Here is a 57671-nt window from a genome sequence, read left to right as displayed (position 1 = left end):
CTGGTAGCGCTTCAGAATATCCAGCATGTCGCGCACGGACCCGCTACCGATCCGGTGTCAAAGAGTCGGATAAGTAATATTCATCCGAATGTAATGGCCATGTCATGAACGCCGCGTAGCTTTGCGGGCATGACACATCGAACGCTACATATTTCCGGGGTGACCCGGCGTTTCGGCAGCAAGACCGCCGTGGACAACGTGACGCTGGACATCGCGCCGGGACAATTCGTTGGCATCATCGGCAGCTCGGGGGCGGGGAAATCCACTCTGCTGCGGCTGTTGAATCGGATGGTGGAGCCGAGCAGCGGCGAGATCCGGTTTGGCCACCGGGAGGTCACAAAGTTGAAAGCGCGGGCGCTGCGGGAGTGGCGCCGCGAGTGCGCGATGATCTTCCAGCAATTCAACTTGATCGAGCGGCTGGACGTTCTGACCAATGTACTGGTCGGGCGCATCGCTGCCCATGGTTTCGCCAGTTCGATGGTGATGCGGTTTTCCGATGCCGAACGGCAGATGGCGATCGAGGCGCTCGATCGTCTAGGCATGACGGAGCATGCTCTGCAGCGTGCTGGAACGCTGTCGGGTGGACAGCAGCAGCGCGTCGCCATTGCCCGGGCGCTGGTTCAGAAGCCGCAGATCATGCTTGCCGACGAGCCGATTGCTTCGCTCGATCCCGGCAATGCGACGCGCGTCATGGACGCCCTTCGCTCGATCAATCGGGAAGACGGGCTCACAGTGCTTGTCAACCTGCACACTCTGGATACCGCCCGTGAGTATTGCGACCGCATCGTCGCGATGCGCACGGGCAGGATAGTCTTCGATGGTGTTGCCGGACAGCTTACCCGTGAAGTGGTTCGCGACATTTATGGCGGTGCAGGGACCGATGAGTTCAACGAGGCCATTACCTCGACCAGGCTGCCGCTCCCGGAGCTCGCGCTCGCTTGACACAAATCCCAAAGCTTCAATGTCCCCGGAGAAAACGCACTATGCATTCCAAGATGAATATCCTGACAGCCGTCCTAATGCTGGGCGCTGCCGCGCTGCCGGCCCATGCTCAAGGCTGGAAAGACGACTACGCGATCGTCAAATTCGGTGTCCTGTCGAACGAAAATGAAAAAGACCGGCTGATGCGCTACGAACCTCTGCGGGCGTATCTCGAAGGCAGCCTCGGCGTGAAGGTCGAGATTTTCTCTGCCGGCAATTACGACGGCGTTGTTCAGGCGATCGCGGCCGACCAGATCGAAATCGCGCGTCTCGGCTCCTCCTCTTATGCCGCCGCTTACACGGCCACGAACGGAGGCGTCGTGCCGACGCTGGTTGACCTTAGCAAAGATGGCAGCACAGGATACAACTCGATCGTTGTTGCCCGTTGCGATAGCGGTATCAAGTCTCTCGCCGACGCCAAGGGCAAGGTCCATGCTTTCGCCGATCCAGACTCGACGTCGGGTTATGCGGTGCCCTATTTCAATTTTATCACGAAGCTGAATATCAAGCCCGAGCAATATTTTGCGGCGATCCCGTTCGCCGGTAGCCATGAGGCCGGCGTTGCGGGCGTTGCGAACGGCACCTTTAGCACCGCTTCGACCTCTCAGAGAACGGATACGAACGGTACCTATCAGGACATGGTCCAGAAGGGCATGATCGAGAAGGGTGTCATCTGCCCGATCTGGAAAAGCCCCGAAATCACGAACGGTCCCTGGACGTTCCGTACGAACCTGCCCAAGGACATGATCGAAGATATTACGGTCGCTCTGGAAAAACTGCCAGAAGCTGAGCCGGAGACTTTCAAACTCTACGTTTCCTTCGACGCGGATGATCCGAACCCGGTCGTCGGCTTTACCCGTGTCGATGCCGAGCGGTACCAGTGGATCGTCGATATGCGCGACTGGCTGAAGAAGCGACGTCGCAACTCCAACTGACATTGATCAGGGGCGGCGGGGGTACCGTGGGTTGGGTGGCGCCCTCTGAACTTATGGCTATTCGATATGACAGGGCTTGATCGTGATTCTCCCCGACGCTTCTCCAGCGCAGATCTGCCAACAGGACTATCGCAGGCACCTGCGGATGAGGCAGCGGACTACCCTGGCCGCGCTGGCACTGTTCGCTGCCCTCTTTGTTGCCTCTTCGTTGATGAGCGATTTCTTCAAGGTCACCCAGGTGACGTTGCCGGATGGCAGTCGGGCATGGCGGTGGCTGATCTCTGCCGGCATGCCGCGTCTAGGCGAGTATATCGAGATGACCTTGCCGACGCTGCGCTGGCAGAGCTTTCTGAGCGATCTTGCCGAATGGTTCTGGCGTTGGGATATCTGGCTGCGGCTGCTAGTTGAAACCATTCTTATTGCCTTCATGGCGACAACTCTCGGTGTGATCGGCGGCTTCCTGCTGTCCTTTCCCGCCTCGCGCAACCTCGCGCCCAATCGCTGGGTGTTGTGGATCTCCCGCCGCTATCTGGAAATCGCCCGCACTGTGCCTGAGCTTGTCTGGGCGTTGATCTTCGTTTTCTGTTTCGGCGTCGGTCCCATGGCCGGAGTGCTTGCCATCGGGCTGCATGCCTGCGGCGCGCTTGGCAAGCTTTATTCCGAGGTCAACGAGAATATCGATATGCGCCCGTTGGACGGGGTGAAAGCTGCCGGGGGAAGCTGGTTTGACCAGATCCGATACGGCGCGGTGCCCCAAGTTCTGCCTAATATCATCAGCTATACGCTGCTGCGCTTCGAGGGCAATGTCCGTTCATCCTCGATCATCGGCTATGTCGGCGCCGGCGGACTGGGGCAGGAATTCCGCACTGCCATGAGCCTGCAGGACTATACCGACCTTTCGGCGCTGTTCCTGATCCTCTTCGTCACCGTCGCCGTCATCGACTGGGGCTCTGAGAAGGTTCGCCATCGTTTCATCGAAAAGGAGAACCACCGGTGAGCGTATCCGCAAAATCCGATGCCGATTTTCGCGCGGTCGCGCGCCGGAAATTGCTCGCCGAGTTGCGCCCGGCTCCGGCCGTCGTGGCAAAGCGCTATCTTCTGAGCGGCGGGTTTCTGGGGCTATTTTGCTTCTGCCTCTGGAGTTTCGACTTTTCTCCGGCGCGAACCACCACCGGGGTCGGCCGTCTGGGGCATGTGCTCTCCTTCATGTTCCCACCCCATATCTGGACCAACTGGGCAAGTTTCCAGCCAGTGCTTGAGGGGCTGTGCCAGACGCTCGCTATGGCGTTTCTCGGGACGCTGCTGGGCGCAGCCGTTGCGTTTCCACTCTCTTTTCTGGGAGCGAAGAACATCAATCGCTACGGGATTTTCCGGCAAGGAATGAGGCGTGGCTTCGACTTCATCCGCACCTTCGAAACGCTGGTTCTCGCCCTGATCTTCATTCGCGCCTTCGGTCTGGGGCCGCTTGCAGGCGTTTTGGCGATCGCGGTTTCCGAGGTGGGCAACCTCGCCAAACTGTTTTCCGAAGCGATCGAGAATACATCGAAAAAGCCGGTCGAAGGGGTCAGGGCAGCTGGTGGAAGCCGGCTTCAGGAGATCCGCTATGGCGTCTTGCCGCAGGCCTCGCCGGTCATTCTATCGATCATCCTGTACACTTTCGAATCCAACACCCGAACCGGCACTATCCTCGGGGTGGTTGGTGCAGGCGGCATCGGGTTCCTGCTGGCGGACCGTATCAGTGCCTACAGATGGGACGAGGCCTGGTCGATCATCTTCCTGATCGTCGTGATGGTCTATCTCATCGACTCTCTCTCGGCGAAACTGCGCGCACTGCTTATCGGTGGTTGGGAAGGCGGCAAATGATGCGCGCGACCCACCATATGCTTGCAGGAACGAATGCCAGGAAAATACCGGCCGCCGCGCTGGACAGGCATAGTGTCATCGGATACGTGAAATTCATCCGAATGAATACTGCCGCATGCTCATTTCGCATGGTGGGTACACAATCGGCATGTGCCGTTCGCAATCGAGAGGTTCCTGAAGTGTCGAGGCAAAAAAACTGGGAAGATGTGCGCGACTGGCTCGTGAAGCAGATCGAGTCCGGAGAAATGATGGTCGGCAGCCCTTTGCCGATAGAGTCTGAACTTCAAAAAATCACCGGGGCAGGACGGCATTCGTTGCGCCGTGCGATTGCATCGCTCGCCGAAGAAGGGCGGCTCAGCGTCGAACAGGGCCGCGGTACCTTCGTGGCGGCGCCTCCGCAGATTGTCTATCGCATCGGCCGCCGGACGCGCTTCCGCGAAACGCTGCTCGCGCAGGGGATCGAACCACTTCGGGAAGTTATTTCGACCGAGATTCTGCCCGCGCCCGCCCATGTCGCCAAGATGCTGGGCCTCGCGGGCGGGGCGTTGGTCACGCGCTGCGTCAGCCGCAGTTACGGCAATGGTGTGCCGGTTGGGATCGGCATCATTTGGAATTGCGCCCTGCGCTTTCCCGACATGGCGGAGCGGCGTCGGCGCGGCGAGTCGGTGACGGATGTCTATCGCTCGCACGGGGTCGCCGATTACCAGCGCCGCGAAACCATGCTGTCGGCGCGCAAACCAGAAAAATGGGAGGCGCGAACACTTCTGCAGCCAACCGACAGCCCTGTTGTCGAACAGGAAAAGATCGATGTCGCGCCAGATGGCGTTCCGATTGGTTTCTCTGAATCCATCTGGGCGGCGGGCCGGGTCCGCTTCCTCATCGATACCCAAGAAAATGGATAATCCAATCATGAAAGATCATGCCGAACTTCTGGAAACGCTCGCTCGGGCGAACGTCGACTTGCTCAAGGCCGAGGCCGAAGCGGTGCTGCCGCAGCTCGGCGACATCGAGGTGATCGAGAACCGCTCGGGCCTGGTCATGCTGCCGATGCGCGACACGGTAACGGGAAGCGATTTCTATCTGGGCGAAGTGCTGACGGCCGAGGCGCATATCCGCCTGAACGATCATGGCGCCGAGGGCTATGGCATGGTGACCGGCCGCGATCTGGAACGCGCAATGGCGATGGCGGTGATCGACGCGGCGCTGGATGCCGGGATCGAGACGGACCGCCTGGGCCGGTTCGTCGATAAGGCCGCCGCCATACAGCGGCAGGCGGATGATGACAGGCTTCGGCGCATAGAAGCCACACGCGTTGAAATGGAGACTTTCTGATGCTGACCATTCCTCGTCCCGATGCGGAGGACGCCCGGGACAACGCCGTTTTCGATGCTGTGCTCTGGGCCATGTCCCGTCCCGGCGACTGCCGCCACATGACTACCCCCGGGCCGCTTGCCGTCGCGCTGGCGCTTGTCGATCAGGAATGCCGCGCCCATGCCGAAGATCCCGACCTGGCCGAGGCCCTGCGCCGTACCGGCGCGACCCTTGTCGATCTGGAACGGGCGGATCACGTGTTCCTGGCTCTGGACAGCGACGCGGCGCTTTTCCGGCTGGAACGTCTGAGCCTGGGCGATCCGCTTTACCCCGAACAGGGCGCGACATTGGTCTCGCCGGCGCGGATCGGCCAGGGGGCCGAACTGAAACTGACAGGCCCGGGCATCGAGACCGAAACGCGGCTGTGCATCGGCAATGTGCATCCCCAATTCTGGGCGCAGCGCAAACGGCTCTGTGCCTATCCGCTGGGGTTCGAAGTTATTTTCGTCGACGGGGAAGAAATCGTGGCGATCCCCCGCTCGACGCTGGTCGAGGAGATTTGAGATGGCCTATGTTGCAGCGCGTGGCGGCGAGAAAGCCATCCAGCAGGCCGAGCGGCTTTATCGCGAACAGATGGGCCGCATCGACCGGGACCGGGTCGCCGGGATCGAGGCGGCTCTGCCGTCCCTGATCGACCGTGTGATGGGAGAGGCCTCGCTCTATGCGCCCGAACTGGCGGCGCTGGCGCTGGCGCAGTCGGGCGGCGATCTCTACGAGACGCTTCTGTTGCTCCGGGCCTGGCGCACGACGCAGCCGCGGCTTGGCATCGCCGAGCCGGTCCTGCCGGACCAGACCTTTACCCATCGCCGCATCTCTGCCGCGTTCAAGGACATCCCGGGCGGACAGATCCTCGGCCCGACGCTCGACTATTCGCACCGCATTCTTGCGACGGAGGTGTTGGAACAGGGTGGGATGTCGCCCGAGCCGGTGACGCCGGCCGACAAGCCCGCGCCGTCGCGCCAGCCCTCGCTGGCCTCCTGGCAAAAACAGCAGGGGTTGTTGGCCGAGGTTACCCGCGAAGAGGTTGACAAGCACGACATTCCCGATGTCACCCGCGAGCCGCTGCTGTTTCCGGCCAAGCGCGCGCATACGCTTCAAAGCCTCGCGCGCGCGGATACCGGCGGCGTGCTGGCGCTTGGCTACGCGGCGATGCGCGGCTACGGACAGGCGCATCCCACGGTCAACGAGCTGCGTCTGTCGCAGGCCGAACTGCGCGTCACCCATCCCAAGGGCACCGTCTTTTCCGCTGGGCGGGTGAAAACCAGCCAGGCCGAGATGGTGTCCAAGCTCGACGCCGACGGCAAGCTTCCGCTCGGCTTCTGCGCGACCTTCGGCTGGAACGAGGTCAAGGTGATCGCGGGGGCTACGCTGGATCTCAACAGCTCGACGGCGACTTCGGACTCGCCGATGGGGGAAGAGTTCTTCCTCTATCACACTGAGGCCGTGGAAAGCTCCGGCTTCTGCATTCACTTCAAACTGCCGCATTACGTCACATTCCAATCCGCGCTCGATGCCCTGCGCGGGGCGCGAGCGGAACGGGAAAAGACACCGGACGCCAGCCAGGCTGTCCGCGAGGAGGAAGACGCATGAGCCTCAAAAAACTGACCAAGGATTGGCGTGCCATGTCCTACGGGTTCCTGGACGCCTCGGCCAAGCGCGAACTGCGCCGCAAGATGATCAAGGCGGTGGCGGTGCCGGGCTGCCAGATGCCCTATGCCTCGCGCGAGGTGCCCATAGCCCGCGGCTGGGGCACCGGCGGGCTGCAGGCGACCCTGACCCTGCTCAACCCGCGCCATGTCGTCAAGGTGATCGACCAGGGCGATGACGACAGCGTCAACGCCGCCTCGATCCGGCAGTTTCTCGCGCGGGTCTCGGGGGCGGAAACGACCTTGGACACGCTTGAGGCGACGCTTATCCAGTCGCGTCACCGGGTGCCCGAGGAAATCCTGCGCGAGGACCAGATTCTGGTGCTGCAGGTGCCCAATCCGGAACCGCTTCGCCCGGTGCAACCGAGCATGGCCATCGCGCGCCAGATGCATGCCGATGCCGATTACGGCCGGCTCTGGCTTAAACTCTATGAGGAAATCGTGCGTTCTGGGCGGATCATGCAGGGGGCGGAATATCCGGCGCTGGTGAACGGGCGCTATGTGATCACGCCCTCGCCGATCCCGCGCTGGGACGTGCGGAAACTGCATATGGCGCGCCATCTCACCCTGCTTCCGGCCGGGCGCGAGAAGCGGATCCATGCGGTGCCGCCCTTTACCAGGGTCGAGCCGCTGGTCTTCGACGACGTGCCCTACAAGGTCGAAGACCACGCCAGGGTGACCTGTTCCCGCTCAGGTCTCAAAGGGTTCTTCATGAACGAGATACCGCTGGATGGCGGCGGGACACGCTATGAGATTTCCGACAGTCATCTGGGCGCCAAGGCGCTGGAGCGCGCGGCCGGTGAGGCGGTGCGGATCGGCGAGACGTGGTACAAGAACGGGGAAATGCAATGATCACCGCCCAAATGTTTGACGCTCCCCGGCTGGTCACCCAGCAACCTCTGATGGAGCTGTCCGGGGTATCGAAACGCTACGGATCGGTAGAGGCGCTGCGCGACGTGTCTGCCAGGGTCTATCCCGGCGAGGTGCTTGGCATCGTTGGCGAAAGCGGATCGGGTAAATCGACCCTGCTGCGGATGATGAACCTGGAGGAAACTCCGGATATCGGAGACTGTTCGCTGAACCTGCCCGAGACCAAGGGCAACTTGTTCGCGCTTAGCCGCTACGCGGCGCGGATGCTGCGCGCCAAGAAGATCGGCATCGTCTATCAGAACCCGCATCTGGGGCTGCTGATGCACAACAGCTCGTCCGGGAATGTCGCCGAACGGCTGCTGATCGCCGGCGAGCGGCGCTTTTATGTCCTGCGGGAAAAAGCCCGCGACGCGCTTAACGCATCGGAATTTCCTCTAAGCCGCATGGATGCGCCACCCATCGAACTGTCGGGCGGCATGCAGCAGCGGGTGCAGATCGCCAAGGCGATCGCGCTGGAACCGGCGGTGCTGCTTTTGGACGAACCGACCACGGGGCTCGACGTTTCGGTTCAGGCGCTGGTGCTTGACACGCTCAAGCGGCTGCAGCGCGATCGCGGGATCACCATGGTGATCGTCAGCCACGATCTCGGCGTGATCCGCACCATGGCCGACCGGGTGATGGTCATGCGCCGCGGCAAAGTCGTCGAGGAAGGGCTGGTCGATCAGGTCTTCCAGGACCCGCAGCACGCCTATACCCAACAACTCGTACATGCGAAGCTTTGACACGATGGAAAACCTGCTTACTGTCGATCGCCTGACCAAGGCGTTCGAGATTCATCACCTCGGTCACATCATCCCAGCCTTCGCCACGCTGTCCTTCAGTGTCGCCCCGGGCGAGTTCCTGCTGCTCTCGGGCCCCAACGGCGTTGGCAAATCCACGCTGCTGCGCACGCTCTACCGGACCTATCGACCGGTGTCGGGCCATGTCTGGTATACCTTGCCGCGCGGGCAGGGGCGGATTGACCTCGCCCGTGCCGCCGATATCGACATTGCCCTGCTCAGGCGGCGCGAGATCGGTTTCGTCACCCAGTTCCTGACCGCCCGTCCCCGGGTCTCGGCCGAGGATGTTGTCGCCGAACCGCTACTGCAGGCCGGAACGCCGCTGCAGGAGGCGCGCGAAGAGGCGCGGCACTGGCTGGAGACCTTCGGCGTCAAACGCGACCTCTGGGCCGCCTATCCGATGACCTTTTCGGGCGGCGAACAGCAAAAGGTCAACCTCGCCCGCGCCCTGATCCGGCCGCAGCGCCTGGTGCTGCTCGACGAGCCGACCGCCTCTCTCGACGCGCAGGCACGTGGCGCCCTTGTCGCCCGTCTTGCCGATCTGAAGGCTGGGGGCGTCGCCATGATCGGCGTGTTTCACCATCCCGGTGACGTCGAGACACTCGTCGATCGCGAAATCCGCCTGCAACCGATGGAGATGGCCAATGTGGCTTAACAATGTTCGTATCGTGCTCGCGGATCGCGTGCTGGAACGGGGAGCCTTGCGACTCGAGGGCGGCGTCATCACCGAGATCGCCGAGACGCCGGTCGCCGGTGCGGGTGTGGACGGGCAGGGGTTGCTGCTCATGCCCGGGTTCATCGACATGCATGGCGATATGATCGAACGCGAGGTGGAACCGCGGCCGCGGGTCAAGATGCCCTTCGAGCTCGGTTTCCGCGATCTCGATCGGCGCCTTAAGGTGGCTGGCATCACAACCGCCTATGCCTCTCTCGGGTTCAGCGGAAAATCGTCTTCGGGCCATCTGCGCAGCCACGATCACTCCATGGGGATCCTGCGCGCGCTGAAGAAGATGCGCCCCGCGCTGTCGATCGATCACAAGGTTCATGCGCGGTTCGAGATCACTTTCCCGGCCGCGCTGGAGGCGGTGAAGGAACTGATCGAGGAGGGCACGGTCGATCTTCTGTCGCTGATGGATCATACGCCGGGACAGGGGCAGTATCGCGATATCGAACGCCTCATTCGGGCGAAGGAGGCGGAGACCCAATCCCGCGAAGAGGCCGAACGGGCCGTCGCCGAGAGCTTCCGCGAGAAAGTCGGGCAGGCGGGCGATACCTTTGCGACCATCAAGGCGATGGCCGAAGCCTGCGCCAGCGCGGGCATTCCGATCGCCAGCCATGATGATGATACGCCGGAGAAGGTGTTGATGATGCATAGCATCGGCGCTGGCATCAGCGAGTTTCCGGTGACGCTGGAGGCCGCGCGGGAAGCACATGCCCGGGGCATGGCGATCGTGATGGGCGCGCCGAACGCCCTGCGGGGAGAAAGTTATTCCGGCAACCTCTCGGCCCGGTCAGCCCATCGTAGCGGTGTGCTCGACATTCTGGCCGCCGACTATCACCCCTCGGCGATCCTTCCGGCAATCCTGATCCTTGCGGCCGACGACCCGCTCGGGCTTGCGGGCGCCGCGCGGCTCGCAACGGGCAATCCTGCGCGGGCGCTCGGCCTGCCTGATCGCGGCGAGATCGCCGTAGGCAAGCGCGCCGATTTGATCATTGCCGACGATCAGGGAGTCGGCCATGTCCGCGCCACCTTCGCGCGTGGCGAGCTGGTCTATTCCGACGGAACCCTGGCGGTGCCAACACCTGTCGTCGCATCTGGCGAGGTGCGGGAACTGGCAATGAGCAATATGGCCGGCTAATGAGCGGCGCTATGTGCTCTACTACACCCCGGCTGCGACCCATCCGTTGAGCCGGGCGGCGGCGAATTGGCTGGGGAGGAGCGCTTTCGGGCAGATCGAACCGCTTGGCGAGGAAAGACCAGGGGCCACAGTGCTCACAACAGAGCCCCGGCGATACGGGTTCCACGCGACGCTGAAAGCGCCGTTCCGTCTCGCCCCGGGAGTGCCCCGCGAAGCGCTGGAGGCTGCGATCCGGGCTTTGTCCAAGCCCGGTCGGCCTGTCCGCTCGGACCGTTGCGGATCGCAAACCTGGGGCGGTTCTTTGCACTCGTGCCCAGCGACCCTGTGCCAGGTCTTCAGGATTTTGCCGGGCAGGTGGTCTCGGAATTTGATCGTTTCCGCGCCTCGATGACGCCGCAGGACCTCCGGCGCCGCCTCAAACCGTCTCTCGACGAGGAGGAGTCGATCGGTTCCGTTTCCACATGACCCTGACCGGCCCCGTGGCGCCAGACGATCGACTGGGTCTGGTTAGTCAGCTTCAAGACCGTTTTCTGCCGCTGCTTGAAGAAGAGTTCCGGATCGACGCAATCACCCTCTTCGAGGAGCCGGAACCCGGCGCCGATTTCATCGCGACCTCGCAGTTCGCGTTCTCTCCGGTTCGGACAGAGGCGCAGTACAATGCGTAAATACCCCTGCCGGGAAGGCATTTTGGTTCTTGTCGTCGGCTCCAGCGGCGTCGGCAAGGACACATTGCTGAAATGTGCAAGAGAGGAGCTGGACGGCGATGACCGCTTCAAATTCGTGCGCCGGGTGATCACAAGACCGGCCAGCGGCGGCGAAGACAATGAATTCGCGACGGAGGCGGCATTCCGGCAGCGCGTAGAAAAGGGCGGCTTTACCCTGCATTGGCAGGCCCATGGCCTGTTCTACGGTCTGCCAGCGATCGTGGATGACTGGCTGCGCATTGGATCGGCTTTGTTGCATAAAATGCGGATTTGGGATTCCTTGAAGGAATCTCGGCGTGTAATTGGGCTGGATGCCGAAGCCCCTGAAGCCGCGATACCGCACGACGAACTGGAGCGAGTATAATTCATCGCTGAAGCGGCGTGGTTCTCTTGATGTCTGGTTTGACGCGGAGATGGTCTGGCTATCGGCGCCGTGCGGACGGCTCGGTCGCCCGCAGCGATTTTCCGATACCGCGATCGAGTTCTGCCTGACGATGAAGGCGCTGTTCGGTCTTCCGCTGCGCCAGGTGACGGGCTTTGTGGCGAGTCTTCTGAAGCTGGCGGGCCTGGACTGGCCGGTTCCCGATTATACGACGCTATGCCGGCGCCAAACTACGCTGCCCGTGGATTTGGGTGACCGCCGCAGTTGCGGTGGCCTGCATCTGCTTGTGGACAGCACCGGCATCAAGATGATGGGTGAAGGTGAGTGGAAAAGGCGCAAGCATGGCGCTTCGTACCGGCGTCAATGGCGCAAGGTCCATCTCGGGATCGATGCCGACACGCTGGATATACGCGCCATTGAGGTCACCACCAATGGGACGGGCGATGCGCCTGTGCTTCCCGATCTGCTGGCGCAGATCTCAGACGATGAGCGGATCCTTGCCGTGGGCGGGGACGGCGCATACGACACCCGCAACTGCCATGCGGCGATTGCCGCGCGCAAGGCAGACGCCGTTATCCCCGTCCGTCGCAACGGGCGTCACTGGACGAAGGATGGTCCTGGCGTCGAGGCCCGTAATGAAACGCTGCGGGCAACCAAATCGCTGGGGCGAGCTATCTGGAAGAAGTGGAGCGACTATCATCGACGCAGTCTCGCCGAGACGAAGATGTCATGCTTCAAGCGCTTTGGTCAGTGTGTTTGCGCCAAAACCTTCGATCGCCAGATCACAGAACTCAAAATCCGCGCAAAACTCCTGAATTGCTTCTCGCAAATAGGAACGCCAATCACAGTCCGTATCTCATAATATTACGGAGTAAAGATGTCTGCATGCTCCGGTGACTCTATGCACAAAGCCGGAACGATCGCATCGGTGGTGATATCTCCGGCGCGGCCGAGATCCTCCAGCAAAGCGGCGCGCACCAGCGGCTCGACCATCACGCGTGGCAGAGGCACCAGATGCATTGCTATGCCCTCCTGTCGAGCCGCGTGGCGGGCATCCAGTCGGCGAGGCTCGCCGCCGCTTCGAATGTCCGGCCGAGCGTCAACCGCAACGAGCGCGGCCCTGTGCCACGCTGGGGGAAGTCCGCGCGGAAGTGCGCTCCGCGGCTTTCCTCACGGCGATGTGCAGCGACCGCTATCATAAGGGCGACCAGCGCGGGATCCGAGGCCGCATCGTAGCCGGCTGCAATCGGCGCCAGTGTCCTGACTGCCTCGCCCAGCGTCTCGCTCTCGCGCTCGATGCCGAGCGCATGCGAAGCGATCGGGCGAACTCGAGACGCATCGGGTCGCGGCGGCACGATGGTCGGCCTCAGCCGCGTGCGCGTGTTCCGCGACGCCCCGGCGACGCTCGCCGCGACCCATGCGGCCGATGTCACGGCTTCAGTGAGCGAATTGCTGGCAAGCCGGTTGGCCCCGTGCAGCCCCGTGCGAGCGACTTCGCCACAGGCCCACAATCCGCGAACCGAGCTGCGGCCTTCCCTGTCCACAGCTACACCTCCCATGTGATAGTGCGCCGCGGGACGAACGGGAATGGGCTCGAAGGCTGGATCGATGCCTGCCTCGCGCGCCAGGGATGCGATCGCCGGAAAGCGCTCTGCAAATCTCGCGCCCAGACATTGCCGCGCGTCAAGGAACACACGGTGGCCGTCGCGAAGCTCTCGCCAGACGGCCCGCGCCACAACATCGCGTGAAGCCAGTTCGCCTCCCGGCGTATCGGCCAGGAAGCGACGGCCGCGGTCGTCGACGAGGATCGCGCCTTCCCCACGCACTGCTTCGCTTACCAACGGCATCGGGCGCCTCGGGCCGTCCAGCGCAGTTGGGTGGAACTGCAGGAATTCGAGATCGGAAAGTTCTGCGCCGGCACGTGCAGCGAGAGCAAGACCTTGGCCGAAGCATTCGAGGGGATTTGTGGTTAGGTCAAAGAGGCCGCCTATGCCGCCAGTGGCCAGAACGACCCGACAAGTAGCAAGGGAGATGGCGCCGCTGCTGCCAACCGCGAGCACGCCATTGATCTCGCCGTCCTCGGCAAACAGGCGCCGCACCTCGACGTCCTCGAGGACTGTGATCGAAGGTGTCTGCCGCACGGCGGCAGACAGCGCGCGTACGAGTTCACTACCCGTTGCGTCGCCGACTGCATGTACGATCCGCTTTCGCGAATGCGCGGCTTCCAGCCCCAGCAGAAACCTGCCGTTGGAATCATAGTCGAAGACGACCCCCAACTGCTCAAGATGCTCGATCGCGCCTGGTGCGGCCTCCGTCACGCGCCGTGCCGTGGCTCCGTCGCAAAGGCCGTCACCAGCCGCAAGCGTGTCGGAAAGATGCAGGTCCGCGCTGTCGTCGCTGCCGAGGCTCGCCGCAAGTCCGCCTTGGGCAAGTACGCTGGAGGAATCATCCCCCAGTAACGCTTTGGAGATGAGGACCACAGGCTCCGGTGCAAGGTGCAGGGCCGTCATCAGTCCGGCGATGCCGCCTCCGATGATCACGGGCCGCCCCTGCAGGTCGCGCACAATCATATGGCAAGCATCCGCTCAACCGCCAGGCGGGCGCCTTCGGCCACAACCGGATCGATGGTGATGATGTGGCGGTTCTCCTCAAGCGCCAAGCGGATGTTGGCGAGCGCGATGCGCTTCATGTGCGGGCAGAGATTGCATGGCCGAACGAAGTCGACTTCCGGATGCTCGACGGCGACGTTGTCGCTCATCGAGCATTCGGTCATCAGCACGACGCGCGCCGGCTTGTGCCGTCCGACGTAGTCGGACATCGCCGCCGTCGAGCCCGCGAAATCAGCCACCGCGACGACCTCCGGCTGGCATTCGGGATGGGCAAGCACGGTGACGCCGGGATGCGCCTCGCGCAGTTCGCGTATGTCGGCGGGCGTGAAGCGCTCATGCACTTCGCAGTGCCCCTTCCAGGCGACGATCTCGATCTTGGTCTGCGCCGCGATGTTCCTCGCCAGATATTCGTCGGGCAGCATGATGACGCGTGGCGCGCCGAGAGATTCCACCACGCCCAGCGCATTGCCCGATGTGCAGCAGATGTCGGACTCGGCCTTCACGGCGGCTGAGGTGTTGACGTAGGTCACAATCGGCACGTCCGGATAGCGCTCGCGCATCAGGCGTATATCGGAAGCCGTGATCGAGTCGGCCAGCGAACAGCCGGCGCCGAGATCCGGGATGAGCACGGTCTTGCGGGATTGAGCAGCTTGGCCGTCTCGGCCATGAAATGCACGCCGGCCAGCACGATGATGTCCGCGTCGACCGACATCGCCTTGCGGGCGAGCGCCAGGCTGTCGCCGACAATGTCGGCCACGCAATGGAAGATCTCGGGCGTCTGGTAATTGTGCGCCAGGATGACGGCGTTGCGCTCCCGCTTCAGGGTGAGAATGGCGTCAATGTCGTCGGTGAAAGCCGGCCATTCGATGGGCGGGATCACCCGCTGGACGCGGTCATACAGCGATGCGGCGGTAAGCAGCGAAGGTTCCAACGGAAACTCCAATTGTGCTCTGTGCGATGCAGGTGCGGATAGGGCAGGGCCAAAGTCTGTCGGGCCAGCCCTGGCTGCTCCTTGCGGCTTGTGATGAGTTATCCGCTTACACTGCCCGGCTAAGGCCGCCGTCTATAGCGATGCTGGTCCCAGTGATGTAGCCAGCGTCGGCCGAAAGCAGGAACGCAACGGTGTTGGCGATTTCGGCTATACGCGCATATCGACCCATCGGTATGGCACTGACAATTGATTCAATCTCTGGATAGTTGTCGACAAATCCGACAAGCAGGTTGTTGATGCGGACCCCTGAAGGGGCCTCTTTCTCAGCGGCCAACTTCATGAAGTTGAGCAGGGCCGCTCGCATGACCCCGCCGACAACGTACCTCTGATCCGGCTCGCGGGCAGTGTAGGCAGAGATGTTCACGATCGATCCCTTGCGGGTTCTCAGCTGCGGCAAGACCAGCTGCGTCATTCGCACCGCGTTCATGAACTGCATCTGAAATTCGAAAAGCCAGTCGGAGTCCGATATGGACAAGACATCGCCTGACGTCGGCCGAGCCGAGTTGTTGACCAGGGCGTCGATCCGGCCATAACGCTCTAGGGTGGCGTCGGTAAGCCGTTCCAAGTCCTCGCGCCGGTCAAGCGAGCCCCGCACCGCGAGCGCGTCGAACGGCTTGGCAACCGATTCTACGCGCTCGGAGGACGCGAACAGCGCCAGGCTATAGCCGCGATCATGTAGCGTCTTGGCGATGGTGGCGCCGATTCCCGAACTGGAAGCTGTGACGATGGCTACTGGCTTATCAACTTTTTCCACGGTTCACCTTCAATCCAATTTTTCGATTAGTTGGTTCGCGGCGAGACCAATCTGAGGCTGCCCCAATCCGGCTCCAGCGCGGCAAAATCCGGTGGCTCGGTCGCCTCAAGGAAGCAGCCGAAGAGACTGGAATCGGTACCCGGCCGCGGGTCGATGCTGGCGTCCTCGCCAAGCCAGCGAGTGACGAAGGAGTACCTTCTGTCGCCGGCCGCTGACGCTCCCATCCGATGAACAAGCATCGAACTGTAGATGTGGCAGTCACCCGGCTCCATCTCCCAACTCACCGCGGCTGGAGATCCAGCATCGGTCTGTTGGGGGGCACTCTTCAGATGGGTGCCAGGCTGGAATTCCAGGCCGCCCGTTTCAATGCGGATGGGATCGAGAGCGATCCCGATGGTGCAAACCATCTTGCCTGCCACTGGCCAATGCGGCTGATCCCGGTGCCAGGGTATGGGAAACAGCCCCGAAGGCCCCTTGTACGCAAGGCGATCGAAAAAAAACCTTGCAGACGACGACCGCATCAGCGCGGCCGCAAGGCGCGGAGCTGCAGAGAATTGAACGAACTCCCTGAACACCGGATGCTCTCGCCAAAGCCCGCGCTTCTCGGTCAAACCTGAGGAGTGCGGTTCGAGCGGGTCTAGCAGCTCTGCCGCCGCAGCGCGCATCCTCAAGACGGCTTCCGCTGTCAGCAGGCCACGAAGCACGATGACTCCGTCGCGCTCGAACGCGTCGCGAAGCTGGCTCAGTTCCGTCACGCCGAGGACCTTGCGGTCAGCTCGCCGATTGAGCGCAGGGTGACAGCGCGCGTAAGGCCGCCCACCACCCTTCCTTCGAGATCAACGACGGCCACGGGGAGCGAAGACCTTGCGATAAGGGGCGTGACCTGTTCCAACGGCATTGACGTCTTGCACGACGTGGTCACATGAATGCCGCCAGTCCCTTTGGAGGACTCCTGCAGCGCATCCTTCGTAAGAACACCTGCGAGCGCCCCGTCGCGGGTTACGAATACGTGGTCCACGTTGCTGTCGGCCATCGCTGCGCAGGCGGCTTCCCTCGTCAGGCCCTTCTCGGCCAGTACCGGGAAGGAAATCATCACCTGGCCTGCAGTGAGGAAGCGCGCGCGATTGACCGACTTGACGAAGCGGGCGATGTAATCGTTCGCGGGCTCGAGCAGGATTTGCTCGGGCGTGCCGATCTGCTGGATGGAACCTTCCCGCAGGATCGCTATTCGGTCGCCGAGCAGCATCGCTTCATCCGGATCGTGGGTGATGAAAACGACCGTCTTGCCGAGCTCTTTCTGAAGGCTGGCGAGCTGCTCCTGCATCTCGCCCCGGATTAGTGGGTCAAGGGCGCTGAAAGCTTCATCCATCAGCAATATTTCAGCCTCGCCCGCCAGCGCGCGTGCAAGTCCCACGCGCTGCTTCATGCCGCCGGACAACTGGCGAGGGTAGTGCCCTTCGTAGCCGGCGAGGCCTACCTGGCTGATCCAGTAAGCGGCGCGTTCACGCTGCTCCGCCTTTGGCCGCCCCTGCATCAAGAGCCCGTATGCCACGTTGTCGAGCACGGTCCGGTGCGGAAGCAATCCGAAGTTTTGGAAAACCATGCTGACCTTCCGACGCCGGAACTCGCGCAGCCTGGCTTTCCCCATGGCAACGATGTCTTCGCCGTCAACAGTGATGGAGCCTGAGGTCGGTTCCACCAGGCGGTTGAAATGGCGAATGAGCGTCGACTTGCCGGAGCCCGACAAGCCCATGATCACGAAAGTCTCGCCGGCCGCCATCTCGAAAGAGATATCGCGCAGTGCGACGACGTTTCCGGTTTGGGACAGGATGTCGGCACGCGATACCCCGCGAGCCGCGAGCTCAAGGGCTTTCGCTGGCGTCTTGCCGAAAATCTTGAAGATATCGCGGCAAACGATTTTAGGTTTTGCTGTATTATTCATCGTTCATGTGAAGGCTGGTTTGCATCCGTCGGCCATACGCTTGGGCAATGCGATCGAAGACGATTGCCAGAGCGACAATACTCAGTCCGGCCAGAAGGCCGCGGCTCACCTCAAGTCTCCCGATCCCTTGGAGAACCTGGTAGCCAAGACCGCCTGCGCCGATCATCGAAGCGATAACGACCATCGACAAAGCCATCATCATCGTTTGGTTTATGCCGGCCATTATGGTCGGCAGAGCGAGCGGCAACTGGGCGTGGATCAGCTTCTGCCAGTCGCCAGCGCCAAAAGAGGTGACCGCCTCGACGACATCCGGGTCCACCTGCCGAATTCCGAGGTCCGTAAGGCGCATTACGGGCGCAACGGCGTAGATCACGGTGGCCAGCAAAGCCGGAACCTTTCCGGGGCCGAGCAGCATGACCGCCGGAATGAGGTAAACGAAACTCGGCATTGTCTGCATGATGTCTAAAAGCGGGCGCATGATCGTCCGCACCGTGAGGGACAGCGACATTGCGATTCCAAACGGAATTCCGATCGCAAGCGAAACTAGCGTCGCCGCCAGCATCAGCGCGATCGTCCTGACGCAATCGTCCCAAAAGCCGACTGCTCCGATGAGGAAAAGCAAGATGCCCACTCCGAGGGGCAACTTGACGTTCCTGGTGATCAGGAACGAAATGCCGCAAACCGCCCCGATTAGCACATACCATGGCAGCCATAGGAGGCCCTGCTCAAGAAGTACCAACCCGCGGAGGAGGGGCGAGAAAGCCGCCTCGATCGTTGCCCCCCAGTTGGTCACAACCCAATCGGCAGACCTGTCGATCGCCTCTCGAAAGCTCCGGGTATCAAACAATTCGGGGAACAAGGTCGCCTCCTAAACGAAATAGGAGGCTGCCGGATGCGCGACGCAATCCGGCAGCCCATGTTGCGGTCTATAGACCCGCTTTTACGCGTGCCGCGACATCTGCCGGGACCCACTTTGTCCAGATTTCCTCGTGGGTCTTCAGGAACTGCTTGGCGGTATCCGCAGGCGTCGCCTTGTTGTCATCCGCCCAGGCGAGCATCTGGCTCACTACCTGGTTCTTGATTGTGAACGCCGCGAGGTATTTAGCCGGACCAGGCGCCTTGTCCTTTGCAGCCGTAGACACAGCCGTCACGATCTTGCCGGGGGGAAAGTCGCTGGGCTTTGGGGACGTGCAGTTCTTGTCGTTGTTGCAGGTGCCTTCGACATAGGGCGGCATCTCAAGCCGGACCATCGGGTACTTGCCCAGCAGCGGGGTCGGCGCCCAATAATACGTCACGATCGGTTCCTTGCGCTGGTATGCCTTTACGATCGTAGCGTCCAAGGCAGCGGAAGAACCTGGCGAGAAAAGGTTGAACGTCGAGTCGAGCTTGAAGGCCTTCGCCATGTTCGCGATGAGAACCTCGCACGACCAGCCCGGTTGGCACGTGTACAGCACGCCCTTCGAGGGGTCGGCAGGGTCGGGGAACAAATCCTTAAACTTGGCCAGGTCGGTGATCGACTTGAGGTCGGGATGGGCCTCGGCGACGTACTTCGGGATGAAAAAGCCCTCGATGCCACCCTCGATGACTGGGTGCCCAGCAGCGTAGACCTTTTTCTCGGCGGTAACCTTGGCCCAGAAATCCTTGACGTTGTCGACCCACAACTCCGGATTGATGTCTGGCTTGCCTCGGGCTGCCATGCTGGCCGTGCTGGATGCCGTGTCACCTGGAGTCAAGGTAGCATTGCAGCCGTAGCCCTTGCTAAGCACGATCTGGTGAAGGTTCGCGAAGAACGCTCCCGAAGGCCAGTTGAGCTCGGTTATCGAGATCTCGTCTGCCGAGCCGCAGTCGGCGGCATGAACGACGTCGCCTGATGTCAGCCAAAGCCCCAACGTTGCAGCGAGCGCTAAGCCAATTCTCATTTTGGTATCTCCCAAATGTTTGTCCTGCCTGGAATTCTGTTCTTGGTTCGAGGACATTTCACAACTTTACCAGCCTCGCGACGTGAGAGGCCTATATCGTTTGAGTTGCTGGTCCGGCACCGTTGATTATGGGACGCGAAATGTCGTGTAAAACGCTGAACTATCATGATTATTTCAAAAAATGTAGCGCGCGGCTTGCGGCTAAGTGAAGACCGGCTGTGGAGTTCGGATGCAATAACCAGGTGCAACGGCATTGCGGACCAGGGCGCAAGGAAATTTCGGCCTCCACTGCAGGGCCGCTTGTCAAGGAGCATCCGAGTCCAAGCATGGGCGGCCGCGTAACCAATCGGATCCTCAACTCCCTGTCTGGCGGGCAGGCTGGCAGGAGAGGGATGGCGGCCCGCAACCGACGACCACCAGCGCGGACGCCAGCCCGCGTCCCGTTTCTATGGGAACGCTGGAGGTGCCGTCACTGGGCCTTGCGGGCGATGTACATCGGGCCACCGCGGTAGCGGGGGAAGCCGAAGCCCACAATCATGACCACGTCGATATCGTCTGGGCCTTCCGCAATGCCTTCGCGTAGGATCGCCTCTGCTTCCCGGCTCATGGCGGCCAGGATGGAATTGACGATTTCGGCTGCCGTGTACACGCGTGGCGTGATGCCTGCGCCATCGCGGAACTCGGCAATAAGACGGGCAGTCTCCGGCGAGCTGACTTGCCGGCCGTCGACGTAGTCGTACCAGCCGCCCATGGTCTTGCGGCCGAGCCGCTCCACCTCGCAGAGCGCGTCGCTGATCGTGGCGATCGCGGGATCCTTACCTTCCAGGCGGCGCCTCTTTCGCATCGCCCACGCGATATCCAGTCCGGAGAGGTCCTGGGTCTCAAAAATTCCGGCCGCGAAACCATAGTCGCGCATCGCTGCGTCAATTGTTTCGGGCTGCGCGCCACGCAGAAGCATTTCCTCAGCGTTGCGGCGATAGGCAGCCATAATCCTGTTTCCGATAAACCCTTCGCAAACACCTGTTACCACAGCAGTTTTTCGAAGTTGGCGCGCGAGAGCGCTTCCCGCCGCAAGCGCCGGATCGCTGGTCTGCGGCAGGCGGACGACTTCCAGGAGCTTCATGACGTGCGCGGGGGCAAAAAAGTGCAATCCCAACACCCGCGACGGATCCCGGACCGATCGGGCAAGCTCCCTCACGTCGAGGTAGGAAGTGTTGGTGGCGAGGACCGCGGTGGCTGGCAAAACGTCGTCGAGCGCTTTGAACAAGGCCGTCTTTATCGCCATGTCCTCGAACACTGCTTCAATCACAAGGGGGCACTCTTCCAGGTCGGAAAGGGCAGTGCAGACGGAAAGCCGCGCGAGAACGGGTTCGACGCTTGAGATCACCCCGCGCTTCGCACTCGCCTTCAGGTTCGTCTCGATCAGGTTCCGTGCACGCGCTGTCGCGGCGTCGTCCTGCTCGACCAAGGTCACGGCAGTGCCGCTGATGAGAACGGCCGTGGCGATGCTGCTGCCCATCGTGCCGCCGCCCACGACGCCCACCCGCTGCAGGTCGGCAGCTTTCGGGACGTTACGCAACGATGCGCCAGCCTTGCGCTCGGCGAAGAAAACGTGCCTGAGCGCCTTTGCCTGCTCACTCTCCCGCAGGCGCAGGAAGCGCCTACGTTCAGCTTGCAAGGCTTCGGCGCGTGGGAGTGTGGCTGCCTCACGTATGGCGGCAAGCGCCTCGATAGGAGACTCTTGCCCTCGGGCCTTTTCCCTGACGCGAATGCTTTCCTGATCCCAGAACTCCGGCTTGGGTGCACGCGGCGTAGGGCTGGTCTCTATCGCGCGACCACCGGATCCCGCAATCTCCAGCGAGGCAGCATGAGCGTCCTCTGCGATAACGTCGATCAGACCGATCTGCCTGGATTCGACTGCATCGATTTGCTTGCCCGTGGTCACCAGGCGGGCGGCCGCTTCCGCGCCGATCAGTGACGTTAGGCGCACCGTTCCGCCGGCGCCTGGAATAATGCCAAGCGTCACTTCGGGCATGCCAACACGCGTACCAGGCTCCGCGACGCGGCCGCAGCAGGCCAGTGCGAGCTCAAGCCCTCCTCCGAGGGCCGTGCCGTGCATCGCGGCGACCCAGCAGAGGCGGGAACGTTCGAATGCGTCGGCCACGGTTGGCAGCGTGGGTTCGGAGGGCGGTGCATCCATCTCCGTGATGTCGGCGCCTGCAACGAACGTGCGGCCCGCGCACCGCAATACCCCTCCGACAAGCGTCGGGTCGAGCTCGGCCTGTTCGAGAGCGGACAGAAGGCCAATGCGCACTTCCTGCGAGAGGGCATTGACGGGCGGATTGTCGATCGTAATCACCCCGACCGAACCGCTCCTAGAAAGCGTGACTGTTGGTTCCGCCACTTCGCTTCGCCTCTCACCTTCGGCCGCTCTGCGACCTGTATCCGGCGCGATCATCCATCGCGCCGGGTGCAATTTTCCTCTGGATGAAGTAGTGGCCCAGGCCCAAACGGCCCAGCCGTCAAATCATCGTCAAGCCGCCGCTGACACTGAGCGCCTGCCCGGTCAGGTAGCTTGCATCGTCTGACAGCAGGAAGGAAACGACGGCGGCCTGGTCCGATGGCTTGGCGGCGCGACGGAAGGGAATGGCCTTCAGCATGCGCTCGACAATCTGCGGGTTGTCCTTCATCTCCTCGGCGAAGAGCGGGGTCTCCGTCGGGCCTGGGGAGACGCAATTGACGTTGATCGAATGCCGAGCGTTCTCGCGCGCGATGCTTTTGGCGAAGGCGATTACGGCACCCTTCGCCCCAGCGTAGACTGCCTCAGTGGCGGTGCCGACCTTGCCGGCGTCCGAGGCGATAAACACCATGCGGCCGGCCTTGCGGGCGATCATGGACTTCAAGATAGGCTGGGTGACATAAAGCAGCGACGTGAAGTTGATCGCAATGACCTTGTCCCAATAGTCCGCGGTCTCGGTTTCGAAGCGGGTCGCATGCGTCCAGCCCGTAACGTTCACGAGGCCAAAAATCGGTCCCAGGTCCTTCTCGGCCTGAGCGACCAAAGCCTCGACCTTGGCGAGGTCCGTTTGGTCCGCCGGATAAGCCTTCAACGAACCGCCAAGGCTGGCTTCCAGGTCTTTTAGGCCCTCAGCGTTGATATCGGTGGCGGCCACGCTGTAGCCATCGGCGACGAGCCTCTCGCAAATGCTCCTCCCGATCCCGCCTGCCGCGCCGGTTACCAAAACTACGTTCTTGCTCATGACATGCTCCATCAATTTTTGCCGTTGCTCGGCTGTTCAGCGGAAAGGATCAAAGTTGGGCTTTCGCTTTTCGAGGAAGGCGCCCGTCCCCTCCTTCTGTTCCCCGGTCTGGAAGTAGCCGGGGGCGACGCGGGCCACGATGTCGAGCATCTCTGTCTCCATGACGTGGTCCATGTGGTTGCGCATGGAAGCCTTGACGATCTTCATGCAGGTTGGCGAAATGGCCAGCAGTTCGTCTGCCCATTTCCGGACTTCAGCGTCGAGGTCCTTGAGGGGCACGACAGCATTGACCATGCCCCAGTCGAGCATCTGTGCCGCCGTGTACCGACGGCACAGCAGCCACATCTCGCGGGCGCGCTTGTGGCCAAGGATGTTGGCCGAATGGGAAACCATGTAGCCGCCAGCAGGCGAACCGATACGAGGGCCGTTCTGCCCGAAAATGGCGTGCTCGGCGGCGATGGTTATGTCGCAGAAGTAGGCGAGGTGGTTGCCGCCGCCGATCGCATATCCATTCACGCGCGCAATTACGGCTTTCGAGCAATCGACAACGATCCGGTTGAGATCGTAATGCTCGCGCTCCGAGCCTTCGTCGTGCTCCCAATTGACGTCTCCGCCGGAGCAGAAGGCCCGTTCGCCCGAACCCGTCAACACGATAACCCCGACGTTGCGATCCTTCTCGGCAGCGTCGAACGCATGTTCAAGCTCGTAGATCGTATGCTGCGTCATCGCGTTGAGCGTCTTCGGCCGGTTGATCGTGATCGTGGCGATCCGGTCCGAGACGTCGTAGATGATGTCGGTATAGGGCAGCGCTATCGGGTAGGGCGGCTCCTTGCGTGTGATCATCGTGTCCTCCGTTCCAAGTTCATCGATTGCGTATTGTGCAAGATGACGACTTCAGCGCTCGCCGATCCGCTGCGCCTTGACCACGATCCCGGCCCTTTCCCGGTCCCAGGTGTCGGGGGTGACGCCCTCGTCGCGAAGCACGTTCTTGCGGATCTTGATCGTTTCCGTCATCGCGAACTCTTCGACCACGCGAATGAAGCGCGGGAGCATGTAGTGCGGCATGCGCGGGACGAGGAATTCAAAGAGTTCGGCGGGGTCGACGGAGCGGTCGGGCTTGGCCTTTACGACGACCATTACCTCGTCCTCGCTATGCTCGCTGGGCACCGCGATCGCGGCAGCCAGGTGCACGTCGGGATGACCAAGGACATCGGCTTCGACTTCGCTTGACGACACGTTCTCGCCTCGGCGGCGGATCGAGTCCTTCGTGCGGTCGACGTAGTAGAAGTTCCCCTCGCTGTCTTTGCGGAACAGGTCCCCGGTGTGGAACCAGCCGCTGCGCCAAGAACGGGCGGTAGCTTCCGGATTGCCCCAATAACCGGGCGAAATCACCCAAGGCTGCTCGCAGCGCACGATCAGTTCGCCGATCTGTCCGTCCGGGACCTCGCAGTCATGGTCGTCCACGATGCGCAACTCGCTGCGAGGCGAGAGTTCGCCGGCCTTTCCACAGTACCCTTTCGCAGGCGGGCGTGGGCCCCCGATGGCTTCGGACATGATGACAGGCAGCAGCTCGGTCATGTCCCACTGGGTGTACACCGTAAGACCAAACCGATCGGCGAACTCGAGTGAATCGTGCGACAGCGGCTGCTGGACCACGACGCGCATCGGATTGTCCCGGTCACGCGCATCCGGCGGCTGCTTCATTAGAAAGGTTCTTATCGAGTCGAGGATGTAGCAGACGGTCGACTCTGTCCGCCGGACGTCGTCCCAGAACGTCTGGGTGCGGAACCGCGTGATCATCGACATCGACGCCCCGCGTTCAATCACGGCGAAGGGCACCAGCGCTCCGGCCAGGTGGAAGTACGGCATGTTGATCATGAACCGATCGGATTCGACAAGAAACCGAAGCGCGTGCCTGGACATGACCGCTGTATGTACGTGCGGGCATATCACGCCCTTGGAGGGCCCGGTCGTACCCGACGTGTAGAAGATGCCGTGCGGCTCCCAGGGCTGCGCGAGGCCGTCTACGAAATCCTCGTCATCCGACGCCAGGGCAAGCTCGGGCAGTTCGCGGAGCGCTGGCGTTTTCTCGCTGAGATCGCGTGGGCCGCCCACCACGACCATGCTGTCCAATTTGCAGGTGTCGATGGCCGCGAGGCGGTCTACCAGATCGGCATGGCAGATCACCAGGTTTGCTCCTGAGTTGCTCACGACGTGTTGGAGCACGCTGCCCTTCAGGGCCAGATTGAGAGGCACGAAAATGGCGCCCAGATAAGACAGCGCCAGATGCAGCGTGAAGATCGTCGGACCGCTGGGAAGCCAGACGAGGACCGCGTCGCCCTTCTTGACGCCGAGGCGCCCGAGCGCGGCGGCCTTGCGCCGTGCCCGTCTGCGTGTCTCGCTGTAGGACCAGGTGTCCCCTGAATCGAAGACGATCAGGGTGCGGTCGCCATGCCTGGCCGCCTCGGCATCGAGCATGGCGGAGATAACGGAGGTCTCTCGGGTGGGGTTCGTAGTGACGTGCGTCATCGCTTCGCGCCTGGTGTCGGAACGTTGTATCGTCGGAAGTGGTGGCTGAAGGATCAGCCGATGAGTTCGCGTTTCACCTTGATGCCGTGGGCCTCGCGATCCCAAACCCCGGGCGCGCTCACTCCATCGCTGCGCAACATGGCCTTCTGGACCTTATGGGTCTCGGTGTAAGGCATCTTGTCCATCACCCTGATGTAGCGGGGGACCATGTAATGCGGCATGAGCGGGCGGAGAAACTCGAGCAGTTCGGCCGGGTCGATGGTCTTGCCACGCTTCGGCTCGACGACGACGAGCACTTCCTGCTCGCCCATTTTGCTGACCACGCCCACGGCAGCGGCATCTGCGATGTCGACATGCTTGAGGACCTCCTCCTCGACCTCTGCAGATGATATGTTTTCGCCCCGGCGGCGGATCGAGTCCTTGGTGCGATCGACGAAGTAGTAGTTGCCCTCAGCGTCGCGGCGGAGCGCGTCTCCGGTGTGGAACCAGCCGTTCCGCCATGACTTCGCAGTCGCCTCCGGCATCGCCCAATAGCCCGGGGAGATGACATGGGGCATGTCGCAGCGAACGGCCAGTTCCCCGACTTCGCCATCCGGAACCTCGCAATCGTTCTCGTCGACGAGCCGGACCTCGAAGGTCGGCCAGATGTTTTCGAGGCGGCCGCAATATCCGTGCGGCATCTGCCGGTCCGTTATGAGCGGCGACATGATGGCTGGTCCCATCTCCGTCATGTCGAGCTGGGTATACAGCGCAACGCCGAAGCGTTTGGCGAACTCGACGGAATACTGTGGAAGCGGCTGCTGGATGGCGGTGCGAAGCGGATTGTCGGCGTCGTCTGCGCGAGGCGGCTGCTTCATGAGGAAGGTGGACACGGCCCCCAGCAGGAAGCAGCAGGTTGATTGGGTCCTGCGAATTTCGTCCCAGAATTCCTCTGTCCGGAAGTTCTTCATAAGCGCCATGGATGCGCCGAACCCCAGGACTGCGTGCGGCGTGAGCGCTCCGCCGAGGTGATAATAGGGAAGATTCATCAGGAAGCGGTCGTCTTCCTGGAAAAACCTCAGCGCGCACTTTCCCATCACCGCCGTGTGGACATGAGGCGTGATGACGCCCTTGGACGGTCCAGTCGTGCCCGACGTGTAGAAGATCCCGTGCGGCTCCCACGGCTGAATGGGCGGACTCGGCTCTACGAAACGTCCTTCATCCGGAGTCAAGACGTCGGACGGCAGATATGCCAGCGGCAACTCGCCCTTGGCCTCGCCGCCGAATACGATCACGCGTTCCAGCGAACCCAGTTTCACGGCGGCCAATCGGTCGAGCAGATGGGTGTGGCAGATGATCGTCTTCGCGCCTGAGTTCCGGATGATGTGTTCGAGCGTGCCTCCGCGCAGTGCCAAGTTGATAGGGACGAAGATGCCGCCCATGTAGCAGAGGCCGAAATGCACCCGAACGATGTCGCTCGCGTTCGGCAGCCAAACGAGGACAGGCTCACCGCGCTGGATGCCAAGCTTCTGAAGGGCGGCGGCCGTGCCGCGGCTCAGCGAGCGCGCCTCGTTGTAGGTCCACTGCTCGTCGCCGTCGAACATGATCAACATCTTGTCTCCCAGCCTTTCGGACTGGGCATCGAGCATGGCCGGAAGCACGCATTTCTCGCGCGGCGGCATGACGGAGTTCTTGGTCGTCATCTGTTCCCCTTGCTTGGCGCGGTGTCAGCGCCATCTAAATCAAAACCTAGTAGCCTTCGGCCATTCGTCGCAAATAGCCATTGCGAAAGGTTAGCCAGCCTAGAAGTTATCGGTTCGCTTGCGGCGACTTTCCGGCGCGAGTGCCGCAGGGCGACTGGGCGAGCCAGAAGGTTATAGCTTGAGGAAGACAGCGGCGTTCGCTCCTAGCCACTTCTCCTGCACGTCCCCCGGAATGGGCAAGGCACGGATTTCCTCGATGGACCTGCCGACCGGGACAAGCGGAAAGGACGAGCCGAAAATCATCCTGTCGGCGAGAAGCGTGCGGCCATACTGCAACAGAGGCTCATAGCCTGAGCCATCGGTCGCAAGCAGCTTGGGGCGGACAGCCACCAAGCCAATAAAAAGGGTCGGGTGGCGCATGGCGACCGCGATGAGTTCATTGACCCAGGGCCAGCCCGGCGGCGAGGCGCACACGCGCAATGTCGGGAAATCCACCAGCACCCGGTCGATGCTCTCTGGCCGCCCGTGTGTCATTGGCGCCGGCCGGGCGAAATTGACCCCGCAGTGAATGTTCACCGGGATGTCTAGCTCGATGCACTTTTCATACAGCGGATATAGCCTGCGATCATCGGCGTTCATCAGATGCTCGAAGCACTGAATGTTCAGCCCCCGGAGCCCCAGCTCGTTGATCGCGAAATCCAACTCGCTGACCGCGTCGGTCTTGTAGGGATCCACGCCAGCGAAACCGATGAAGCGCGGACCGTGTGCCCGGCAGAACGCCGCGACGTCCTTGTTGGTGATCGCGAATCCAAAGGTGGATTCAAGATCGCGAGCTTTCAGGACCACCACTTTGGTGCCGATGCGCTCATACATCGCAAGGTAATTGTCCAAGGCCTGTCCCGCGTCGCTCCCGACGGTCAGCTTCTCGCTCTTCTCGTAGACCCGGCGATAATTGCTCAGATGTGCGCCAGTCTTGCTGAACTCCGGCAGGGGCGGGCGGCTTGCAAAATCGACCAACATCTCACACCGCCCTGTCTTTCAAGATGACGGACGCCGCGTTGTGGCCGGGAATGCCTGTGACGCCTCCGCCCGGATGGGCTGATGCGCCGCAGATGTACAGGCCCGCAACGGGCGAACGGTGGGCCGCGAAATGGGGGGCCGGCCGACTGAAGAACATCTGGTTCAGGCTCATTTCGCCGTGCTGCAGGTGGCCCCCCGGAAGGTCGAAAACCCGCTCGTAGTCCAGTGGCGTCAGCGTCTGGTGATGAACGATGCGCTGCCGGACGTCCGGCATGTATTCGGCAAGCGTGTCGATGGCGCTCTCGTACAGATCCTCCCGCTTGTCATCCCAGCTCGATCCGCGCGGCACGTTAGGAACGTGACCGCCGAAAATGCTCATGACGTGGTGTCCAGGAGGCGCCAACGTTGGGTCGAGGACGCTTGGGGTCATCGCCGTCAGGAAGGGCCGTTCGGTGATGCGGCCAGCCTGCGCCAGGGCGTAAGACTCCTCGATTGAATCCACGCTCGGCGCGATCCGAAGCTGTATGGGGTAGTCGAACCCCAGCGACCGCTCCGCGAACCCCGGAACCGTCGGAAGTCCGTCCAGCGCGAGATGAACTTTGAAGACCGTGGATTTGGCCTGGTACTGTGCAATGTGGGCAACAAAGCCAGCCGGCAATGCGGTCTTGGGCACCAGTTGGAGAAATGTCGTGCGGGCGTTGGCATTGGCCACAACCACCTTGGCGCTCACTGTTTCGCCCGTCTCGAGCTCCACCCCGACGGCGCGGCCATCCTTGACGATGACGCTCGCGACCTTCGCCCCCGTGCGGACCTCCATTCCATGTGCGCCGCCAGCCGCTGCGATCGCCTTTGAAATCGAGCCCATGCCGCCCTTGACGAAGCCCGGCCCGCCCGCTGCCGTCGAATGGTCCCGCAAGAGGGACCGCGTAAGGGCGAAAGCCGTGCCGGGGGTACGGAAGCTAGCGTTTCCGCCCCCGCCGCCCGCGGCGTAGAATCCAAGCGCGAGCTTTGCTGTCTCCGACTTGAACCAACGCCCCAAGTAGTCGTAGGCGCTCATGGTGAAGAGGTCGAAGAGGTCGTAGAAGTTGCGGATCGCGCCGCGGTTCTTCCAAAGGAAGCGAAGCGTCGCTGCCATTTCGGAGGGCTTGCGCGACGTCGGATCGATGGGAACCGACCACATGAGGTTTCGAACCGTCGGAGCGAGGACGGTGAGATGGGCGCGGTACCTGACGTACGCCTCGCGGTCCTCCGGGCAGAACTTTGCAAATTCCGCTGCCATACGCTCGGGGGCTCCCCAGAACGTCAAATGCCGGCCGTCCGGAAACAGCTGCACCAGCGGCGGCGGTTCGATCACTTCGAGACCATGCGACTTCAACTTGAGATCAAGCATGATCTTGGGCTGGAGCAGCGACATCACGTACGAAGCTGTATTAATGCTATAGCCCGGCCAGAGCTCTTCGGTGACCGCAGCGCCTCCGATCACGTCGCGCCGCTCCAGCGCCAGCACGGACTTGCCAGCTTGCGCCAGGTAAGCACCGGACACTAACCCGTTGTGGCCGGCCCCGATGATGACGACGTCATACGGCTTTCCCACGTCTCTGCTCAGCCCCAGCTTCCTGTCACGCGATCGAACGCTCCCGACCGCAGGTCCTTGTCTTCGGAACGCAAAAGATGCTTTGCGATCTTTGCGGATCCGGTGCGAGGGAATTCCTTTCGGAACTCGTAGAAGCGGGGCACCTTGAACGCCGCCAGTTGCTCCTCGCAATGGCGGACGATCTCGACAAGCAAGCCATCCGTCTCTTCCACGCCCTGCTTGACGACGATGTAAGCCTTGACCTCTTCGCCGCGCCTTTCGTCAGGGACCCCGATGATCGCAGATTCCGAGACATACGGGAAAGCATTGAGCACGGCCTCGACCTCGCGCGCGGCAATGTTCTCTCCGCTTCGACGAACCATATCCTTCCGCCGGCCGATGATCGTGTAGAATCCGTTGTGGTCCTTCCGGAACAGGTCACCTGTGCGGAACCAGCCATCGGGCATTGATTCCGCCGTCGCCTCGGGGTTCCTGTAGTAACCCAGCAGCATCCCCTTGCCGCGAACCAGAAGCTCGCCCGGCTCGCCGACGTCGACTTCGTTTCCGTACTCGTCTACGAGCCGGCATTCCCGGAACGGAGCAGGCAGCCCGCAGGAACCGGAGCCGACCATGTCGGACGCCTCTATCGGCATGAACAGCGTCGGGCCTAGTTCGGTCATGCCGAACGCTTCCCGGGCCTTGAGGCCAAATCGCTGTTCGATTTCCGCATGAATCGCCCGCGGCACGCCATAGATGTTGGCACGCACTATCGAGTTCCTGTCATCGTCGGGCTGCTGGGGCTCCTTGTAAAGAATCCAGGGCAGCAGGCAGAAGTTGATCTTGTGCTCGCGGACCCACGTCATGAAGCGGGACGTGCTTTGGCGCTGGGCAACGAACAGGGTGCCCCGCTGGATGATCGTCATCAGCAGAAGCCACTGGGGATCCATGTAGAAGAAGGGCGTCGAAGCCAGCAGGTTCTCATAACGCCTGCCGTCGCGGTGCGCGTTCGAATGCCCGGACACCAGCCAGTACTGCTGGGTCAGCATGCAACCTTTCGGGAAACCCGTCGTGCCCGACGTGTACTGGATGTTCAGGAGGTCGTTGGGTTGCACTTTTGCGGCCGGCTCGAAGCTCTCGAGGCGGCCATCGGCCAACTCCTCCCAACGCGTGTAGGCCGAAGAGCCCCCGAAGACATACGTCATCTCCTGCGGTATCGCGACGCCGTGGTGCTCGCGCGCGCCCTCGAGCCGGGGCAGGTAGTCGTCGTGAATTATCAGGAACTCCGCCTCGCTGTTCAGCAAGACATAAGCCAGCTCACGCTCCTTGTAGGCCGTGTTGACTGGCACCATAACTGCGCCGACCTTCGCAAGTGCCAGCCAGGTGAGGGGCATTGCCGGGATGTTCGGCAGCATCACTCCAACATGTCGCCCCTTGGTGACGCCGTGTTTCTGGAGCTGGGCTGCAAGATAGTTCACCCGCCGCCGGAGACCATCATAGGTTTCCCGCTCGCCAGTTTCGAAAAAATTCCACACGTCCCGATCGGGAGCTGCCTTGGCTGCCGCGTCAATCAATTCCGCCAGATTGGACGGCAGAGGCATTTTTTCGACCGAACGAATTCGCTCCAGTACGGCGGGCAAGTAGGAGGGAGCTCCCAAGGAGAGTTCGTTCACGCGCAAGCACCTCGTGCCCCGGCAGCACGCCCGGGACATCCTCAAGAGTGGCAATGGTTGTCTTGTGTTTTAGTGCGAAATCCAAACCGACTTAAGGTCAGTGTACTTCTCAAGCGCATGGAGTGACTTGTCCCGCCCGAAGCCGGACTGCTTGAAGCCGCCGAACGGCGCCGACATGCTGCCCTTATCAAAGCAATTCACCCAAACGACCCCGGCTCTCAATGCCTTTGCGGCTCGGTGAGCCTTGCGGAGGTCGTTTGTCCATATCGAAGCGGCCAGCCCGTAGATCGTGTCGTTGGCAACCTGTAGCGCCTGGTCGAAATCAGAGACCGTGATTGCGGAAAGGACCGGGCCGAAAATCTCTTCCTGCGCGATCCGCATTGGCGAAGCGACGTTGTCGAACACGGTCGGCTGGATGAAGAAGCCGTTTGTGTCCTGCAGGACCTGCGCACCGCCCGTCACGACGCGCGCGCCCTCCTTCTGGCCGATATCGATGTATTGCAAGATCCTTTGCAGTTGCGTGCTGTCGACTACCGGGCCGAGCCTGGTAGCAGGATTCAGCGGGTCGCCAGGCACAAGGTCCTTGGCGATGGCAACCACGCGTTCGATCAAGTCGCCCTTGATCTTGTCCTCGACGATCAAGCGCGAGCCGGCGTTGCAGATTTGTCCTGCGTTGCTGAAGATTCCGGCGGCGACGGCCTTGGCGGCGTCGTCGAGGCTGGCGCAGTCGGCGAGCACGATCTGGGGGCTCTTGCCACCCAATTCGAGGCTGACGCGCTTGGCATTGGACATGCCCGAATAGGTCAGGAAAAGTTTTCCCACCTCGGTCGACCCCGTGAACGTAACGCAGTCGACATCGGGGTGAAGGCCAAGCGCCCGGCCCGCTTTCTCGCCAAAGCCCGGCACGACGTTGAGCACGCCCTTCGGAATGCCGGCTTCCGTCGCCAGGGCGGCGATCCGGATCGCCGTGAGCGGCGACTGCTCGGCCGGCTTGAGGATGACGCAGTTTCCGGTTGCCAGAGCCGGCCCCAACTTCCATGCCGCCATCGACAGCGGATAGTTCCAGGGAACGACCGCGCCAACAATGCCGAGCGGTTCGCGAACGACCAGGGTTGTCATGTCGGACGCGCCGGGCGCGACCTCGCCGTAGAACTTGTCCACGGCCTCTGCGTTCCAGGCGATGCAGTTGGCCGCGCTTGGAATGTCGCCGCCAGTGCTGTTGGTTATCGGCTTGCCGACATTAAGCGTTTCGAGAAGCCCCAGTTCATCCTTGTTTGCCAAGATGAGTTCGGAGAACTTCAGGAGTATGCGCTTGCGATCCATGGCGCCCATGCGCGCCCATCCGTCGAAGGCTCGGCGAGCAGACTTTACGGCCCGGTCGATGTCCTCCGCATCGCCGGATGCGATGTCGACAATGTGCCGTCCGTTCGCCGGATTTATGCAGGCGAAGATCTCGCCGGAAGCCGCGCCAACGTACTCGCCGTCAATGTAAGCGCGGCCTTCGATCGACAGCCCTTTCGCGCGCTGGTGCCAGTCTTGGTTCGAAGCGATATTCATTGCTACCTCAGGTCCGCCATCAAGCCCTCGCAGACGCGAGAGCCCCACTCACCGAAAAATATCGCCACGATTGGACAGATCGCCAATAGCCTTTGCTACCAACAAGCGTGTGTAAAGGTTATGCGCAGCCGAGTCTAATTGCGCCTCCGATGGCCGAACGCCGCTGGACCGGAAGAGCCGCAGCGCAGGACGCGGGGGAAGTATTCCGCAAAACTGACGCTCGACGGGACTAGGTTTTGGAAAGCAGCGACGAACGAGAAATGACGCTGTCGACTGTCTTCTTCAGAGTCGCCAGGAACTGTTCGCTGGCAACGGATTGAGGGCGTTCTGGCGGCAGGATCATACTGGGCTTGATTCGCAATGTCGGTCGAAAAGCTACCAGTCGAAGTTCTTCCTCCGGATTGCTGATCAGCGGAAACGGGTCGATGATCGCAACGCCTGCGCCATGCCTCACCAGCGAGCAGCCGACGATCGTCTGGTTTACCACGATCGACGCCGGGAACATCACGCGGTGCGAGTGGAAAGCCTGGCGTATCATCATCCCCGACAGGGTGTCGTCCGCAAACGCTATCAGTTTCTCCGACAGGAGATCGTTAGGCGTGAGAAATTCCTTTTTTGCCAAGGGACTGTCGGCCAGCACGACGCAGGCGATCTCCGCATGGCAAAGAGGGATCGTTTCGAAGAAATCGTTGCCCAGGGGGACGTCGACCAAACCAACGTCAACCTGGTTATTGGAGACCGCCTCGACGACTTGTCGCGTCGACAGCGACCGGACTTCGATTGCGATCCTCGGCTTCTCGCGGCTGAACTGAGCAACCGCTTCGGCCAGGACCGTGGCCGATAGGGTGGACGCGGCAGCCAGCACTACCCGGCCAACCTGCCCATGTTTGACTTCGTCGGCAAGGTGCTCGACCGAGCGCAGCATCTCGAACAGCTTCTCGACCTCTGGGATGAGGGTTTGACTGTCCGGCGTCGGCTGCAGGCGGCCCTTGATCCGCTCGAAGAGCGTTACCCCGAGCCGCCCTTCAAGTATCTGAAGCGACTTCGTCAGCGCCGGCTGGGAGACGTTCAGGAGTCGCGAGGCGGCGGAGACCGTGCCCATCTGCATGATCGCGCGGAAAACGAGGAGGTGCCGGACGTTTATCATTGCCTAGTCCCATGGGTTCGGTCGCGTGCCAGAGGCTAGCTGTCTCTATGTATGGTTATAACCGAAAGCCATAGCGGGGACCTATAGATAGTATTGGCTCACCCGGCAATGGGATGGCAGGCTCCGCTAACTCGTTATACATCTGGGGTGGACAAGGTGGCGCGCTGGCAGGCTGTGGGCGAAAGGCGCGGACAACATCTGAGGTCCGGGCCGTTGGCTGGAGTCCTTTTGGTGATGTCCGCGGGCGTCATCTGGAGCTTCGGGGCCGTCCTGGTACGCGGAACGACAACCCTCGATGTATGGCAGTACCTCGGCTGGCGATCGATCGGCCTGATCGCAATGCTCTGGGTTTTGGCAGTCCTCCGCGGCCAGAACTTGCCACGCGCCACGCTCCGCCAGGCCGGCATCGGGTGGATGGCGGCTGTCGGTCTATTCTTCTCGTCGCTCATGATCATCGTCGCCTTGAAAACCACTTCGGTCGCAAACGCCGTCTTCCTTTCTTCGACCGGCCCCGTAATCGCGCTCGTTCTCTCGGGGATCGTTTTTTCTGACAGGCCGACAGCCGGCATAGTAGCCAGCGCCTTGGCGGCCCTTTCGGGCATTGGCATCATGGTCCTGGGCGACGCCGGGAACGGTAGTTCGATCGGCAATATTGCCGCCGTCGCCAGCGCGGCGGGGTTTGCAGTCTATAGCCTCTGCCTGCGCGCGCAGCCGGGAAAGGACTGGTCAACGTCTCTGTGGGCGCACGGATGGATGTGCCTTCTTGTATGCATTGTCATGGCAGCCCTGAAAGGGCCCCTTTTTCAGGGAGGCTGGGAGAGGGCCGTGCCGGCGTTTCACGGCGCGATCATCATCGGCGTCGGCTTGCTGCTGTTCAATCGCGCCAGCAGGATGGTCTCGGCGGTGAACCTGGCCATCATCGCGCAAACCGAGACGGTCTTGGCACCGGTTTGGGGTTGGGCACTTCTGGCCGAACTTCCTCCAATGCCATCGCTAGTTGGCGGGGCCGTCATTCTCATAGGCGTGATAGGAGCCGGACTCGCAACGGTACGCTTGGCCACAACGATCCCACCCGTCGTCAGCCCCTAACCGACCTTCCATAACTTGAGGCTTCCTCGACTTCCTCGAACTATCGGGAAGTGTCTAGCCCAATGGCTCCGTCAGAAGGCGGCGGACCTATAACCGTTTACAAGCTACCTAGTCGGTCAATGGAATAGGACGGCCTTTTTCGTTGGCGCTACCATCCCTTTCTGTGCACGTTCCGAGGGAGGAATGAATGAAGGACGCAACACCGTTTCAAGCGACAGGCGCCTTTGCGTCCAATGGGACCGGGTCAACTCGGCGAGATATCTTGAAGTTCGTTGGCGGGCTCGCGGTTGGACTGCCGGTCATCGGCAGTAGCGATTTCTCATCATTTGTATCGAAGGCGTTCGCGGCTGGCCCCAGTGGCCTGATCAGGCTTGCTACATCCGACGTTTCACCGGGAGACAGCCTGGATCCGCATCGCCAGCTGAGCTTCACCGACGCCATTCGATCCTACTTTGTCTACGAAAAGCTGACCGAGATAGGGCCGAACGGCGAATTGCTTCCCCAGCTCGCGAAGAGCTGGTCGTCGGATCCCACGGCGAAGGTGTGGACGTTCGAGCTCGATCCTGGAGCGACGTTCCACAACGGCAAGCCCTTGAAGTCTTCTGACGTGGTTTACAGCTTTCGGCGCGTAGCCGCCAAAGCGACCGCGTCGCCTGGCGCGGCATTCGCCAAGAACATAGCGGAGGTGGCTGCCGACGGAGACTCAACGGTTCGCGTCACATTGACGAGTTCGGACTCGGAATTCCCGATCATCGCTTCGATCCGCTATTTCGCCGTGGTCGAGGAGGGGGTGGAGGACTTTACGTCAGCCGCGGTCGGTACCGGGCCATGGAAGCTGAGCAGCTTTGAGCCCGGCATTTCCGCCGAGTACGTCCGGAATGACAACTACCGCATCAAGGGGCTTCCCCTCCTAAGTAAGATCGAAAGCTTCGGCATCGGTGACGAGTCCGCGCGCCTGAATGCCCTTCTGTCTGACAGTGCAGAGGTAATCCAAGGGGTTAACGCCAAGGCGGTCGAAAGGGTGCGTAAGAGTAGCTCTGCGCAGGTACTGCTCTCCCAGGCAGGAGCGACGGCTACCTTCCCAATGCATGTCGATAAGGCTCCGTTCGATAATCCCAAGGTGCGGAAGGCACTCAAACTTGCGTTTGATCGCGAGGAGTTTGTGAAAATTGCGTTCGGCGGAATCGGCACGGCGGGCTGCGATCATCCAATACCGCCGGGCGATCCCTTCTGTGCTTCCGATCTGCCGCTACCCAGGCCGGACAAGGCGGAGGTGGTTCGGCTGCTGACCGAGGCAGGGCACGCCGACACGACCTTCGAACTGCACACGTCCGACGCCAACTACGGCGGAGCCGACGCGGCTGTGGTGCTGGCCGAGCTGATGGGCAGGAACGGAGTGAAGGTCAAGGTGACCAAGCATCCTTCCGACAGCTATTGGAGCACCATCTGGAACAGCGTGCCGTGGTGCGCATCTTCTTGGACCGTCCGGCCGTCCGCGATATCGCGGATCGAGACAGGCTACGTCTCCGGAGCACCCCAGAACGAAACCGGCTGGACCAGCCCGGAAGTCGACCAGCTCATTGTGAAGGCCAAGTCTGAATTGGACCCGGCCAAGCGCAAGGCGCTGCTCGCGCAGGCCCAGAAAATCATCGCCGACGACGGCGGGACGATCGTGGGGGCATTCGTTCCCTGGATCGATGGCTACTCAACGAAAGTGACCGGGCTTGTAGCCAACCCGATCCTGTTTGCCGGATCGGGGCTGTGGACCAAGGTCCAAGTGGCCGCCTCCTGATGGACGTCTTCCACCAATAACAACATGGGGAACTTCAAATGAAGAAAGATACGATCAAGTCACTGGGATTCGGCCAGTTTGCCGGCCAGCAATCCATCGACCGTCGCACGCTGCTGAAGGTCAGCGCGTCCATCGCAGCAGGGGCAACGGCAGGTCTCTTGCTGCCCTCCGGCCATGCCTTGGCCGAGGAACCAAAGCGCGGCGGCAAGATCCGCGTCGCGACAAACGATGCGTCTCCTGCCGATCAGCTCGATCCGGCCCGCCTGAACACCTTCACCGACGGCCTCCGTACATATTTCGTCTACGAAAAGCTGACCGAGATCGACGCCAACGGCAAGCACGTGCCTCAGCTTGCAACCTCCTGGGGGTCGGACAAATCCGCTTCGACGTGGACATTCGAGCTGCGGCCTGGAGTGACGTTCCACAACGGCAAGAAACTCACGGCAGCCGACGTAGTCCACACCTACAAGCGGATTCTCGACAAGGCGACCGCGTCTCTGGGCCGCTCGTACATTACGGACGTCAAGGCCGTCCGCGCGGACGGCGACAGCCACGTCGTCTTCGAACTCGAAGCTCCCAATGCCGAATTCCCGATCCGCACGGCGCTGCGCTGGATGGGTATCGTGTTCGAGGGAGCGGCAGATTTTCCGAAGGACACGATCGGAACCGGGCCGTGGAAACTGCAGGATTTTCAGCCCGGCATCGTCGCGAGCTACAAGAGGAACGAGAACTACTGGCGCTCCGGCCTGCCATACATCGACGAAATTGAGAGCATCGGCATCGGCGACGAGGCGGCTCGTCTCAATGCGCTGATTTCGGGCGAAGTCGACGTCATCCAGGCCGTGAACTCCAAAGCCGTTGCGCGGATTAACGGCACTGGAACAGCGAAGGCGTTGGTTGCCAGCGGCGGCCCGATGGCGACGTTCTCAATGCGGGCGGACACTGCTCCGTTCACGAACAATGACATCCGCACTGCCTTGAAGCACGCCTTCGACCGGAAGCGTTTCCTCGACCTTGCCTTCGACGGCGTCGGCGTGATCGGCATGGATCATCCCGTGCCCCCGAGCGACCCCTTCTTCAATAAAGACTTGCCAATGCCGAAGGCAGACCCGGACATGGTCAAGTCGCTGCTCGCTAAAGCCGGGGCCGCTAACACGGAGTTCGAACTTCACACCTCCGATGCCAACTATGGCGGGTCCAACGCCGCTGTGGTTCTCGGCGAACTGATGAAGTCGAATGGCGCCAAGGTGAGGGTGACGCGTCACCCGGCTGATAGTTACTGGACCGCCGTTTACATGCAGGCGGCTTGGTCGGCCTCATCTTGGACTGTTCGCCCCACGGCTCTTGCCTGGATCGAGGCGGGTTGGATCAAAGGGGCGGCGTACAACGAGGGCTTCTGGTCGGATCCACGCGTTGACCAGCTGGTGCGCCAGGCGAAGCAGGAGCTCGACGAGACCAAGCGCCGGAAGATGGTCTACGACGCCCAGGAGATCATCGCCAAAGACGGCTCGTCAATCATCCCGATATTCGTCCCTTGGATCGACGGCGTGAACAACCGCGTCCAGAACCTCAAAGCCCATCCGCTGCTGTTCTGCGGCGCGGGGCAGTGGGCTGAAGTCTGGCTGAACGCGTGACCCCAAGGAAGACGAACACGTCCGGGCAGGGGCTTTGTCCCCGCCCCGATGCAACGGTGATTACATGCTAAACCTAATAACTAGGCGCCTCTTCTTCGCGCTTCTCGCGCTTTTTGCCACTTCGGTTATCGTGTTTGCCGCGACCGAGGTGCTTCCGGGTGACGTCGCGCAAGCGATCCTTGGACAGGAAGCAACGCCAGAGCTGCTGAAGAGCTTGCGCCAAGAACTTGGACTGAACCGTTCCCCAGTCGAACGATATTTCTCCTGGCTTGGCGGGTTCGTGACTGGGGACCTAGGGCATTCCCTGGCTTCCAAGGCCGACGTGCTGCAGACCATCAAGCCTCGGCTGGCCAACACGCTTGCCCTTGCAGCATACGCGGCGATCGTGGCCGTGCCTTTGTCGGTCTTGCTCGGGATAATCTGCGCCGCCTATCCGAACAGATTGATCGACCGGATTTTCTCGGTCGTGAGCGTGTTCATAGTCTCGATACCGGAGTTCGTGGTCGGCCTCTTGCTGGTTTCTGTGTTCGCGGTTCAGTTGCGCTGGTTCCCGGCGGTGGTGGTAAGGCTGAACTGGAGCGAACCCCTCTCGCTCCTGGTGCAACTGATGCTGCCGATGCTCACCCTGCTGTGCACCATCGTAGCTCATACCGTGCGGATGACGCGGGCCGCGCTCCTGGACGTCCTGAGCATGCCTTACATCGAGATGGCTCTTCTGAAGGGCATGTCGCGCTGGCGGATAATCCTGCGCCATGGCCTTCCCAACGCCATAGGACCCATAGCGAGCGTGGTGGCGCTTAACCTTGGCTATCTGGTCAGCGGCGTCGCGCTGGTGGAGGTGGTGTTCGCCTATCCCGGCTTGGGACGCTTGATGGTCGACTCGATTTCATATCGCGATCTTCCGCTGATCCAGGCAACCGCAATGATCATGTGCCTCATGTTTATCATCTTCAATCTCATCGCAGACATTCTTGCGGTCCTTTTCAAGCCGCGCGGTGCGTCAGTCCGATGACAAGTTCGATACAATCAACCGGCACCCACGGGGCTGGAAGGAATGTTCCCCTTCTTCCCGCGATCGGACTGACCGTCGTCGCCCTCGTCGTCCTCGGCGCAATTTTCGCTCCGCTGTTGGTAAGCAATCAGCCAGCTGACCTGGTGGACTCCGCCTACGCGCCTCCAGGCTCCACCTTGCTGGGCACTGACGTGCTCGGCCGCGACCTCTTCAGCCGGCTGCTCTTCGGCGCTCGCCTGACGCTCCTCGTCGCATTCGGATCGACGACGATCGGGTTTGCCCTGGGTTGCCTCTGGGGGCTCGCGGCCGCTGAACTCGGGGGCTGGTTCGACGACCTGACCGATTGGATCGTCAACATTGTGCTGGCCTTCCCCCCTCTGATGTTGGGGTTGCTGTTGGTTTCAGCCCTGGCGCCCTCCCTGGCGATACTGATCGGCGCGCTCGCTGCGATCCAACTGCCCCGAGTAGTCAGGGTCGCTCGGGCGATCGGGCAGAACGTTTCCAGCCTGCAGTTTGTCGAAGTGGCGCGCGCCCGAGGGGAGGGGCTCTTTTCGGTGCTGTACCGGGAGATCCTGCCGAACATCCTCCGGCCGCTCGCAGCCGAATATGGACTGCGGGTTACTTACGCCACCCTGTTTATTAGCGGATTGAGCTTCCTTGGCCTGGGCATCCAGCCGCCGGATGCCGACTGGGGAGGGTTGGTAAGGGAGAACATGTCGGCAATGCAGATCGGCTCGATGTTGCCAGTTCTTGCGCCAGCCTGCGCGATCGGCGTGTTCGCCGTCGCAATGAACCTGGTCATTGATTGGATCGACGAGAGCACTTTTGAGAGGCAGATGTCGAATGACTAAGCCCCTCTTAGAAGTCCGCAGGCTGACTATCGAGGCGTTTCAGCCCGAAACAGGTTGGCGCAAGGTTGTGCACGATGTCTCTTTCGACGTTTTCCCCGGCGAGGTGGTGGCGTTGATCGGAGAGTCCGGAGGCGGCAAGACTACCATTGGCCTTACAGCGCTAGGCTACGTCCGACCCGGTATGCGGCTAGCTGGCGGTAAGGTACTGTTCAATGGCGAGAACATCCTGTCGTTCTCTCAGGAGCGCCTGAGGCTGTTCCGCGGCGCAAGCGTGGCCTATGTGGCCCAGAGCGCTTCAGCGGCGCTCAATCCAAGCATCACGATCGGCAACCAGATATCGGAAGGAATCGTCCAGCACGGGCTGATGTCGGCAGCCGACGCGAAGCGGCGAACGCTCGAACTGCTCAAGGCATTGAGCCTCCCGGATCCGCCCCACCTTGCAATGCGCTACCCGCAAGAGACGAGCGGCGGCCAGCAGCAACGGGTCATGACCGCGATGTCCCTGAGCTGCGGCCCGCGTCTTCTTGTTCTCGACGAGCCCACGACGGCGCTCGACGTGACCACTCAGATGCAGGTGCTGAAGACCATAAAGGACGCGCTCAAGGAGTTCGATGCGAGCGCGATCTACGTGAGCCATGACCTTGCAGTCGTTTCGCAGATAGCAACGCGGATCCTCGTGTTGCGCAATGGCCGCATCGTGGAGGCCGGCGACACGTTTGACGTCCTTGAGCGGCCATCGCACGAATACACTCGCGCCCTTCGGGCGGCGGTGCGCAAGCTCCCGCACGTCGAGGACCTGCCGCAGCAGCGCACCGTCGCCCGGTCGGAGCCGTCGGTCTCGGTGAAGAACGTTCGCGCGACCTACGACAATCCTAGCATTTTCCGCAGGGGCCCGGCTCCCGCTGATGTGCTGCACGGCGTTTCGCTTGACGTCTATCCCGGCGAGGTGCTGGCAGTAGTCGGAGAGTCCGGAAGCGGAAAGAGCACGCTTGCACGGGTCATTGCTGGATTGCACTCGGCCCGGGAGGGCAAGGTTCTATTCCGCGGCCAAGCGGTATCGTCGAGGGCGTCCCGACGGTCAAAGGAATGCTTGAAATCTGTTCAAATCGTTTTCCAGTCACCCGAGCAGGCCCTGAACCCTCGCGCCACCGTCGCCCAGGCCATCGGACGACCGCTGGCGTTCTACTTCGGCATGTCGCGGTCGGACCGCCGGCGGCGCGTCGAGGAGTTGCTGGAAATGGTGGGGATCCCGCCGGAGTACGCGGACAAGTATCCGAAGGAAATGTCGGGCGGAGAACGACAAAGAGTCGCCATCGCGCGAGCCCTCGCGGCTGAGCCGTCGGTCATTATCTGCGACGAATTCCTGTCCGCGCTTGACACCATCGTTGCCGCTCAAATCGTCGACTTGATGAAGTCGCTGCGCGACAGGCTGGGCACCGCGTACATCTTCATCTCGCACGACTTGGCCACCGTTGCGGACATCGCCGATCGCGTGGCGGTCATGCAGCACGGGCGCGTCGTAGAGCTGGCCGCAATCGGCGAGGTCTTCGGCGCCCGCCGGCATCAATACACCGCGGAGTTGATCCGCTCGGTTCCAGAAATGCGGCTCGGATGGCTCGAAAGCGCTCTGTCGGGGGTGGCTGGTACGTAGCGGCGGTCCCCGCGGTGCATGATCGACGATGGGAGGTTAAGCATGACTATAAGCTTGCATGGATCCTTCACTTCACTGTCACGCGACGCTTACCTGTCGGAGACGGTCTTCGAGCGAGAGACCGAGATGGTAATGGGCGAGCAATGGCACTACATTGCCCACACGTCCGACATCCCCAATCCCGGCGACTTTCTGGTCGAGACTTACGCTGGAGAAAGCGTGATCGTCGCGCGAGACCGCGACGGCGGGGTGGGGGCTTTTTTCAACACCTGCAGACATCGCGGGTTTGCCCTATGCCAGTCTCGCGCCGGCAACGTGCGGAAGTTCACATGCCCTTACCATCAGTGGACTTACGGACTTGACGGCCGCCTGATAGCGGCGCCCGACATGCCGAACGGCAGCGTCATCAACTACGACGACTGGGGACTTCACCGTGTCCAGGTCGAAGTTTGGGAAGGCATGATCTTCATCTGCCTCAGCAAGGCGCCGAAACCGAGTATCGGCGAGGCGATCGAGACCTATGCGCCGCAGCTTCGAATGGCTGAGCCGTCGAAGTGGAAGAAGGCCGCCGAGAAGCGGTATCCGATAGCAGCAAACTGGAAGGTTTTGCTGGAGAACTTCCTTGAGTGCTATCATTGCAAGGCCACCCATCCTGAGCTTTGCGCGGCGATGGATCTTGACGGCATGTATGGGGACATCCTGGAGCGGCCGATCGGGCAGTACAGCGGCGGCATGGTTCCATTGAAACCAGGCATGATGACCCAGTCCATGGATGGGAAGCTTGTTTCAAAGCCGCTCGGTCAGTTCGCCAACATGGGCGCGCCTCCGGCCAATTGGGGCGCTGGGTTCCAGATTACTCCAGTACTGACGCGCATCATTGCCCATGTCGACCATGCGCTGATCTTCTCCATCCGGCCCATAGATGTCGGAGATGTCGAATGGGTGGCACGGTGGTTCGTTCATGCAGACGCCGTCGAGGGGGTCGACTATAACCTTGATCGGCTCATGGAGGTCTGGCTCGCGACGAATGACCAAGACCTGTCGCTCTGCGTCGGGACCTTCCAGGGAATGCATTCGCGTCGCTACGTTCCTGGACCGCTGAGCGCACTGCGCGAACCTGCAATCAATTCGGCGGTTCAGCTCTACCGATCGATGATGGCAGCCCCCGAACCCGGAGCTTTCATAGAGCAAGCGTAGGCCCCTATCCGGTCGAGCCGACGCCCGCGCACAAGGTAGATCCCGATGGGATGGCCGCAACCTTAGCGTAGCAGTGGCTGTTTGCATGACTGTGGCGCACGACCGTCCTTCTTCGGCTCCAGATCAATGTTCGACAACAAAGCAAAGAGGATGATTTCGCCTGACATGAGCCCTTTCCATTATGAGCCAGAACCTGAGCGCCGGCGCTTCCACGAAGTAGCGCCCGGGATCCGCCGCATGGTTGCCGCCAACGCGTCGGAAATGACCTACCATGGCACGAACACGTACCTGATCGAGGCGGCGGATGGGCTCTACGTGCTTGATCCAGGTCCAGCCGAGGACGAACAGCATTTCGACGCGATCGTATCCGCGGTTGGCGGACGGGGCGCGGGTATCATCGTAACCCACCATCATTCCGACCACTTCGGTTCGGTTTCGCGGTTGCGCAAGGCGATCGGCGGCAAAGTCCTTGCCGCCGCCAATTTTCCCGAGGACACTTTCCTGCCGGACATAGCTCTGTCCGACGGCGATCATGTCGCCGGGCTGACCGTCATGCACACACCCGGCCACGCAAGCGACCATCTTTGCTTTCGGCGCGATGATCGTGTGGTATTTACAGGCGATCACGTGATGACTTGGAACAGTTCGATCGTGATGCTCCCGGACGGGGACATGGCGGCCTACTGCCGCCAACTCGAACGCCTGGCTGAGCAGGACGACCTGCTCTATCTCCCAGGCCACGGACCTGTCTTGGCCGAACCAAAAGCCTATGTGCGCAAACTTCTCGAACACAGAGTGCGGCGCGACCAGGCAATTCGGGAAGAAATCGCAAAAGCACCCGCGACAGTCGAGGAGATTTCAAGGGTCCTCTACGGCAAGACCGAGAAGTGGCTCGCATGGGCCGCCGAACGCAACGTCGAGGCCCATCTCGACAAACTAATGAAGGAAGGATGCGTGGCGCAGCAAGGCGATAGATGGGTGGCCGTTTAGGGCGTTGCTTCGCCAGCGCCAGCGGCGCTGCTATATGCCTATCGGGCTTTGGCGCAGCTGAAGCCAAGTCGATGAAAGGCGACGCTGACCCGATCAAGGCGGTCGAGTCGGGGTCGCCGGCCTCGACGCGCCAGATGAAGCCGCAGGAGCTGGTCGTGGCCGAGGTTGCTTGCAAGCTCATCGACAACGCTGACGGGGCCTCGGCCTTTGGAGCTGTTTCCCATCTTCTATCAAGCCCAGATCGTGCCGAGGGCAGCTTCCGGCAGTTCTACGAACGGCTCCCTCGGCTCGGGCGGCGCCCCGTCAATCCACGCCGGGTAAAGCACATCGACGGCGCCCCAGTCTGACCTGCGGATCATCTTCCGTTCGGCGAATTGCTCGAAGGCAAGCACCTCGTTCGGCTCGAGGACGATCTGGAAGCAGCAGTCGCCTTCGGCCAAGAGTGAATCCCAGTGTGCCGCGTCCCGAGAAGCGAACAAGTCTGCAAGATCCCGGATCAGTGACATTTGCGGGGCAGGCTCGCTTCCTCGTTCGATCCATTCTGGGCGCTCGACCGCGGTGCAAAATCGCTCCCAGAAATGGGGCTCTTCAGCACCAAGGGTTACATACCGACCCTCAGACGTGCGGTAGATGTTGTATGAAGCGAGGCCGCCGGAGTCGGCGTCCTCGGCCCGGCGCACACTCGAATTGGCAAGCGCCTCCGAGAGCAGCGGCGCCTGCCAGGCCAGAACGACTTCGGCCATGGATATGTCGATATAGGCGCCGCGCCCTGTCCGCGACCTCTGGAAGAGCGCGGCAGAGATCGTCAAAGCTGCCTGGAGGGCCGAAGCATAGTCGGAGACTGGGGGCCGAGCCATGACTGGCCTTTCCAAGGTGCCCGACAGCCCAAGGCCGCCGCCGGCGGCCATGTAGTTTAGGTCATGGCCGGGCCGAAGCCTCAGGGGGCCGTTCTGGCCAAAACCTGAGATCGCACAATGTATCAATCGGGGATTGATCCGTTGTAGCAGATCCCGGCCCAAGCCAAGGCGGTCCAGGACGCCCGGGCGCATAGACTCGATCAGCACGTCGGCCTTCTCGACAAGGTCCTGGACGGCCTTCTGGCCATTCTTGTCCTTCAGGTCGACCCGAACGACGCGCTTGCCCCCGTTCATTGCCGCGTAAGAAGCCGAAGCGCCGTCTTTGGACACGACCCCGATGTGTCTCATCGGATCCCCCCGGGGTGGCTCGATCTTCACCACCTCCGCGCCAAGGTCGGCAAGCATCAACGCGGCATAGGGCGACGGGATGTACTGGCCGATCTCTACGATTCGAATGCCCTGCAACATGGTCTCATCCTCATCAAAGCGCCGGCCAGATGCCTCCGGCGACGGACATGATCTCGCCTGTCATGAATGAGGATTCGTCGCTCGCGAGGAACAGCACTGCGTTGGCGATTTCCTCGCGTTCTCCGAAGCGCTTCAAGACGATCTGGTTTCGCCAGAAATCCTGCTCCTCGGTAGTCAGTCGGTCGATGACGGAGGTCTTGATGGTGGCGGGGGATATGCAGTTGACGTTGACGTGGGGCGCGAACTCCAAGGCCAGGCTCCGCGTCATCGAGGCGACTGCAGCCTTGGCCGCGCCATAGTCGCATTGACCTGCAGCGCCAGCGAAAATGATGGACGCGATGTTTACGATCCGGCCGTACTTGCGTTCAAGCATCGACGGGGCGACGATCTGGGTTAGATGAAAGTTACCCTTGAGGTTGAGATCCATGGTCGCGTTCCACCTCTCCTCTGACATCTCGAGGAACGGCTGGAACATGTGCTGGCTACGGATACCGCCGACAACGTTGATGAGGATGTCAATCGGGCCACATGCTTCGACGCCGGCGTCGACAACGGAACGGGCCTCTTCTCTGACCAGGACGCTCGCCCGCTGACTATAGATCTTGGCATTGGGGGCAAGGCACGCCTCGACTTCCGCCACCGCTTGGCCGAGCCGGCCGGCCGAAATGTCCGTCAGCACCAAGGAGGCGCCTTCTTCCGCAAATCTCTTTGCGATCGCAGACCCCATCGGGCCTCCAGCACCAGTTACCAGCGCTGTCCGGTTTGCAAGCCTCATAGTCGGATCCTCGAATTGCACAGCGATAAGCTGCAACCGTCATTGCGGCTGCGCAGAGCCCTGACATAGCGCATCCGACAAGTTAGCTGTCATAGTTTCTGGGCCGCTCCAGGCAAACCTCAAACGATTGGTGTTGATCGAACGCGAGGCGGTAGCGTCCAGTTTCAGTGCGATAGCTAGGTCGCTGGGCAGGAACGTACCGAAAGAGTGGCGACCATGGATTCCGAACACGATCAATTCCGTGACATGATGCGGCGCTTCAGCATCGAGCAAATCCTGCCGCATGCGACGGAGGTCGATCGGACCAGTGAAGTCGTACGAGGCGCTACGCCGCGAAGGCATCACCGGGCTTGCGGCGCCCGCGCGGATCGGCGGGCAAGGCGGCGATCTGCTAACCCAGTGCATCGCGATTGAAGAGCTCTCGCGTGTTTGCGCGACCACAGGCCTTACTCTGATGACTTGCTGGTCCTTCGCGGATTCGCTCATCGCTTTTGGCAGGGACGAGCACCTGGCCGCGGCCGAGGAAGTCGCGCGGGGCAGCGCACTGGGCTCGTGGTGCTATACCGAGCCGCAAGGGGGCTCGGACCTGTCGGGCGCCAGGACGAGGGCTTCGAGGCACGGCAGTCAGTGGCGGCTCGATGGCACGAAGCGTTTCATCACCAACGCTGGTTGGTCCGACTGGTACCTCGTCCTCGCCCGCACGGAGGGCGATTCCTTCGGGGTCTTCCTGGTGAACCGCCATGACAAGGGGATCACGTTCGGGAAACCGGAATCGAAGATGGGCATGCGCGGGAGCCCGACTTGCGACGTCTATCTGGAGGAATGTCTGATCCCCGAATGGCGAGCACTCGGCGACCCGGCCAAGGGACTGGAGATTGCCAGCGCGTCCTTGGTGGAATCGCGATGCCACGTGGCAGTCCAGGCGTTGGGAATAGCCCAGGGCGCTTTGGACGAGGCGGTCAGCTACACCAAGGAACGCAACCAGTTCGGGCGCCCGATAGCCAACTTCCAGCTCGTGAGGGGCATGATCGCCGACCTGACCGTGAAGGTGGAATCCTCACGGGCTCTTCTCTATCAAGCCGCCGGAATGGTACATATGGATCGCGAACGCGCGCGCGCCTTCTCATCCATGGCGAAGCTGCTCTGCAGCGATACAGCCATGGCGGTGACCACCGACGCAGTCCAATTGCACGGCGGCTATGGATACATGGAGGGGTCCCCGGTGGAGCGCATGATGCGCGACGCAAAGATCACCCAGATTTATGAGGGGACCAACCAGGTCCAGCGGCTCATCATAGCCAAGCATATGTTGGGCGGAAGCTCCCGGGCTTAGATCGGGCAGGCGGGACCACAAGACCCTGCGTCTCGTGGTCCGGCCGTTTTATGCTGCCCGGAACTGCGAAAATCTACTGCTTCTTGAAATCCTTGATCCCAGAGCTGAATGCATCTGTTTGGGTCGCCGCCATGTCCGCAAGCAGAGCCACAATCTGACCGCTGCCGACCCCGTTGTCAGCGCCGGCCATGAGCGCCCGCTTGAGAAGGCCGACCACGTAGGGATCAACTTTGGCCGCGTAGTCGCCGCCAAACTCGATTGCTTTCGAAGCCGCTGTTCCCGGTTCCACCAGCGTGCTCACCATGTGCCTGTCATAGGCCTGGTGGGCGTCGATCTTGTTGCCGAACATCAGCAGTTCCCTGGCGCGTGCCAGCCCCATAGCACGAGGGGCCCGGATCGTCCCGCCGCCGGACGGGATGGCGTTGAGCAGGATTTCCGGAAAGCCGAAGATTGAGCTGCTGCTGGAGATCCGGTAGTCGCATGCGAGCGCTATTTCGAGGCCGCCTCCTAGGCAGTACCCCTCAATGGCTGCAATTGTCGCGGCCGGGAATTCGTCGATGGTCTGCGCGCACTTCTGAAACAAATGCGAGTGGTAGGCTGCTTCGAGCTTGCTGTAGCTGGCGACCGCCTTGAGGTCGGAGCCAGCAGAGAAGGCCTTCTCTCCCGCTCCTGTGAGCACCACTACCGACACCTCGCGCAGGCGGAGCTCGTCAAACGTCCGGATGAGATTTTCCAGAGCCTCGTTGTCCAGCGCGTTTCGGCGTTCCTGCCTGTCGATCGTGATGACGGCCATTCTGTCTTTCAATTCGAGCGCTATCGGCACTTTGATCCCTTTCAATCCGCCGCCATTTTTTCCTGCTGAACTAAATCCCGAGCCAACTGTCGAAGCCTGTTTCGATCAAGCTTCCCGACGCCAGTGGTTGGCATCGCGTTGATCACCTCGATTCGCTCTGGCCACTTGAAGCGGGCTAGCCCGCTGGATCGCAAGAATTCCCCCAACTCCTCCACGCCGGGCGTAGAGTGGCCCGGACGCATCACCAGGAAGGCACAGGCGCGCTCGCCCATCACAGGGTCCGGCATGGCGACGACCTTGCCATCTGCAATGCTCGGGTGGGTTCCGAGCAGCACTTCGATGTCCTCGACGCCGAACTTCTCTCCGCCACGATCGATATTGTCCTTGGCCCGTCCCATGAAGACGATCCAGTCTTGCTGGCCCCTTTGTTCTGTGCGCACGAGATCGCCGGTCCGGAAAAGTCCTGTGCTCGTATAGGCGGCAGCGGAGGCAGCCTGATCGTTGAAATATCCAACCAGGCTTGACGGACCCCGGAAACAGAGTTCCCCGACACCTCCGCTCTCAACCGGCTCCTCGCTGTCGGGCTGCAAAACCGAAAGCTCGTTGTGCGGAGAAGCCGGCATTCCGTTGGTTTCGTGACGCCAGTGGGGGTCCGAGGATGGAGGCGCTACAGCAACGAACCCTTCCGTGATGCCGTAGACATTGGCGCACGGAACGCCCAGGGCGTCCTCAAGCGCGCCGGCCCTGTTCATGCACCCGAATATTCGCAGCGACTTGAGTTTGTCTTTAGGGATGTTCTTGTGGGCGAGGATTTGAGGGGCGATAGGTCCGATGCTGAGGCCGTGGGTTATGCCGTGCCTGTGGATGGCGTCGAACACCGCGTCTATGTCGTTCTCGCACAAGACCAGCTTGCAGCCGAGGAGGAACGTCGGGAAGAGTGCCCAAATCTGCCCGCCGTTGTGAATGAGCGGCAAGGACCAGAGGCAGACGGAATCCTTCGACTTTCCGAATTGCTTGGCCCAATCGAGGCTGTGTTGAAGGTACTCTCCGTGGAAACGAGGTATGATTTTTGGCGCGCCTGTCGAGCCGCCGGAAAGCTGGAATTTCATCAGGTCTTCGGGGTCGATATCGACGTCCAAAAGCACCTGCCGCGCTTGACTGGATGTGACGCCAGCGATCAGCGCCTCCATTGATTCCGAGCCGGCAAGATCCCCCTGGCCCGCCAGCGTAAGGCGAAGTTGGGGATGGTCCCGCGCCAATTCCCTGCTGAACGCTGCGAGATCCGCGCTACGGCTGGCGTCCGTCTGGACGAAATGGGCAGCGGCGCCTGTGGCGTCGATCAGTTGCTCCATTTCGCGTCGACGGAATTGCGGGATCGAGCAAACCGGGATGAGGCCCGCCTTGAAGCACGCGAAGAGGCAAACGGCGGTCGCGATGCAGGTGCCCATCTGGAAGAGCACTCGCTCGGAAGGGCGGAGACCCGCCAGCAGCAAACCTGCTCCCAGCCTTTCAGTCAGATCGTCGAACTCGGCAAACGACAGCGACCGCGCTTCCGACACGATCGCATCTCGGCTAGCCCACTGCCGGGCTGCGTCACGCGGAAGATCGCCTGCCAGCCGATTTGTCCACGCGCCGAGCGCTAGCCAGTTCTGAGCCTCCGTTGAACTCCGGTAGTTTACGCCCGGAACGGGATAGCGAGGCCCAGAACTCATTTCGCTTTCCGACGAAGCGAGAGACCGCGCCCAGCGAATGGAGGCCATTTGGAGTTGTCCGAGATTTCCCTTTGCGCATTCAGCCAGGCGATTGTCTCGTCTGGCATGCTTGAGGCCCTGGGCACCCCAACCGGGCTTTGGCGAACGTAGAGGGACACGTTCTCGTAGGAAGCAAGATGGTTCTCGCCGTGATGGAGGTCCAGGACGAGGTGCGTTCGCTTCGGGTCGAAGTCCAGCACGCGGCAGCTTACCTCGAGGGTTGCCGGGGGCCGAACCTCCTTGATGAAGATGCCGTGGCTCTCGAGCGAATACATGGTGCCGCCAGTTCTGCTGCGATGCTCCTTACCGACGCCAATATCTCCAAACAGCTTGGTCAGCGCGTCTGAGAAGATGCGATAGTACGCCCATTCGGTAAGGTGACCATTGTAATCGACCAGTGCCGGATCAATCTCGGTTGTATGGATCACCGCCGTATTCGGCATACTTGCGCCTCCCATCTGCATTTGGCTGCCCACCATGGCGACCGAGGCTGGTGACGGCCAATTGCATTTGGGAATTGGACGTTGGCCGCTCCGTTATGGGTGGGCGGCGGTCATAACGCTACCCAGCCGACAAATAATCAAAATGGTATTGGAACATTCACGGTCGATTTGGGAAAGCTGGCGGGAGCTACACACACATGGAGTGATAGAGTGACCGATCGTTTTAGCCGCTACTCCCGTCTCGTTTGCGACCGACCCCACGAAAATGTTCTGCGGGTCACGCTCACGAACGGAAAAATGAACACCGTCGATGAAGTGATGGCAAAGGAACTCGTCACGATCTGGCGGGACGCGGACGAGGATCCCTCGGTGCACGTGGTGCTCATCACCGGAGCCGGCAAGGTGTTTTCCGCTGGCGGTGATTTCACGGCGGTCGAGGAAGTGATGGGATCCTTCGAAGCGCGTGCGCGCAGCTGGAAGGAAGCCCGTGACCTCGTCTACAACATCGTCAACTGCAGCAAACCGGTCGTCAGCGCCATGCGCGGCGCTGCTGTCGGCGCCGGCATGGTGGTAGGCATGCTGGCTGACGTTTCGATCGCCACGCGCAACTGCAAACTTGTGGACGGCCACACGCGTCTTGGGGTTGCCGCTGGCGATCACGCCACCATCATCTGGCCCCTCCTCTGCGGCATGGCCAAGGCCAAGTACTATCTGCTTACCTGCGACAAGCTTGAGGGTGCCGAGGCTGAGCGGATCGGCCTGCTTTCGATGGTGACCGAGGACGAGGAACTGGACGCTACCGCCCTGGATGTGGCGGTCAGGCTCGCCGACGGCGCGCAGTCGGCGATCCGTTGGACTAAGTACTCTCTGAACAACTGGTTGCGCCAGGCAGGGCCGATCTTCGACACGTCCCTTGCCCTGGAGTACATGGGATTCAACGGGCCGGAAGTCGCGGAGGGCGTCAAGTCTTTCCAAGAGAAGCGCGCCCCGGTGTTCCCGAAGGGCGTCCCGCTCTAATAATCTAGGCAGGAGGTTCGCATGCCGATAAGTTACGAAGTGGCGGGAGCAGTCGCTACGTTCACGATCGAGAACGGCAAGGTCAACGCGATTGACCCTCCGATGCATCGCGAACTCCACGACGCCTTGAAGGCTTTCGAGGCCGATCCGGCGGTTAAGGTAGGCATACTTCGAGGTGCCGGCGAGCGTGCCTTTTCCGCCGGAGACGACCTTAAGTTCAAGCAGCGTCAGCTGGACCCGTCGGAAAAGCTGACACGGCACTTCTATCCGCTGGATGCGGATATCCGCGAACCCGGCTTCCCTGGGCATGACCGCGAGGTCATGTCCATGAGGCGCTTCAAGCCGATAGTCGCCGCCGTCAGCGGGTGGTGCTTGGGCAGGGGCATGATGTACTTGCTCCATCTGACGGATATCCGGATTGCCGGGGAGGGCGCTCGTTTCGGCCTCCCCGAGATCAAGTACGGGATGGGAGGCGGGGGTGGCCTCACGCTTATCCATCGGCACATCCCGCGGGCCGTTGCGTTGCAGATGTTGCTTACAGGCGAGCCGATCGACGCTGCCGAGGCACTTCGGATTCACTTGGTAAACCAAGTCGTTCCAGACGCTGCCGTCTTCGAGGCGGCCGAAAGGATCGCTGGCCAGATCGCGGCCCACCCGCAGTCAGCAATTCGCATCGAGATGGAGTCCTTCCAGCGAACGGAGGACCTGGATCGAGACAACGCGATCGCGATGGCCGAGCACATGTACAGGCTGCAGCGGATTGTATCAACCGTGTCCAACGACGAGCTCAAGTTCTAGCGGACTGTTCCTCAGCGATCCCTGACCGTCGGTTGGTCTCCCGCGCGAGACTGCCCCTGACCATACGCCATGTGCCAATTCGTGGCCCTGGCCACAACGAGGAGGCTCGATGAGCGCTGTGGGCAAGAGCAAAGCGTTAACGCCACCGGACATTCGGCTTCGCAAGGGCGGCGTGCCGCTTGTCTGCCTCACCGCCTATACCACTCCAATGGCCAGGTTGGTCGATCCTCACTGCGATATAGTTCTTGTGGGCGACAGCGTTGGCATGGTCCTGCAGCCCCTGCACAAGACAGAGAGCGAAGCCCGGAAGTCCCACCACGAGCCTCTTGAGCACGGAGGCTGGCAGGAACAGGATCTCACAGTCGCTCAGCGCTTCGCCGGACCAGATATGAGCGCCGCCACCGGTCATTTCAGGACCGCCGATAAAATGGCCGGCCGTCCAATAGGCGAGTGTGATTTCTCGCCCCGAGGGAGCGGTGTAGAAGACCCGAACCTGGCCGCTTGTGATTATGAAAATGCCATCGTGCCGGTCGCCCTGGGTGAAGATCGCGTCACCGGCCGAGAAGGCGAGATGCCGGCCATGACTGTTGAGGCTTTCCAATTCTTCCGGCTTCAAAGCGTCGAGAAAATGCGAGCCTTCATCCAGTCCTTCAATGCTTTCGCTCAAAAAGAGTGCTTGGCCACCAGGGAGAACCACCTGGTCGGAAAGTTCCGGTCTCGGCTCCAGCCTTCGATCCTTCGCCTCATTCGGTGTGCGCAATTCCAGGCTCATGGTCGATTCCTCCATTTGGTACTCCGGACGCAAACTATACAAAGTCTATAGACTATAAAGGAAAGCCATTGCTCATTTTCGCGCCCGCTTGAACGATTCTCTCCACTCGCGACCTGGGGTCGTGCTGTCGGGTGGGCTGAGTGAGTAGTTGATAGGCAACGGTAAAGATGCCAGGTGACCCCCCAGCCGCGATGCTCCTCTCATCCCGTAGGCGCAGGGTCCCCACCTTCCGGTGCTACGCAAATAATTGCTTATGCCGCTTGCAACGCCGCCCCATTAATTGGCGCGACAGTGGGTTGGCGATCATCAACCTGGATCAGTAAACCAAATAGCCGCCGGACAATCTGGGGCACGACTATGGGATCGGATCATGAGGTTGCGCACTCACTTGGCTGCCGGATGGCCGTCGGTGACGGTAACGATCGCGCAATGCGGCGGCAGGTCGACCAACAGCTTCTCGATATGGCTTCTGGCATGGACGACACCGCGTTCGCGCGCGCGGCTCGCCGCCGTCCAGCCGGCGTTCAACCGATCGGCTGATGTCACCGCCAGCAGGCCGACATCACGGCGGTCCTCCGCCATCATGCCGACCGCCTCAATGGCCTCGGGTGCAACGGCGCCGGTATAGGCGACAACCAGTTCGGCATTGGGGCCTGGACGGCGCAGCCAGTAACCGCCATCGACAATGTCCTGCTCCAGGGCCGGGCGACTAGTCGGCAGGTTTGTTGTCAGGTTCCGAATGGAGCGTCATTTCGGAGATTATCCATCGCTCTAATGCGCGCACGTCTCGCCGATCCTGCGCTTGCGGCGCGATCCACAGATTCGTTTTTCGTGGTCCTGGAACGAATCCGAACGGGGCGACTAGGCGTCCAAGTGACAAGTCATGTAGCGCAAGCATGTAAGGCGCGACAGCGAGGCCCAGACCGGAGGAGGCCGCCTGAAGCATGAGATAGAAATGCGCGAATTCCGTCTGAGGAGGCAAGTGCGCCCCCTCCGCATCCGAACTGTCGAGCCACTCGCGCCAAGCCGTCGGCCTAGTCTGTGTCGTGAGCAATCTTGTTTTCGGAATATCTGATAGGTTCCGGATGTCTAGCGATTGAGCAAGCTCAGGCGAGCAGACTAGGCCGATCCATTCCACGCCAAGGTCGCGGATTATGATATTCCTCTTCGGCTCGATCGTGCTGTTCCGGATGGCAATGCTGGTATTGTCACGACCAAAGTCTATCCGATCGTAGTTCATGTCGAGCTTAATCTCGATTCCCGGATGCCGTTCGTAGAACAGGCTCATGCGCGGAACCAGCCAACACATCGCCATGGAAGGGGAACAGGAAAGCGAAAGCGGTCCCGGCCGCATGTCTTCGAGTGTGGTATGGATCGTCTTGAACGCCGCCGCCACCCCCTCAGCGAGGATGATCCCTTCGGGAGTGACGTCGATCGAGCGCACCTTGCGAACAATCAATGGCTGAGCCAGCGTCGCTTCCAGTGCCTTGACCTGCCGGCTTACCGCCCCGTGCGTGACGTTGAGTTCAGCTGCCGCAAGCGAAATGCTCTTATGACGCGCAGTAGCCTCGAAGGCTCGCAGGGCATTCAGTGATGGAAGCACACTCATCAGATATCCACAGACCGTCCGTGCTCATGCGTGACATTAAGTCATACATAGACGAACATAAGTCGTTTGTCACGCGCATCGTCGGCCGTCAATATCGCGTCAGGAACGATGGACTGCACGCATTGACCGGAGCAGACCGGCGCATGTGTGGCGCTCAAACCCGTGAGATACGGACCTTGGGAGGGGCTATGATAAAGGACTTCTGCAGAAGTATTGCACACATCCAGTCTGTGTCGTCACATTCGTGACAATTGCCGCCGCGCGTTTGGTCCGGCGCGGCTTAGCCGCATTGGTTCCGTCGGCCGTAATTCCCAAGGCATGGGCAAACTAATCAATCATCACGTCAGGCCGTCTCGGTCTGACCAGGCAACAATGGGGCGGTGACTTACCTGTCTCCGTCGACCGGTAGGGGATCGGTCGCCTGAAACGCGTCTACACACGAGGATAAGAGAATGGCCCTTCAACGCTTCGAAGCCGATTACATCATCGAAACCGCGAACAATCCGCACAAAGCCGCGGAGGTGATGGCAGGTGAACAGTCCAGTGGCACCTTTGCCAAGGTGCCCGGCGAGACGCCTGAGCTGAAAGCGCGCGCCGCGGCCCGGGTCGAGTCCGTCGAGGTCATTGCCGAAGCCGATCTGCCTTCGCTTCCGGGGGCGGCGCGTTATGACAATGCACCGATCAAGACAGCCCGCGTCACGCTGTCGTGGCCGATCGACAATATTGGGCCATCCCTGCCCAACCTTGTCGCGACCGTGGCTGGTAATCTTTTCGAATTGCGTGACTTTTCCGGCTTGCGCCTGCTTGACATGCGCCTGCCTGAAGCCTTTGCCTCGGCCTACCTAGGTCCGCGTTTCGGCGTCGCGGGGACGCGGAAATTGACCGGGGTGACGAAAGGACCGCTGATCGGATCTATCGTGAAACCGTCTGTTGGTTTCAGTCCTGAAGAAACCGCGAATCTCGTGCAGACACTGTGCGAGGCCGACATCGACTTCATCAAGGATGACGAACTGCAAGCGGACGGTCCGACTTGCCCATTCAACGATCGTGTACGCGCCGTTATGGCCACCATCAACCGCCACGCCGACCGGACTGGCAAGAAGGTGATGTTTGCCTTCAACCTGACGGGGGATCTTGATCAAATGCGCCGCCGTCACGATGTGGTGGTCGAACACGGCGGCACCTGCGTCATGGCGAGCCTCAACTCGGTTGGCTTGGTCGGAATGATCGAGCTGGGCCGGCACACCGCCCTGCCGATCCACGCGCATCGCAACGGTTGGGGCTACCTTACCCGCCATCCCATGCTGGGCTGGTCCTATGTAGCCTGGCAGAAGTTGTGGCGTCTGGCAGGGGCGGACCACATGCACGTGAACGGTCTGCAGAGCAAGTTCTCCGAAAGCGACGACAGTGTCATCGCGTCGGCAAAGACGTGCCTGACGCCGATGTTCGACGCCAAGCCCTGCATCGCCATGCCGGTCTTCTCTTCCGCGCAAACGGCTCTTCAGGCTCCTGCAACCTGTGCGGGATTGGGTAGTGCGGACCTCATGGTGGCCGCCGGCGGCGGAATCATGGCTCATCCGGACGGACCAGCCGCGGGCGTGAGCAGCTTGCGCCGGGCCTATGAAGCGTCCATTGATGGGATCAGCCTTCAAGAGGCCGCCCGGGACCATCCCGCATTGGCGCGGTCCTTGATGGGCCAAGCAGCATGACAATGCCCGCTTTACCCGGCGGCCCGTTGCTCGGGTTCTACGGCGACGACTTCACAGGGTCGACCGCCGTCCTTGAGGCGATGACCCTCGCGGGTTTGCCTGCGGTGCTGTTCCTGCAAGCACCTGATGCCGAACAGCTTTCCCACTTCAGCGATTGCCGTGCGATCGGCATTGCGGGGATTGCCCGCTCTCAGAACCGGTCCTGGATGAGCCAGCATCTGCCGCCCATCTATCATGTGCTTGCCGACCTGGGCGCTGCGATCACCCATTACAAGGTCTGCTCGACCTTTGATTCATCCGCCGAGCTTGGCTCGATCGGTCACGCGATCGACTTGGCGGCCCCGATCTTTGGCGGCGGCTGGATCCCGCTTGTCGTGGCCTCACCGGATATCGGGCGCTACCAGACGTTCGGCAATCTGTTTGCCCTGGCAGGCGACACGGTTCACCGGCTGGATCGTCACCCTACCATGGCACACCATCCGGTCACTCCGATGAACGAGGCCGATGTACGCCGTCACCTGGCCGGGCAGACAGATCGCTCGATCGGTCTGATCGATTTCGTTGCCATGACGCACGGCCGATCGGATGAGGCCCTGCGTGCGGAACGTGATCGCGGCGCGGAGATCGTCGCGCTTGATGTGATCAACAACGCCACGCTGATTGAGGCTGGCCGACTGATCTGGACCAACCGCGGCGCGCGGCAGTTTGCTGTCGGCTCACAAGGCCTGGAACAGGCTCTGATTGCCTATTGGAGATCGGAAAGCCTGCTGCCCGTCGCTCCCGCTCAGGAGTTTCACGCAGGCCCGACCCAAGGAATTGTCTGCGCATCGGGCTCCTGCTCGCCTGTCACGGCGAAACAGATTGCGCATGCCGAAGAAGCAGGTTTCGAGCTGATCCGGCTTGATGCGGCGCTGGCTGTGGATCCTGAAGCATGGCAAAGCGAACTCGGTCGCGCGGGGGATCTGGCTTTGGTGGCACTGGGTGCGGGGCGCTCGCCGCTGATGTATACGGCCGTCGGACCGGATGA

General features: G+C 61.4%; 52 protein-coding genes and 5 pseudogenes (2 of these 57 cut by a window edge). 30 read left to right on the top strand and 27 right to left on the bottom strand.

The genetic code is table 11. The annotated features are described in order from the left end of the window. Positions 1-27: the 5' end (the start) of a penicillin acylase family protein gene (locus L4923_RS10405; protein ID WP_239364482.1), read on the bottom strand. The gene continues 1080 nt to the left of window position 1, outside the view; 27 of the gene's 1107 nt are visible here — the first part of the coding sequence; the start codon lies at positions 25-27; the stop codon falls past the left edge of the window. Positions 28-129: 102 nt separating this feature from the next. Here L4923_RS10405 and phnC point away from each other — a divergent pair, with 102 nt between their 5' ends. The 16 genes from phnC to L4923_RS10330 all read left to right on the top strand — a co-directional run bounded on the left by phnC (position 130) and on the right by L4923_RS10330 (position 12312). Then, positions 130-942 carry a phosphonate ABC transporter ATP-binding protein gene (gene phnC, locus L4923_RS10400; protein ID WP_239364479.1) on the top strand — a complete coding sequence of 271 codons (813 nt, stop codon included), beginning with the start codon at positions 130-132 and terminating at the stop codon, positions 940-942. A 41-nt stretch (positions 943-983) separates the two neighbouring features. Continuing rightward, on the top strand, positions 984-1916 hold the full coding sequence (gene phnD, locus L4923_RS10395; RefSeq protein ID WP_239364476.1) for a phosphate/phosphite/phosphonate ABC transporter substrate-binding protein: 933 nt from the start codon (positions 984-986) through the stop codon (positions 1914-1916). Positions 1917-2061: 145 nt separating this feature from the next. Next, complete coding sequence (phnE, locus tag L4923_RS10390; protein WP_239364473.1) at positions 2062-2913, top strand: phosphonate ABC transporter, permease protein PhnE; 852 nt, start codon at positions 2062-2064, stop codon at positions 2911-2913. Continuing rightward, positions 2910-3779 carry a phosphonate ABC transporter, permease protein PhnE gene (gene phnE, locus L4923_RS10385; protein ID WP_239364471.1) on the top strand — a complete coding sequence of 290 codons (870 nt, stop codon included), beginning with the start codon at positions 2910-2912 and terminating at the stop codon, positions 3777-3779. The genes phnE (L4923_RS10390) and phnE (L4923_RS10385) overlap by 4 nt, the downstream gene beginning before the upstream one ends. After that, positions 3776-4681 (top strand): phosphonate metabolism transcriptional regulator PhnF, encoded by a 906-nt coding sequence (gene phnF / locus L4923_RS10380; RefSeq protein ID WP_239364469.1) that lies wholly within the window; start codon positions 3776-3778, stop codon positions 4679-4681. The genes phnE (L4923_RS10385) and phnF overlap by 4 nt, the downstream gene beginning before the upstream one ends. Further along, positions 4587-5111 (top strand): phosphonate C-P lyase system protein PhnG, encoded by a 525-nt coding sequence (gene phnG, locus L4923_RS10375; protein ID WP_239364467.1) that lies wholly within the window; start codon positions 4587-4589, stop codon positions 5109-5111. Before phnF ends, phnG begins: the two co-directional genes overlap by 95 nt. Beyond that, positions 5111-5653, top strand: a complete 543-nt coding sequence (gene phnH / locus L4923_RS10370; protein WP_239364463.1) for a phosphonate C-P lyase system protein PhnH — start codon at positions 5111-5113, stop codon at positions 5651-5653. Before phnG ends, phnH begins: the two co-directional genes overlap by 1 nt. A 1-nt stretch (position 5654) precedes the next feature. Continuing rightward, entirely contained in the window at positions 5655-6740 is a 1086-nt protein-coding gene (locus L4923_RS10365; protein ID WP_239364456.1) for a carbon-phosphorus lyase complex subunit PhnI, read from the top strand. After that, positions 6737-7648 carry an alpha-D-ribose 1-methylphosphonate 5-phosphate C-P-lyase PhnJ gene (locus L4923_RS10360; protein ID WP_239364454.1) on the top strand — a complete coding sequence of 304 codons (912 nt, stop codon included), beginning with the start codon at positions 6737-6739 and terminating at the stop codon, positions 7646-7648. The genes L4923_RS10365 and L4923_RS10360 overlap by 4 nt, the downstream gene beginning before the upstream one ends. After that, positions 7645-8448: an ATP-binding cassette domain-containing protein gene (locus tag L4923_RS10355; protein ID WP_239364451.1), complete on the top strand. Its 804-nt coding sequence runs from the start codon at positions 7645-7647 to the stop codon at positions 8446-8448. Before L4923_RS10360 ends, L4923_RS10355 begins: the two co-directional genes overlap by 4 nt. A 4-nt stretch (positions 8449-8452) precedes the next feature. Next, positions 8453-9160: a phosphonate C-P lyase system protein PhnL gene (locus L4923_RS10350; RefSeq protein ID WP_239364447.1), complete on the top strand. Its 708-nt coding sequence runs from the start codon at positions 8453-8455 to the stop codon at positions 9158-9160. Next, the gene (locus tag L4923_RS10345; RefSeq protein ID WP_239364444.1) at positions 9150-10364 is read left to right on the top strand and encodes an alpha-D-ribose 1-methylphosphonate 5-triphosphate diphosphatase; all 1215 of its coding nucleotides are present in this window, start codon (positions 9150-9152) and stop codon (positions 10362-10364) included. Before L4923_RS10350 ends, L4923_RS10345 begins: the two co-directional genes overlap by 11 nt. Before the next feature lie 66 nt (positions 10365-10430). Further along, complete coding sequence (locus tag L4923_RS10340; RefSeq protein ID WP_425530930.1) at positions 10431-10829, top strand: DUF1045 domain-containing protein; 399 nt, start codon at positions 10431-10433, stop codon at positions 10827-10829. Beyond that, complete coding sequence (locus tag L4923_RS31200; RefSeq protein WP_425530929.1) at positions 10826-11029, top strand: DUF1045 domain-containing protein; 204 nt, start codon at positions 10826-10828, stop codon at positions 11027-11029. The genes L4923_RS10340 and L4923_RS31200 overlap by 4 nt, the downstream gene beginning before the upstream one ends. Further along, a complete protein-coding gene (locus L4923_RS10335) occupies positions 11022-11432 on the top strand; it encodes a nucleoside/nucleotide kinase family protein (RefSeq protein WP_239364441.1) in 411 nt (136 codons plus the stop codon). Before L4923_RS31200 ends, L4923_RS10335 begins: the two co-directional genes overlap by 8 nt. Next, positions 11380-12312 carry an IS5 family transposase gene (locus tag L4923_RS10330; protein WP_239364439.1) on the top strand — a complete coding sequence of 311 codons (933 nt, stop codon included), beginning with the start codon at positions 11380-11382 and terminating at the stop codon, positions 12310-12312. Before L4923_RS10335 ends, L4923_RS10330 begins: the two co-directional genes overlap by 53 nt. A 47-nt stretch (positions 12313-12359) precedes the next feature. On the opposite strand, the pseudogene L4923_RS10325 reads toward L4923_RS10330, so the two are convergent. The 18 genes and pseudogenes from L4923_RS10325 to L4923_RS10240 all read right to left on the bottom strand — a co-directional run. Beyond that, positions 12360-12470, bottom strand: a pseudogene (locus L4923_RS10325) (carboxylating nicotinate-nucleotide diphosphorylase); the annotation flags it as partial. A gap of 2 nt (positions 12471-12472) precedes the next feature. Continuing rightward, on the bottom strand, positions 12473-14020 hold the full coding sequence (locus L4923_RS10320; protein ID WP_239364437.1) for an L-aspartate oxidase: 1548 nt from the start codon (positions 14018-14020) through the stop codon (positions 12473-12475). After that, positions 14017-14990 (bottom strand): annotated as a pseudogene (gene nadA / locus L4923_RS10315) (quinolinate synthase NadA). Before nadA ends, L4923_RS10320 begins: the two are co-directional and overlap by 4 nt. A gap of 106 nt (positions 14991-15096) precedes the next feature. Next, complete coding sequence (locus tag L4923_RS10310) at positions 15097-15804, bottom strand: SDR family oxidoreductase (protein WP_239364435.1); 708 nt, start codon at positions 15802-15804, stop codon at positions 15097-15099. Between the two features lie 26 nt (positions 15805-15830). Further along, a complete protein-coding gene (locus L4923_RS10305) occupies positions 15831-16559 on the bottom strand; it encodes a phytanoyl-CoA dioxygenase family protein (protein ID WP_239364433.1) in 729 nt (242 codons plus the stop codon). Beyond that, on the bottom strand, positions 16556-17746 hold the full coding sequence (locus tag L4923_RS10300; protein WP_275448348.1) for a quaternary amine ABC transporter ATP-binding protein: 1191 nt from the start codon (positions 17744-17746) through the stop codon (positions 16556-16558). Before L4923_RS10300 ends, L4923_RS10305 begins: the two co-directional genes overlap by 4 nt. Next, a complete protein-coding gene (locus tag L4923_RS10295; RefSeq protein WP_239364425.1) occupies positions 17739-18605 on the bottom strand; it encodes an ABC transporter permease in 867 nt (288 codons plus the stop codon). Before L4923_RS10295 ends, L4923_RS10300 begins: the two co-directional genes overlap by 8 nt. A 67-nt stretch (positions 18606-18672) precedes the next feature. Further along, positions 18673-19680: an ABC transporter substrate-binding protein gene (locus tag L4923_RS10290; protein WP_239364423.1), complete on the bottom strand. Its 1008-nt coding sequence runs from the start codon at positions 19678-19680 to the stop codon at positions 18673-18675. A gap of 454 nt (positions 19681-20134) precedes the next feature. Beyond that, on the bottom strand, positions 20135-22123 hold the full coding sequence (locus tag L4923_RS10285) for a 3-hydroxyacyl-CoA dehydrogenase NAD-binding domain-containing protein (RefSeq protein ID WP_239364421.1): 1989 nt from the start codon (positions 22121-22123) through the stop codon (positions 20135-20137). Between the two features lie 64 nt (positions 22124-22187). Continuing rightward, a complete protein-coding gene (locus tag L4923_RS10280; RefSeq protein WP_239364418.1) occupies positions 22188-22925 on the bottom strand; it encodes an SDR family NAD(P)-dependent oxidoreductase in 738 nt (245 codons plus the stop codon). A gap of 36 nt (positions 22926-22961) precedes the next feature. Further along, on the bottom strand, positions 22962-23768 hold the full coding sequence (locus L4923_RS10275; RefSeq protein ID WP_239364414.1) for an enoyl-CoA hydratase-related protein: 807 nt from the start codon (positions 23766-23768) through the stop codon (positions 22962-22964). Between the two features lie 51 nt (positions 23769-23819). Beyond that, positions 23820-25454 (bottom strand): AMP-binding protein, encoded by a 1635-nt coding sequence (locus L4923_RS10270; RefSeq protein WP_239364413.1) that lies wholly within the window; start codon positions 25452-25454, stop codon positions 23820-23822. A 53-nt stretch (positions 25455-25507) separates the two neighbouring features. Further along, positions 25508-27082 (bottom strand): AMP-binding protein, encoded by a 1575-nt coding sequence (locus L4923_RS10265; RefSeq protein ID WP_275448356.1) that lies wholly within the window; start codon positions 27080-27082, stop codon positions 25508-25510. Positions 27083-27307: 225 nt separating this feature from the next. Beyond that, on the bottom strand, positions 27308-28156 hold the full coding sequence (locus tag L4923_RS10260) for an amidohydrolase family protein (RefSeq protein ID WP_239364411.1): 849 nt from the start codon (positions 28154-28156) through the stop codon (positions 27308-27310). A gap of 1 nt (position 28157) precedes the next feature. After that, entirely contained in the window at positions 28158-29750 is a 1593-nt protein-coding gene (locus tag L4923_RS10255) for a phytoene desaturase family protein (protein WP_239364410.1), read from the bottom strand. 8 nt (positions 29751-29758) lie between these two features. After that, positions 29759-31399 carry a class I adenylate-forming enzyme family protein gene (locus L4923_RS10250; protein ID WP_239364409.1) on the bottom strand — a complete coding sequence of 547 codons (1641 nt, stop codon included), beginning with the start codon at positions 31397-31399 and terminating at the stop codon, positions 29759-29761. A 69-nt stretch (positions 31400-31468) separates the two neighbouring features. Beyond that, complete coding sequence (locus L4923_RS10245) at positions 31469-32956, bottom strand: aldehyde dehydrogenase (RefSeq protein WP_239364408.1); 1488 nt, start codon at positions 32954-32956, stop codon at positions 31469-31471. Between the two features lie 229 nt (positions 32957-33185). Further along, positions 33186-34103, bottom strand: coding sequence for a LysR family transcriptional regulator (locus L4923_RS10240; protein ID WP_275448347.1), 918 nt, complete (start codon positions 34101-34103; stop codon positions 33186-33188). Positions 34104-34211: 108 nt separating this feature from the next. Here L4923_RS10240 and L4923_RS10235 point away from each other — a divergent pair, with 108 nt between their 5' ends. The 8 genes from L4923_RS10235 to L4923_RS10200 all read left to right on the top strand — a co-directional run bounded on the left by L4923_RS10235 (position 34212) and on the right by L4923_RS10200 (position 44319). Then, the gene (locus tag L4923_RS10235) at positions 34212-35192 is read left to right on the top strand and encodes a DMT family transporter (RefSeq protein ID WP_275448346.1); all 981 of its coding nucleotides are present in this window, start codon (positions 34212-34214) and stop codon (positions 35190-35192) included. Positions 35193-35379: 187 nt separating this feature from the next. Further along, positions 35380-36984 carry an ABC transporter substrate-binding protein gene (locus tag L4923_RS10230; protein ID WP_239364404.1) on the top strand — a complete coding sequence of 535 codons (1605 nt, stop codon included), beginning with the start codon at positions 35380-35382 and terminating at the stop codon, positions 36982-36984. Between the two features lie 38 nt (positions 36985-37022). Then, a complete protein-coding gene (locus L4923_RS10225) occupies positions 37023-38618 on the top strand; it encodes an ABC transporter substrate-binding protein (RefSeq protein WP_239364394.1) in 1596 nt (531 codons plus the stop codon). Positions 38619-38682: 64 nt separating this feature from the next. Then, entirely contained in the window at positions 38683-39630 is a 948-nt protein-coding gene (locus tag L4923_RS10220; RefSeq protein ID WP_239364391.1) for an ABC transporter permease, read from the top strand. After that, complete coding sequence (locus L4923_RS10215; RefSeq protein ID WP_239364388.1) at positions 39627-40481, top strand: ABC transporter permease; 855 nt, start codon at positions 39627-39629, stop codon at positions 40479-40481. The genes L4923_RS10220 and L4923_RS10215 overlap by 4 nt, the downstream gene beginning before the upstream one ends. Then, positions 40474-42132, top strand: a complete 1659-nt coding sequence (locus L4923_RS10210) for an ABC transporter ATP-binding protein (RefSeq protein ID WP_239364386.1) — start codon at positions 40474-40476, stop codon at positions 42130-42132. The genes L4923_RS10215 and L4923_RS10210 overlap by 8 nt, the downstream gene beginning before the upstream one ends. Positions 42133-42174: 42 nt before the next feature. After that, positions 42175-43329: an aromatic ring-hydroxylating oxygenase subunit alpha gene (locus L4923_RS10205; RefSeq protein ID WP_239364384.1), complete on the top strand. Its 1155-nt coding sequence runs from the start codon at positions 42175-42177 to the stop codon at positions 43327-43329. A gap of 237 nt (positions 43330-43566) precedes the next feature. Beyond that, positions 43567-44319, top strand: coding sequence for an MBL fold metallo-hydrolase (locus L4923_RS10200; RefSeq protein WP_239364382.1), 753 nt, complete (start codon positions 43567-43569; stop codon positions 44317-44319). A gap of 230 nt (positions 44320-44549) precedes the next feature. Here L4923_RS10200 and L4923_RS10195 read toward each other — a convergent pair whose 3' ends face one another. Both L4923_RS10195 and L4923_RS10190 read right to left on the bottom strand, forming a co-directional pair. Beyond that, positions 44550-45644, bottom strand: a complete 1095-nt coding sequence (locus L4923_RS10195; protein ID WP_239364379.1) for a CaiB/BaiF CoA transferase family protein — start codon at positions 45642-45644, stop codon at positions 44550-44552. 13 nt (positions 45645-45657) lie between these two features. After that, entirely contained in the window at positions 45658-46419 is a 762-nt protein-coding gene (locus tag L4923_RS10190) for an SDR family NAD(P)-dependent oxidoreductase (RefSeq protein WP_275448345.1), read from the bottom strand. 307 nt (positions 46420-46726) lie between these two features. On the opposite strand from L4923_RS10190, the gene L4923_RS10185 reads away from it, so the two are divergent. After that, positions 46727-47752 (top strand): acyl-CoA dehydrogenase family protein, encoded by a 1026-nt coding sequence (locus tag L4923_RS10185; protein WP_239364372.1) that lies wholly within the window; start codon positions 46727-46729, stop codon positions 47750-47752. Positions 47753-47825: 73 nt separating this feature from the next. Here the strand turns inward: L4923_RS10185 and L4923_RS10180 are convergent, their stop codons facing one another. Genes L4923_RS10180 through L4923_RS10170 form a run of 3 tightly spaced genes read right to left on the bottom strand, consistent with a single transcriptional unit; the run spans position 47826 to position 50739 of the window. Further along, a complete protein-coding gene (locus tag L4923_RS10180) occupies positions 47826-48545 on the bottom strand; it encodes an enoyl-CoA hydratase/isomerase family protein (RefSeq protein WP_239364369.1) in 720 nt (239 codons plus the stop codon). Positions 48546-48586: 41 nt separating this feature from the next. Continuing rightward, entirely contained in the window at positions 48587-50257 is a 1671-nt protein-coding gene (locus L4923_RS10175) for an AMP-binding protein (protein WP_275448343.1), read from the bottom strand. Continuing rightward, positions 50254-50739 carry a thioesterase family protein gene (locus L4923_RS10170; protein ID WP_239364365.1) on the bottom strand — a complete coding sequence of 162 codons (486 nt, stop codon included), beginning with the start codon at positions 50737-50739 and terminating at the stop codon, positions 50254-50256. The genes L4923_RS10175 and L4923_RS10170 overlap by 4 nt, the downstream gene beginning before the upstream one ends. A 210-nt stretch (positions 50740-50949) precedes the next feature. Here L4923_RS10170 and L4923_RS10165 point away from each other — a divergent pair, with 210 nt between their 5' ends. The 3 genes and pseudogenes from L4923_RS10165 to L4923_RS10155 all read left to right on the top strand — a co-directional run. Beyond that, positions 50950-51756, top strand: coding sequence for an enoyl-CoA hydratase/isomerase family protein (locus L4923_RS10165; protein ID WP_239364364.1), 807 nt, complete (start codon positions 50950-50952; stop codon positions 51754-51756). A 21-nt stretch (positions 51757-51777) separates the two neighbouring features. After that, positions 51778-52554, top strand: coding sequence for an enoyl-CoA hydratase/isomerase family protein (locus tag L4923_RS10160; protein ID WP_239364362.1), 777 nt, complete (start codon positions 51778-51780; stop codon positions 52552-52554). 109 nt (positions 52555-52663) lie between these two features. After that, a pseudogene (locus L4923_RS10155) lies at positions 52664-52846 on the top strand (3-methyl-2-oxobutanoate hydroxymethyltransferase); the annotation flags it as partial. Positions 52847-52882: 36 nt separating this feature from the next. Here L4923_RS10155 and L4923_RS10150 read toward each other — a convergent pair. The 3 genes and pseudogenes from L4923_RS10150 to L4923_RS10140 form a co-directional block, all read right to left on the bottom strand. Beyond that, positions 52883-53326, bottom strand: a pseudogene (locus L4923_RS10150) (Crp/Fnr family transcriptional regulator); the annotation flags it as partial. 393 nt (positions 53327-53719) lie between these two features. Further along, a pseudogene (locus L4923_RS10145) lies at positions 53720-54025 on the bottom strand (transketolase); the annotation flags it as partial. Positions 54026-54035: 10 nt separating this feature from the next. Next, positions 54036-54935 (bottom strand): LysR substrate-binding domain-containing protein, encoded by a 900-nt coding sequence (locus tag L4923_RS10140; protein ID WP_239364360.1) that lies wholly within the window; start codon positions 54933-54935, stop codon positions 54036-54038. A gap of 452 nt (positions 54936-55387) precedes the next feature. Between L4923_RS10140 and L4923_RS10135 the strand changes: the two genes are divergently transcribed. Continuing rightward, positions 55388-56644: a ribulose-bisphosphate carboxylase large subunit family protein gene (locus tag L4923_RS10135; RefSeq protein WP_239364357.1), complete on the top strand. Its 1257-nt coding sequence runs from the start codon at positions 55388-55390 to the stop codon at positions 56642-56644. A gap of 2 nt (positions 56645-56646) precedes the next feature. Next, positions 56647-57671, top strand: partial view of a four-carbon acid sugar kinase family protein gene (locus L4923_RS10130; protein ID WP_343302974.1) — the 5' portion only. 346 nt of this gene lie beyond the right edge of the window; 1025 of the gene's 1371 nt are visible here — the first part of the coding sequence; its start codon is at positions 56647-56649; its stop codon lies beyond the right edge, outside the window.

This window comes from Terribium retamae, assembly GCF_022347545.1.
In the GTDB taxonomy this organism is placed as follows: Bacteria; Pseudomonadota; Alphaproteobacteria; order Rhizobiales; family Rhizobiaceae; genus Mesorhizobium; species Mesorhizobium retamae.
Note: the sequence above shows the minus strand (reverse complement) of the source record. Positions and strands in the feature narration are given on the sequence as shown.

Excerpts from the sequence above, each read along its gene's own strand:
- phnC (WP_239364479.1), top strand. The coding sequence starts at position 130 with ATGACACATCGAACGCTACATATTTCCGGGGTGACCCGGCGTTTCGGC.
- phnD (WP_239364476.1), top strand. The coding sequence starts at position 984 with ATGCATTCCAAGATGAATATCCTGACAGCCGTCCTAATGCTGGGCGCT.
- phnE (WP_239364473.1), top strand. The coding sequence starts at position 2,062 with ATGAGGCAGCGGACTACCCTGGCCGCGCTGGCACTGTTCGCTGCCCTC.
- phnF (WP_239364469.1), top strand. The coding sequence starts at position 3,776 with ATGATGCGCGCGACCCACCATATGCTTGCAGGAACGAATGCCAGGAAA.
- phnG (WP_239364467.1), top strand. The coding sequence starts at position 4,587 with ATGTCGCGCCAGATGGCGTTCCGATTGGTTTCTCTGAATCCATCTGGG.
- phnH (WP_239364463.1), top strand. The coding sequence starts at position 5,111 with ATGCTGACCATTCCTCGTCCCGATGCGGAGGACGCCCGGGACAACGCC.
- L4923_RS10365 (WP_239364456.1), top strand. The coding sequence starts at position 5,655 with ATGGCCTATGTTGCAGCGCGTGGCGGCGAGAAAGCCATCCAGCAGGCC.
- L4923_RS10360 (WP_239364454.1), top strand. The coding sequence starts at position 6,737 with ATGAGCCTCAAAAAACTGACCAAGGATTGGCGTGCCATGTCCTACGGG.
- L4923_RS10355 (WP_239364451.1), top strand. The coding sequence starts at position 7,645 with ATGATCACCGCCCAAATGTTTGACGCTCCCCGGCTGGTCACCCAGCAA.
- L4923_RS10350 (WP_239364447.1), top strand. The coding sequence starts at position 8,453 with ATGGAAAACCTGCTTACTGTCGATCGCCTGACCAAGGCGTTCGAGATT.
- L4923_RS10345 (WP_239364444.1), top strand. The coding sequence starts at position 9,150 with ATGTGGCTTAACAATGTTCGTATCGTGCTCGCGGATCGCGTGCTGGAA.
- L4923_RS31200 (WP_425530929.1), top strand. The coding sequence starts at position 10,826 with ATGACCCTGACCGGCCCCGTGGCGCCAGACGATCGACTGGGTCTGGTT.
- L4923_RS10335 (WP_239364441.1), top strand. The coding sequence starts at position 11,022 with ATGCGTAAATACCCCTGCCGGGAAGGCATTTTGGTTCTTGTCGTCGGC.
- L4923_RS10330 (WP_239364439.1), top strand. The coding sequence starts at position 11,380 with ATGCCGAAGCCCCTGAAGCCGCGATACCGCACGACGAACTGGAGCGAG.
- L4923_RS10320 (WP_239364437.1), bottom strand. The coding sequence starts at position 14,020 with ATGATTGTGCGCGACCTGCAGGGGCGGCCCGTGATCATCGGAGGCGGC.
- L4923_RS10300 (WP_275448348.1), bottom strand. The coding sequence starts at position 17,746 with ATGAATAATACAGCAAAACCTAAAATCGTTTGCCGCGATATCTTCAAG.
- L4923_RS10285 (WP_239364421.1), bottom strand. The coding sequence starts at position 22,123 with ATGATCGCGCCGGATACAGGTCGCAGAGCGGCCGAAGGTGAGAGGCGA.
- L4923_RS10280 (WP_239364418.1), bottom strand. The coding sequence starts at position 22,925 with ATGAGCAAGAACGTAGTTTTGGTAACCGGCGCGGCAGGCGGGATCGGG.
- L4923_RS10275 (WP_239364414.1), bottom strand. The coding sequence starts at position 23,768 with ATGATCACACGCAAGGAGCCGCCCTACCCGATAGCGCTGCCCTATACC.
- L4923_RS10270 (WP_239364413.1), bottom strand. The coding sequence starts at position 25,454 with ATGACGCACGTCACTACGAACCCCACCCGAGAGACCTCCGTTATCTCC.
- L4923_RS10265 (WP_275448356.1), bottom strand. The coding sequence starts at position 27,082 with ATGCTCGATGCCCAGTCCGAAAGGCTGGGAGACAAGATGTTGATCATG.
- L4923_RS10260 (WP_239364411.1), bottom strand. The coding sequence starts at position 28,156 with ATGTTGGTCGATTTTGCAAGCCGCCCGCCCCTGCCGGAGTTCAGCAAG.
- L4923_RS10245 (WP_239364408.1), bottom strand. The coding sequence starts at position 32,956 with ATGAATATCGCTTCGAACCAAGACTGGCACCAGCGCGCGAAAGGGCTG.
- L4923_RS10240 (WP_275448347.1), bottom strand. The coding sequence starts at position 34,103 with ATGATAAACGTCCGGCACCTCCTCGTTTTCCGCGCGATCATGCAGATG.
- L4923_RS10235 (WP_275448346.1), top strand. The coding sequence starts at position 34,212 with ATGGGATGGCAGGCTCCGCTAACTCGTTATACATCTGGGGTGGACAAG.
- L4923_RS10230 (WP_239364404.1), top strand. The coding sequence starts at position 35,380 with ATGAAGGACGCAACACCGTTTCAAGCGACAGGCGCCTTTGCGTCCAAT.
- L4923_RS10225 (WP_239364394.1), top strand. The coding sequence starts at position 37,023 with ATGAAGAAAGATACGATCAAGTCACTGGGATTCGGCCAGTTTGCCGGC.
- L4923_RS10220 (WP_239364391.1), top strand. The coding sequence starts at position 38,683 with ATGCTAAACCTAATAACTAGGCGCCTCTTCTTCGCGCTTCTCGCGCTT.
- L4923_RS10215 (WP_239364388.1), top strand. The coding sequence starts at position 39,627 with ATGACAAGTTCGATACAATCAACCGGCACCCACGGGGCTGGAAGGAAT.
- L4923_RS10210 (WP_239364386.1), top strand. The coding sequence starts at position 40,474 with ATGACTAAGCCCCTCTTAGAAGTCCGCAGGCTGACTATCGAGGCGTTT.
- L4923_RS10205 (WP_239364384.1), top strand. The coding sequence starts at position 42,175 with ATGACTATAAGCTTGCATGGATCCTTCACTTCACTGTCACGCGACGCT.
- L4923_RS10200 (WP_239364382.1), top strand. The coding sequence starts at position 43,567 with ATGGTTGCCGCCAACGCGTCGGAAATGACCTACCATGGCACGAACACG.
- L4923_RS10195 (WP_239364379.1), bottom strand. The coding sequence starts at position 45,644 with ATGTTGCAGGGCATTCGAATCGTAGAGATCGGCCAGTACATCCCGTCG.
- L4923_RS10190 (WP_275448345.1), bottom strand. The coding sequence starts at position 46,419 with ATGAGGCTTGCAAACCGGACAGCGCTGGTAACTGGTGCTGGAGGCCCG.
- L4923_RS10180 (WP_239364369.1), bottom strand. The coding sequence starts at position 48,545 with ATGGCCGTCATCACGATCGACAGGCAGGAACGCCGAAACGCGCTGGAC.
- L4923_RS10175 (WP_275448343.1), bottom strand. The coding sequence starts at position 50,257 with ATGAGTTCTGGGCCTCGCTATCCCGTTCCGGGCGTAAACTACCGGAGT.
- L4923_RS10170 (WP_239364365.1), bottom strand. The coding sequence starts at position 50,739 with ATGCCGAATACGGCGGTGATCCATACAACCGAGATTGATCCGGCACTG.
- L4923_RS10160 (WP_239364362.1), top strand. The coding sequence starts at position 51,778 with ATGCCGATAAGTTACGAAGTGGCGGGAGCAGTCGCTACGTTCACGATC.
- L4923_RS10140 (WP_239364360.1), bottom strand. The coding sequence starts at position 54,935 with ATGAGTGTGCTTCCATCACTGAATGCCCTGCGAGCCTTCGAGGCTACT.
- L4923_RS10135 (WP_239364357.1), top strand. The coding sequence starts at position 55,388 with ATGGCCCTTCAACGCTTCGAAGCCGATTACATCATCGAAACCGCGAAC.